Origin of the sequence: Stenotrophomonas sp. FSL W7-1447, assembly GCF_037966425.1 — a bacterium.
Classification (GTDB): domain Bacteria; phylum Pseudomonadota; class Gammaproteobacteria; order Xanthomonadales; family Xanthomonadaceae; genus Stenotrophomonas; species Stenotrophomonas pavanii.
Genome location: NZ_CP150199.1, coordinates 3,574,208 through 3,630,792 on the forward strand (window position 1 = coordinate 3,574,208; position 56,585 = coordinate 3,630,792).

Below are 56,585 nucleotides of genomic sequence, written 5' to 3' on the forward strand. Positions count from 1 at the left end.
CAGCATCGCTCAGGCGCCCGGCGGCCAGCGCCCGATCCCCTTCGGCCAGCAGCTGTTCGATCTGCGGCTCATCCCAGAACCAATCGGCCAGCGGCTTGCGCAGCAGGACCAGCAGCACGAACACCGCCAGCGCTGCCAGCAGCGCCCAGCGCCAGATCCGGCGCGCATGGCGCGCCTGCAGCCACCACCAACGCCCCTCGCGGCGGACGCGGTCCAGCGCCGGATGTTCAGCGCCATGCGGGCGATGCGGGGGCTCGCGTTCCATGCGTGCAAGGGTAGCCGGGGCAGCGTGAAGCTCAGCCGAGGCGACGTGCCTCGCTCACGCCCGGCAGCGCATCGAGCTTGCCCAGCAGGGTCGACAGCTGGCCGTAATCGCTCACCTTCAGCCGCAGCCGCAGGTGCGCGCGGCCGCTGTTGCGCACGTTGTCGCTGTGGATGTCGAGCACGTAAGCGTCCTCCTGGGCGATCAGGTTGGTGATGTCCTTCAGCAGCCAGCGGCGGTCGACGGCGTCGACCACCACGTCCACTTCATAGCCACCGCCGGCCTGGCCCCATTCCACCGGCAGGATGCGCTGCGGGCTGGTGGCCGCCAACCGGGCCAGCGCTGCACAGTCTGCCCGATGCACGGTGACACCCCGGCTACGGGTCAGGTAGCCGACGATCGGCTCGCCGGCCACCGGTTGGCAGCAGCGTGCCAGCTGCACCAGCAGGTTGCCCACGCCCTGCACCGTGAACTTCGATTTGCCCAGATTCTCGCGACGCGCGGTCGGCCGCGGCAGGGTCGGCGCCGGCGGCGGCTGGCTTGCGGCGCGCTCCGCCTCCAGCAGCGCGCGGCTGACCTGGTTCGGGCCGGTATCGCCCAGCGCCACCTGGATGTACAGGTCATCGACGCTGTCGGCATGGAATTTCTTTGCCGCGATGGCGAGGTCCGAGTGCTGCAGACCCAGCCGCTTCAGTTCGCGCTCGAGCAGCTCGCGGCCGGCCTGTACGTTGCGCGCACGGTCCAGCTTGTGGAACCAGCTGCGCACCTTTTCGCGCGACCGGTTGCTGGCCAGGAAGCCGTTGGCCGGCATCAGCCAGTCGCGACGGGGGTCGGCCTCCTTGCCGGTCAGGATCTCGACCCGGTCGCCACTGCGCAGGCGATAGGTCAGCGGCACGATGCGGCCGTTGACCTTGGCACCGCGGCAGCGGTGGCCGACCATGGTGTGCACCTGGTAGGCGAAATCAAGCGGGGTGGCGCCCTGCGGCAGGTCCAGCACCTCGTCCTTCGGGCTCAGTGCATAGACCCGGTCCTCGGTCAGCTCGGCATCGAGCGCCCCGGCCAGTTCATTGCCCTGCCCGTCCTGGGCCTGCTCCAGCAGCTGGCGCATCCAGGTGATCTTGCGATCGAAGGCCTTCTCGGCGCCCTTGCCGCCTTCCTTGTACTTCCAGTGCGCGGCGACGCCCAGCTCGGCCTGCGAGTGCATTTCATGGGTCCGGATCTGCACTTCGATGGTGCGCCCTTCCGGACCGACCACCGCAGTGTGCAGCGAGCGGTAGTCGTTGGCCTTGGGCCGTGCGATGTAGTCGTCGAACTCACTCGGTACCGGTGCCCACAGCGCGTGCACCACGCCCAGCGCGGCATAGCAGGCAGCGACATCGTCGACCATCACCCGCACTGCGCGGATGTCATAGAGCTGGTCGAAGGCCAACCGCTTCTTCTGCATCTTCCGCCAGATGCTGTAGATGTGCTTCGGCCGGCCACTGACTTCGGCCTTGATGCCCTGCGCGACCAGTTCGCGCGACAGCACCTTCTTGACGTTCTCGACGTAACGCTCGCGCGCGATGCGGGTTTCGTCCACCTCGCGGGCGATGCGGCGGTAGGTCTCCGGTTCCAGGTGGCGGAACGCCAGATCCTCAAGCTCCCATTTCAGCTGCCAGATGCCCAGGCGGTTGGCCAGGGGAGCGTGGATGTCACGGGTCAGCTGCGCCAGTGCGCGGCGCTGCCCGTCGTCCAGCTTGTCCGCTGCACGCATCCGCGCCAGCTGGCGTGCCAGCAGGATCGGCACCACGCGCAGGTCACGGATGATCGCCAGCAGCAACCGGCGCAGGCCTTCACTGTTGCGCCCGGCCTCGCGGCCGGCATGCAGTGCCCACACCGGATCGGCGGCATCCTGGCCGTCGAGCAGGCCGATCACCGCCGCCTTGTGGTTGCCCAGCGGCAGCTGGTCCAGGCTGGCACGCAGGCCCGGCAGATCAAACAGCAAGGCGGCAACCACCGCGCCTTCGTCGGCCGAGAGCATCGCCAGCGCGTCGAGGGTGTCGCCCAGCACCGACCAGGTGGCACGCATCTGGTGGTCGCACGCTGGCGCTTCCCAGTGCTCGCGCAGGGCCTGGCGCAGCGGAGCAGGCAGCACCGCTGCCGAAGGACGGTTCAACAAGGCATCCAGGCCGGGGACGGAAGCGCGGTTCACAGCATCGAGCAGGCAAGACAGAGGGTCCTACACTAGCGCCGGTACCGTTCAGGGACAATCACTGCGGCCACCACCACCCGGCATGAGGACATGCCGCTACACTCGCGAACATACCCAGGAGAGACCCGCCATGCCTTCGATTGCCCCGCGCGTCCGTCCACGGCTGCTGGCCTGTGCCGCCGTGCTGCTGTCCCTGTCCGCGCCTGCGCTGGCCCAGCGCGTGGTGGAGGGCGATCTGCAGCAGCAGATGTCGCCCGCCGAGTTCAAGGCCGCCGGCCTGGACAAGCTCAGTGCCGGTGAACTGGCCACGCTCAACCGCTGGCTGCAGGGCAAGGTCGAGGCGGCCACCACCCAGGCCGTCGCCGCCGCGCGCGAAGAAGGCCGCCAGGAAGTGATCAAGAAGAACCGCGGCTTCCTCGACTTCGGCAGCAGCGAGCCGATCGAAAGCCACCTGCAGGGCGAGTTCCGTGGCTTCGGCCAGGGCCGCCGCTACGTGTTGCAGAACGGCCAGGAATGGGAGCAGATCGATGCCACGCAGTACTCCGGCGGCCGCAAGGATGCCCCGAAGGTCAGCATGCGCCCGGGCGTGATGGGCGCCTGGTACATGAAGGTGGACGGCGTGAACGTGCAGCCGAAGGTACGTCGGACCAAATAGCGCCCGGGCATTCCGGCCGCGCCGGATTCATGCCTGGCCGCCAGGGTCGCCGGATGGGGCGACCCTGGCGCCCGATCAGGCCTGGCGCAGCGCGGCCACCCGCTGCGCCAGCTTCTTCGCCGAGATGCCGGTGCGCGCGCCCAACTCCTGCGCGAACAGCGACACCCGCAGCTCTTCCAGATCCCAGCGCAGCGCCTGCCATTGCGGGCGATCACGCAGGCCCTGCTGCTCGCCCGCCTCCAGCGCTTCCAGGAACGGATGCAGTTCCAGCATGCGCGCCTGGTCACGCGGCGGATCGCGTTTGGCGCGTTCGGTGCGCAGGATCATCGCCTTCAGGTAGCGCGGGTACTGCGCCAGCGCGTCGGCCGGCGTGTCGCGCAGGAAGCCGGGGTGGATCAGCCCGGCCAGCTGCGCTTCCATGTCGTCCAGGTTGCCACGCGCCCAGCCCATCAGCGGCGCCTCCAGCATCGGCTTCAGTTCGGCCACCAGCGCCAGGATGGTCTCGGCCAGCTTCAGCCGCGACATCGCCTCACCAAACAGGGCCTTGGCAGCGTGTTCGCGACGCTGCTCGAACGCCGTCGCATCGCGGATTTCCCCCAGGCCCTCGGCCAGCACGGCATTCATCGCCGCATCGACCAGGTCGCCGCGCAGCCGCTCCTGCGATTCGATCGCCGCGTAGAGAAGACCGGTCTTGGCACCGACCGGCAACTGCTTGCGGGCCTGCTTCACCTTGTCGGCCAGGGCAATCTCGAGCAACCGGCGCACACCCAGCGGGTGCGCTTCCTGCGCCTGCTGGCGGTCGGCGAAGATGCGCAGCGCCACGCTGTCGCCTTCATCGAGCAGCGCCGGATAGGCCGGCACGCCGGCTTCGCCAGGCACCTGCAGCGGGATCGGCGTGGCCGGGAACGTACGCAGGCCATCGGCTGCCATCTCGCGCCCAGCGCGTGCAGCGAAGGCATCGCCGGCACGGCCACCGAATTTCGCGCGCAACGCATCCAGATCCCGCGAGGTTGCCAGCACCTTGCCCTGCTCGTCGCGCAGGCGCAGGTTCATGTGCAGGTGCGGCTCGATCGCACCAGGCTCGAAATCGAGCGCAGTCACCGTGGCACCAGTGGCGCGTGACAGGAAGCGCGCCAGCTCACCGGTGATGGCATCCGCGCTGGGCTGCGGGAACGCTTCGTAGAACGCGCGGCCAAAATCCGGCGCCGGCACGTAGTTGCGGCGCAGCGCCTTGGGCAGGCTGCGGATCAGTGCCGAGGCCTTGTCGGCGACGAAGCCCGGCGCCAACCAGCCCAGCTGCACCGGGTCCAGCGCGTTGAGCAGGTGCAGCGGTACGTCCAGGGTCACGCCATCATCGTCGGCGCCCGGCTCGAAGCGGTAATGCAGCGGCAGCCGCGCCTGGCCCAGCGCCAGGTACTTCGGATAGCGCTCCTGTTCGCTGCCCTCGCCTGGCAACAGATCAACCAGCGACCAGTGCAGGGACTTGCGCTGTTCCGGCGCCAGCCCCTTCCACCAGGCATCCAGGCCGGCGGCCGAATGGATCTGCGCGGGTACCCGGTCCAGGTACCAGCGCGCCTGCCAGTCCTCGTCGGCAACAATGCCGGCGCGGCGCAGCTTGGCCTCTTCCTCGCGGGCGATCTCCAGCACTTTCTGGTTGTCGGCCACGAAACTGGCGCGGGTATTGATCTCGCCGGTGACCAGCGCCTGGCGCACGAAGATGTCATGCGCTTCGCCCGGTGCGATGCGGCCATAGTGCACCGGTTTTTTCGGCGCCAGCACCAGGCCGAACAGGCTGATCTGCTCGGACGCCAGCACCTGGCCCTGCGCGCGCGACCAGTGCGGGTCGAAGTGCTTGCGCAGCAGCAGGTGTGGCAGCTCTGCAATCACCCAGTCCGGCTCGATCGCGGCCAGGGTCATGCCCCACACCTTCTGCGTATCCAACAGGTTGGCCACCAGCAGCCACGGCGGCGGCCGCTTGGACAGCGCCGAACCCGGGAACGGCAGGAAGCGACGCTGGCGCGGCGCCTGGAAATCGCCCTTCTCGGTGCGGTGGCCGATCTGCGTCGGCAGGCCCGCCACCAGCGCGCGGTGCAGGGTCTGGTAGGCAGCGGCACGCACACGTTCGCTGAAACCCCCTCCCGCCGGTGCCTGCTCCTTCTGCGCACGCACGGCCACCGGGGCCGGTGCGGCCTCGGCCTTGCCTTCGCGGGCCAGGCGTGCGGCGCGGTGCAGCTGGCCACGGGTCGCCTTCACCGCCGCCGCGTCATCGCGCGCCGGGGCCGGTGCACTGCTGCCAGCCAGCAGCGGCGCCATCGACGCCTCGCTGGCCTCTTCCTTCCAGCCCAGTTCCTCGCACAGCAGGCGCAGCTGGCGATGCAGCTCACGCCACTCGCGCATGCGCAGGAAGCCGAGGAAATGACGGCCGCACCAGTCGCGCAGCTTGGACTGGGTCAGGTCTTCATGGGCCTGCCGATAGGCATCCCACAGGCGCAGCACGCCAACAAACTCGGAACGGCCATCGGCGAACTGCGCATGCGCGCTGTCGGCCGCGCCGCGTGCTTCGGGCGGACGTTCGCGCGGGTCCTGGATGCCCAGGAACGAGGCGATCACCAGCATCGGCCGCAGGCAGCCGGCGGCCTGCGCGGCGACCAGCATGCGCGCCAGCTTCACGTCCACCGGCAGGCGTGCCATCTGCTTGCCGATGGTGGTCATGCGTCGCTCGGCGTCGATCGCGCCCAGTTCGGTCAGCTGCTGCCAGCCATCGGCTACCGCGCGCTCGTCCGGCGCTTCCAGGAACGGGAAGTCCTCGATGCGGCCCAGGCCGAGCTGCAGCATGCGCAGGATCACCCCGGCCAGGCTGGAGCGGCGGATTTCCGGATCGGTGAACTCCGGCCGCGCCTGGAAATCGGCTTCGGCGTACAGGCGGTAGCAGATCCCCTCGGCGATACGACCGCAGCGGCCCTTGCGCTGGTTGGCGCTGGCCTGCGAGATCGGTTCGATGTGCAGGCGATCCAGCTTGTTGCGCGGGCTGTAGCGCTTGACGCGGGCAAAGCCCGGATCGACCACGTAACGGATGCGCGGCACCGTCAGCGAGGTTTCCGCCACGTTGGTGGCCAGCACGATGCGCCGGTTCGGTCCGGGATTGAACACCCGGTCCTGGTCCTGGTTGGGCAGGCGCGCGTACAGCGGCAGCACCTCGGTATTGCGGTACTTGCGCCGTTCCAGCGACTGGTGCGCGTCGCGGATCTCGCGCTCGCCGGGCAGGAAGATCAGTACGTCGCCGCGCGCGTCCAGGCGGGTGATCTCGTCGATGGCCGACACGATGGCGTCGTTGACGGTGCGTTCGCCCTGGTCTTCGCCCTCGCCCTCCAGCGCGCGGTAGCGCACTTCCACCGGGTAGGTACGGCCTTCCACGCTGATCACCGGCGCATTGTCGAAATGCTGGGCGAAGCGTTCGGTATCGATGGTGGCCGAGGTGACGATCAGTTTCAGGTCCGGGCGCTTGCGCAGCAGCTGCTTCAGGTAGCCCAGCAGGAAGTCGATGTTGAGGCTGCGTTCGTGCGCCTCGTCGACGATGATCGTGTCGTAGTTCGACAGCCAGCGGTCGCTGGCGATCTCCGCCAGCAGGATGCCGTCGGTCATGAACTTGATGCGGCTGTCTTCGCTGACCTTGTCGTTGAAGCGCACCTGGTAGCCGACCAGCTGGCCCAGTTCGCTCTGCAGTTCCTGCGCCACGCGGCTGGCCACCGCACGTGCGGCAATCCGTCGCGGCTGGGTGCAGCCGATCATGCCGGCCTGGCCACGGCCTGCGGCCAGGCACAGTTTCGGCAGCTGGGTGGTCTTGCCCGAGCCGGTTTCACCGGCGATCACCACGACCTGGTGGTCGCGGATCAGCCCGACGATGGCATCGGCTTCACGCGCAATCGGCAGCTGCGGGTCCAGAGTGATGGACGGCTGCTGCTGCGCCCGCACCTGCCGGCGCTGCACCGACGCCTGCAAGGCCTGCTCGAAGGTGGCGGCCAGCGCCGCATCCTGTGGCTTGGCCTGGCAACGCGAGAGCATCCCCAGCAAACGGCCCCGGTCGCGGCTCATGGCACCGTCGATGGCGGCACGCTGTTGGCGCAGGCGGGGCGACGGATTTTTATCGATAGAGTTCATCAATCGGTTCGTTCAAAACTTTGAAAGCGACCAGTCATCACGACCGGTTTATTGTGAAGGCCAACGATTCCACAAGGAGGAACCCCATGGCGAAGACCAAGAGCACGACCAAGGCCAAGACCGGCAAGCAGAAGCTTGCAGCGGCGGCACCGTCGGCGCCGAACATCGATATCGGGATCACCCAGAGCGACCGCAAGAAGATCGCCGACGGTCTGTCGCGCTTCCAGGCTGACGCGTTCACGCTCTACCTGAAGACGCACAACTTCCACTGGAATGTGACCGGGTCGATGTTCAACTCGCTGCACACCATGTTCGAGACGCAGTACACCGAGCAGTGGGCGGCACTGGACGATGTGGCCGAGCGCATCCGCGCGCTGGGCTTCAATGCCCCGGGCTCCTACCGGGAATTCGCTGCGCTGACCTCGATCGCCGAGGAACCGGGCCTGACCGACAGCGCGGACTGGCGGGAAATGGTACGCCAGTTGGTGGTCGCCAACGAAGCGGTCTGCCGTACGGCACGTGAAGTGCTGGAGGTGGCGGCCAAGGGTGACGACGCCCCGACCGAGGATCTGATGACCCAGCGGCTGCAGACCCACGAGAAGTATGCCTGGATGCTGCGCTCGCTGCTGCAGTAAGGGTTGGGGGCGGTTCGGCAGGGCTGCGCCCTGCACCCGTGGTAGTGCCGGCCGCTGGCCGGCAACAGCAACAGCAGAAGCGGGTTTCCTGAGGGATGGCGGGGTGGGCCCGGTGGCAGGGGGACGCCGTAAACCCGTCCTTGGGGGCTTGGCCGCGGCATCCATGCCGCGGACACCCCTGCCACCGGACCCACCCCGCCTTCGACAGGTTTCCGTGATCTGCCAGCAAAGCCATTGGGGTCGGATCCGTTTTCCGACGGAAAACGGATCCGACCCCATTTTGATTGTCGAGATCTGACAGATTTCATCCACGCATGGCGTGGATCTACCCGCCACCGGGCCAGGTCTGGGGGAGAGCCCCTGAGTCAGGGGGCGGACGCGAAGCGGCGGGGGTCTGGGAGCTGGTAAGTGGGGCCCGCGTTTCGCGCAGCGAAGCGTGGGAGCGGCAGCGCGCATGCGATGGCGCGTTCCCAGGGCGCAGCCCTGCCGCCGCCTCCGGGAGGTAAACTAGCCGGATGCCTTCCCGTCCCGCGCACGACCTGCTCCAACGCGTCTTTGGTTACGACGATTTCCGTGGTCCCCAGCAGGACATCGTGGAGCACGTCGCTGCCGGTCACGATGCCCTGGTGCTGATGCCCACCGGCGGCGGCAAGTCACTGTGCTACCAGGTGCCGGCCCTGCTGCGTGACGGTTGCGGCATCGTCATCTCGCCGCTGATCGCGCTGATGCAGGACCAGGTCGAAGCCCTGCGCCAGCTGGGCGTGCGCGCCGAGTACCTGAATTCAACCCTGGATGCCGAGACCGCTTCTACCGCGTCGAGCGCGAACTGCTCGCCGCGAGCTGGACATGCTCTATGTCGCCCCCGAGCGGCTGCTGACCGGCCGCTTCCTGTCGCTGCTGTCGCGCAGCCGCATCGCCCTGTTCGCCATCGACGAAGCGCACTGCGTGTCGCAGTGGGGCCATGATTTCCGCCCCGAGTACCGCCAGCTGACCGTGCTGCACGAGCGTTGGCCGCAGATCCCGCGGATCGCACTGACCGCCACCGCCGATCCGCCGACCCAGCGCGAGATCGCCGAGCGCCTCGACCTGCAGGAAGCGCGCCACTTCGTCAGTTCCTTCGACCGCCCCAACATCCGCTACACCGTGGTGCAGAAGGACAATGCCCGCAAGCAGCTGACCGATTTCCTGCATGGCCATCGTGGCGAGGCCGGCATCGTCTACTGCATGTCGCGGCGTAAGGTCGAGGAGACCGCCGAATTCCTCTGCGGCCAGGGCTTCAACGCCCTGCCCTACCACGCCGGACTGCCGCCGGAGGTGCGCGCCAACAACCAGCGCCGCTTCCTGCGAGAGGACGGCATCGTAATGTGCGCCACCATCGCCTTCGGCATGGGCATCGACAAGCCGGACGTGCGCTTTGTCGCGCACACCGACCTGCCCAAGTCGATGGAGGGCTACTACCAGGAGACCGGCCGCGCCGGCCGCGATGGTGAATCCGCCGAAGCATGGCTGTGCTACGGCCTGGGCGACGTGGTGCTGCTCAAGCAGATGATCGAGCAATCCGAGGCCGGTGAAGAACGCAAGCAGCTGGAGCGGGCCAAGCTCGACCACCTGCTGGGCTACTGCGAATCGATGCAGTGCCGTCGCCAGGTGCTGCTGGCCGGCTTCGGTGAGACCTATCCCCAGCCCTGCGGCAACTGCGACAACTGCCTGACCCCGCCAGCTTCGTGGGATGCGACCATCCCGGCGCAGAAGGCGCTGAGCTGCGTCTACCGCAGTGGCCAGCGCTTCGGCGTCGGCCACCTGATCGACATCCTGCGTGGCAGCGAGAACGAGAAGGTGAAACAGCAGGGCCACGACAAGCTCAGCACCTATGGCATCGGCCGCGACCTGGATGCACGCACCTGGCGCAGCGTGTTCCGCCAGCTGGTGGCGGCCAGCCTGCTGGAAGTGGACAGCGAGGGCCACGGTGGCCTGCGCCTGACCGACGCCAGCCGCGACGTGCTGACCGGCCGGCGCCAGATCAGCATGCGCCGCGACCCGGCCAGCAGCATCGGTCGCGAGCGCAGTGCGCAGCGCACCGGCTTGTCGGTGCTGCCGCAGGACCTGGCCCTGTTCAACGCGCTGCGCGGCCTGCGCGCCGAACTGGCACGCGAACAGAACGTGCCGGCCTTCGTGATCTTCCACGACAGCACCCTGCGCAACATCGCCGAGCAGCGCCCGACCAGCCTGGATGCGCTGGCCCGGGTCGGCGGCATCGGCGGCACCAAGCTGAGCCGTTACGGCCCGCGCCTGGTCGAGATCGTGCGCGAGGAAGGGTAACGCCGGGCGCCGTGCAGGGCCGAGCCCACGCTCGGCTGCCGTTGCCGCAGAAGCCGCCTAGCGCGGGCTTGGCGCTACATTGGTGCAGGTCCAATCTTGAACACGACATTCAGCAACAAGTGCATCCGCGCCCGCTTGCGGCTAAATTGACGGCATGTCCCTTGCCTCGACCCTGCTGCGTGTCGTGCTCATGCTCAGCCTGTTGCTCAACGGGCTGAACACGGCCATGGCCAGTGGCCACGAGGACATGGGGCGGATGGCGCACGCCATGGCCGCCGCTGCGGTGGACAGCGGGGCCGACTGCCATCACCACGCCGGCATGCAGGCCGACCCGGCCCCGCAGGCCAAGGCCCCCGCCCACGACGCCCACTGCCAGATCAAGGACTGCGTGCGCAGCTGCGCCCAGCACCCGCTGCTGGTCGTGCAGCCGTTGCCGTTCATGGCTGGTCCCGCGTTGTCGCTGGCCCCGCAGCCGATCCCGGCCAGCGGGCGTCCGGCGCCGCCGCTGCCGCCGATCTCGCGCCCTCCCATCGGCTGATTCCACACGCATCGTGCGCCCTGCGCACCGCAGCCGGCCGCCTGCCGGCGTCTTTACGTGTCTGGAGTCACCACCATGAATACCCGCATTCCCCCCGGTCCGGGCGCTGTGCCCATGCCGTCGCGCCGCCTGTTCGTGCAAGGCCTGGCTGCTGGCGGCGTGGTCGCTGGCATCGCCGCCGTCGGCGTGCCGCAGCGCGCGCTTGCCGCCGCCCGCGCCACGCCTCGCCTGGCCGGCGCCCCCGCTGTCCTCAGCGACACCCGCATCGAACTGGCCATCGGCGAATCGCTGGCCAACTTCACCGGGCGCACCCGTCCGGCGATCACCGTCAACGGATCGCTGCCGGCACCGATCCTGCGCTGGCGCGAAGGCCAGACCGTGGACCTGTTCGTGCGCAACACGCTGGAGCGCCACCCGACCTCGATCCACTGGCACGGCATCCTGCTGCCGGCCAACATGGACGGCGTGCCCGGCCTGAGCTTCAACGGCATCGGCCCCGGCGAGACCTACCACTACCACTTCCAGCTGAAGCAGTCGGGCACCTACTGGTACCACAGTCATTCGATGTTCCAGGAGCAGGCCGGCCTGTACGGTGCACTGATCATCGATCCGGCCGAGCCAGCGCCGTACCACCACGACCGCGAGCACGTGATCCTGCTGTCCGACTGGACCGACATGGACCCGGGTGCGTTGTTCCGGCGCATGAAGAAGCTCGCCGAGCACGACAACTACTACAAGCGCACCCTGCCCGATTTCCTGCGCGATGCGAAGCGTGACGGCTGGTCGGCCGCGCTGTCCGACCGCGGCATGTGGGGCCAGATGCGGATGACGCCCACCGACATCTCCGACATCAACGCGCACACCTACACCTACCTGATGAACGGTACGGCGCCCGCCGGCAACTGGACCGGGCTGTTCCGCAGCGGGGAAAAGGTACTGCTGCGCTTCATCAATGGCGCCTCGATGACCTACTTCGATGTGCGCATTCCCGGCCTGAAGATGACCGTGGTCGCCGCCGATGGCCAGTACATCCATCCGGTCAGCATCGATGAGTTCCGCATCGCTCCCGCCGAAACCTACGATGTGCTGGTCGAGCCCACCGGCCAGGACGCGTTTACCATCTTCTGCCAGGACATGGGCCGCACCGGCTTCGCCACCGGCACGCTGGCGGTACGCCATGGCCTGCAGGCGCCGATCCCCGCACGCGACCCGCGCCCGTTGCTGACCATGAGCGACATGGGGCATGACATGGGCGGTGGCGGTCATGGCGGGCACGACATGGCCGCGATGAAGGGCATGGAAGGCGGCTGCGGCGCCAGCATGGGCCACGGTGCGCATGGCGGCGGTGATGCCGCCAGCAAGGCGCCAAAGCACCCGGCCAGCGAGCGCAACAACCCGCTGGTGGACATGCAGAGCTCGGCGACCGAACCGAAGCTGGACGACCCTGGCATCGGCCTGCGCGACAACGGCCGCAAGGTGCTGACCTACGGCGCGATGCGCAGCCTGTTCGAGGATCCGGATGGCCGCGAGCCGGGCCGCGAGATCGAGCTGCACCTGACCGGGCACATGGAGAAATTCTCCTGGTCGTTCGACGGCATCCCGTTCGCCAGCGCCGAACCACTGCGGCTGAACTACGGCGAGCGCATGCGCATCGTGCTGGTCAACGACACCATGATGCAGCACCCGATCCATCTGCACGGCGTGTGGAGCGATCTGGAGAACGCGCAGGAGGAATTCCAGGTGCGCAAGCACACCATCGACATGCCGCCCGGCACCCGCCGCAGCTACCGCGTGCGCGCCGATGCGCTCGGCCGCTGGGCCTACCACTGCCATCTGCTCTACCACATGGAAGCGGGCATGATGCGCGAAGTGAGGATCGAAGAATGAGCTGCTCACTGCTTTCCCCCAGCCTGCTGGCCCTGGGCCTGGCTGCCGCGTTGCCGGCGTTCGCGCAATCGCATGCCGGGCATGACATGGGCGCGATGGAGCCACCGGCGAAGACCGCGGGAACGCCGGCCGAACAGGTCGATCCGGTCGATCCGGTCGATCCGGTCGATCATTCGAAAATGGACCATTCGACGATGGATCATTCGAAGATGGACCATTCGACGATGGATCACTCCATGATGGACCACGCAGCAATGGGTCACGCCTCGCCCGCCTCGCCCGCATCCACCGAACCGCGCGAACCCATCCCGGTGCCCACCGATGCTGACCGCGCTGCGGCCTTCCCGCCGATCGCCCATGGCGCGATGGAGCACGCGCCGGAGATCAACAGCCTGCTGCTGATCGACCGCCTCGAACACTGGGACGGCAAGGACAGCACGGGCCAGGCCTGGGAGGCCACCGGCTGGGTCGGTGGCAACATCAACCGCCTGTGGCTGCGCACCGACGGCGAACGCAGCAAAGGCCGCACCGAGTCATCGGCGGTTGAAGCCCTGTATGGCCGCAGTGTGTCGCCGTGGTGGGACGTGCTGGTGGGCGTGCGCCAGGACTTCCGGCCGGCCGACTCACGCACCTGGGCAGCGCTCGGCATCCAGGGCCTGGCGCCGTACAAGTTCGAGAGCTCGGCCACGCTGTACATGGGCTCCGGTGGCCAGGTGCTGGCCAAGGCCGAGGTCGAGTACGACGTGCTGCTGACCAACCGCCTGATCCTGCAACCGCTGCTGGAAGCCACCGTGGCGGCCAAGGATGAACCGGAGTACGGCATTGGTCGCGGCCTGAACAAGGTCGAAGCTGGGCTGCGCCTGCGCTATGAGTTCAGCCGCCGCTTTGCGCCGTACATCGGCATCAGCCACGAGCGCACGTTTGGCGACACCGCCGACTATGCCGGTGACCACGCGCGCGACACGCGCTGGGTCGCCGGCGTGCGCATGTGGTTCTGAGCAGCGGTTCGTAGGCAGTGGCCAGCCCCGGCAGCCGCCGGGGCCGGCTACACTGCGCCACGCTCCATTGCAGCCCCCCCCATGTCATTGCAGATCCGCCGCGCCACCCTGGCCGATGTCGACGCCCTGTCGGCCATCGCGATCGCCACCTACAACGAAACCTGGGGCGATTCCTATCCGCCGCAGGAGCTGCATGATTTCCTGCAGACGCACTACAGCAGCGAACCGCAGCGCACCGAACTGTCCGACCCGCGCAGCGCGATCTGGCTGCTGATGGACGGTGACGCCGTGGTCGGCTATCTGGCTGCCGGCGCCAACACCCTGCCCCATGCCGATGCATGCGAGGGCGACATCGAACTGAAGCGGTTCTACATCCTGGCCGCACACCAGAACGGCGGCCATGGTGCACGCCTGATGGACGCGTTCATGGCCTGGCTGGATCAGCCGCACCGCCGCACCCTGTGGGTGGGCGTATGGGAAGAGAACTTCGGCGCTCAGCGCTTCTACGCGCGATACGGCTGCAGCAAGGTCGGCGAGTACGACTTCATCGTCGGTGACACGCACGACCGCGAGTTCATCCTGCGGCGGCCGTGATCGCGTCTCTGTAGAGTCGCGCCATGCTCGACTATCGGCGGCGACATCCAGTCGAGCATGGCTCGACGCTACAAGCTAGAAATCGAACAGCTCCGACAGGAAGCTGTCCTTCTTCTTTTTGCGGTAGCCCTGGCCCCGGTTGTCCTCGTAGCGCTGGCCGAGATGGCGGGTATCACGGTGCATCACCGGTGGCGGCGCGGACGCCGGCGGAGCCTGCACGGGCGCTGGCGGAGGTACTGCAGCACCCGCACCCGCACGCTCGATGATCTTGTCCAGCTCGCCACGATCCAGCCATACCCCCCGGCAGCTCGGGCAGTAGTCAATCTCGATGCCATGGCGTTCGGCCATCTGCAGGGTCTGGGTCTTGCACACGGGGCACAGCATGGGCGTCACTCCTGTCGGTGTGGTAACGACTCTACCTGCGCGGCGATGACTCTGCGGCAACACATGACCGATGGCACAAGGACTTCCGGCGCGTGCCAGCCCACCTGCCGCGCAGCACACTGCGGTCTCGTTCCGCCGGAGGTGCGTGCATGACTGTGCTGTCCCGCCAGCCCGCCGCCGTACGCGTGCTGCTGGTCCTGCTCGGCGTCGGCCTGGGCCTGAACCTGCGCGATATCGCCGCGGCCATCGGCACACCGATCCCGGCGCTGCCGATCCCCTATGGCGGCAGCCTGCTCGACAACGCACTGGCGGTGCTGATGGCAGTGCTGTTGGCCCTGCTGCTGCGCCCCCGCGGCATGGGCCTGCTGGCCAGCCTCGGGCTGCGCGGAAACGGCTGGGGCGGACCGTTGTGGGTGCTGCTGGCCAGCCTGACCTGCTGGCTGGGCCTGGCGCTGGTCGGCACGCCGAACACCGCGCTGACCGCGTTGGACGCCACGATGCTGGCGGTACTGTTCCCACTGGCCGAGGAAGTGCTGTTCCGCGGCCTCGGCTTCGTGCTGCTGGTGAAGATCGTGCGCGCCCCCTGGCCATGGCTCGCGCTGCCGCAGGCGCTGTTGTTCGGCATGGTGCACTGGCTCGGATTCGGCGGGCTTGATGGTGGCGGCACCGCACTGTTCGTCGGTGCGGTGATCGCCCTCGGTGGCTTCATCTTCGCCTGGCTCGACCACTTCGACGGCGACACCCTGTGGTGCGGCCTGATCCTGCACGTTTCGATGAACCTTGCCTGGAATGTGTTCAGCCTCGACGACGCCGTCGCGCTGGGCTGGCAGGCCACCAGCCTGCGCATCGGCACCGCCCTGCTGGCGGTCGCGGTCCTGGCCTGGCAGGTGCGCCGCCGGCGCCAGACGCACCTGTAACGCCCACTTAGCTTGCCGTGCACGCCGGTATCACCCCCGGCTTGCGCATACTTGCGCGCCTTTCGCTCCCCCTGTTGTCCGGAGTTGCCGCGTCATGTTGCTGTCCAAGCGCCACGTTGAGCCCCGCGTCCTGTTGATCGAGGACGCAGAAGAAACCCGTGAACTGAGCCGCTTGGCGCTGGAAAGCCAGGCGTGCCATGTGGTGGGCGTGAGCTCTGCCGAAGCGGCACTGGGCCTGCTGGCAGCCGGCGAACGTTTCGACCTGCTGTTCACCGATGTCAACCTGGGCCCGATCAGCGGCATCGAGGCCGCCAACCGGGTCCGCAACCTCCACCCCCAGCTGCCGATCCTGGTGACGTCGGGCATGGACCAGCACGCGGTGCTGCCCCAGTTGCGCGACGGCATTCATTTCCTGCCCAAGCCCTACAACATGAGCGAACTGCTCGATGCGATCCGGCTCTGCTTCCGGCACGCCGATGTGGGCGTATTGACCGGACCGGATGCACAGGCCGCCTGAGGCATTCATCCACACCACACCCCCGTATCCATGCCATGCGTGGATGCCCGGCCATCAACCGCCGGTATACGGCCCCTCGCCCGGCATCACTTCCAGCAGCGCACGGGTGATCGCCCGCGGGTAGACGGTCAGGTGGTCCTCACCGTCGATCACCACGTTGTCCACCTTCAGCTTGCGGCCACTGCGCTGAAGCTGGGCGGTGAAGTCGGCGGTCTGGCGCAGCATGTCGTTGCCGGTTGAATAGCGCGGCCCGGGCTTGTCCGTTTCATAGCTGCCCACCGACAACAGCACGCGCGTGGGCTGCGCCGGGATGACGGCGGCGTCCTGCATGCGTGGCAGCAGCAGCTGGTCGAACCACAGCGACGGACTGGACAGGATGTAGGTGCTGAACAAGTCCGGCTGGGTGGTCAGCACATAGGCGCCGAACAGCGCGCCATAGGAGTGGCCGGCGAACATGCGGCGGGTGGGATCGGTGCGGTAGCGCGCATCGACCATCGGCAGCACCTGCGCCGCCAGGAAATCGCGGTAGTGCGCGGCCCCGCCGTAGGTGACGTCGTCGCTGTAGTAGCCATCGACCGTACGCGCCGGGCTGCTGGGCGTGTAGTCGCGTGAGCGGCTCTGCTTGGAGGTCAGCCCCTCCTGCGGCGGCAGCCCGACCAGGATGAAGTTCTCGATGTTGACGCCCTGCTGCCCCACCAGGTTGCGCACGCTGCGCACCAGCGGAAAACTGTACAGTGCATCGGTCACGTACAGCACCGGATAGTGCTTCTCCGGATGTGCGGCGTAGTCGGCCGGCAGTGCGACCCAGATCGGGTAATCGCGCCCCACCGGGTCATGCACGCGCAGCGCTTCGGTCTCCGGCAGCACCACGCCCGTGGCGACCGTGGCTGCGACCTCCTTCGCTCCAGGCTGGGTTGCTGGCGGCGCCATCGACATCGCACAGCCGCTCACGGCCAGGCAGGCCGCCACACTCCATCCACGCACACGCTGCATCCATACGCTCCCATTGCGGGCGGCGCACCGGATGGCGCCGCTGCCGCATCCTTGCATGGCATGCCGCTGCACGCCAATCCTTCGGATCAGGGCGAGGCCGACGGCGGCGCCGGGAACAGCGTGCGCAGCGCCTGCAATGCAGCCGGATGATAGATCGTAGCGTGGGTTTCTTCCGGCAACGGCAGGTACTTCACCAGCGGCGACGGCGAAGCCTGCTGCAGCAACTCGGCCAGTCGTGCAGTGGATGCGGCCAGCTCCGGCTGCCCACTGCTGGCCAGGAATACGCGCGGCTGCGCACGCGTCACCGCCGGCAGCTGCTTGGCCGCCCCGGCCAGCATTGCACCACGGTTCCACCACAGGCTGGGGTCCAGCGCGATGTAGCTGTTGAACAGCGCCGGCTCCTGCAGCAGCGTCTCGACCACGAACAGTCCGGCCAGCGACTCGCCGATCAGCGCGCGCTCTTCGGTGGTCGGGTAACGCTGCCGTACCTGCGGCATCAGTTCATCGCGCAGGAAGCTGCGGTAAGCCGCCGATCCACCAATGCGTGGCGCGATCTTCTGGTCCTGCGGGTCCTTGCTGGGGCCGGTCATGTCGCGGCGGCGCTCGGTGTTCTCGATGCCGACCAGCAGGAACGGGCGCATGCTGCCGTTGCCGCTCAGCACCTGCACCAGCCCGGCCACATGCAGGAAGTCCTCGCCGATGCCACCGTCGGGCATGTACAGCACCGGCAACGGCGCCTTCGGGTCCAGGCCCCACGGCTGCGGGCGGTAGACATTGATGCGGCGGGTCTCGCCCAGCGCCTTCGATTCGATGGTGAAGGTTTCGCCGATCACCAGCGGGGTTGCGGCAGCCTGTGCGGATGGCGCGGGTTCTGCCGCCTTCAGAGGTGCTGTGGAGACAACCGACAACAACAGTGACAGCACGATCAGGCGCATGGGGCGGTCCATTCCAGGAAAGTGCTGAGCATAGACCGCCGGAGGCGCTGTCGCTCGCGGCGCTTTGCCGATCTGCCGAAACTGGAGCACCATGGAGTCGGTGATGGTCATGCAACGCGCACCGTCGTGGCTCACGGACTGGTCACCGCCACGCTCATGTCCACAAGGAGGTCCCCATGTTGACTGTACTGATCGCCACAAGCCTTGCCGCCACCTCAGCGCAGGCCAGCACCACTCCACCAGCATCCGCAGCGTACGCGGACTGCCTGCTCTCCCACCTCCAACCGGGATTGTCCGACCACGCGATACCGCTGCTGCAGCAGGCCTGCGTCGCGAAGCATCCGGAGAGCTACATCGCATATTCAGAACTGGAACGCCGGATCAGCGCGCAGCGCCGGGCCGATTTCGAGGCGGCTCAAGCGGAGGCGGCGCGTTCTGCGAATGCGGCAGCGACGGCTGCTCAGGAAGCTGCCGACGCGGCGGCCGCGAAGGCGAAGGGTGCGCGGACGAAGTAGATGCCCTGAATCAGTCCCACAAAAAAAGCACCGCCAAGCGGTGCCTTTCGGAATGATCTGGAATACCGGATGCAATGGTGGGCCGTGAAGGATTCGAACCTTCGACCAAAAGATTAAAAGATGGCTAGGGTGAGTTCAACCCGTCAATGCAACATGATCAACAGTTGCACTGATAGGAGCGAACGATATGGCAAGGATGGGGCGGCCCGGCATGTCTCGAGCCCAGAAGCGAGATCTATGGCGACGATGGAAGGGCGGCCAGTCGCTCAGCGACATTGCCCGCTTCTTTGACAAGAATCCGGGTTCGATTTTCGGGGTTCTGGCCGCGCAAGGCGGGATCGCGCCGAGGGAACGTCGCCGATCCGCCCGGTCGCTGAGCTTAATGGATCGCGAAGAGATATCTCGATGCCTAGCTTCTGGCCAGTCGTTTCGCCAGATTGCGCTCAGCCTAGGGCGGCCTACCTCGACGATTAGCCGGGAAGTGGCACGGCATGGTGGCCGTGACCGATATCGGGCCGCACATGCCGATGAGGCCGCTTGGGAGGCAGCCCGGAGGCCACAGTCTTGCCGGTTGGCCGATAACCCTCGTCTGCGCTGGTTGGTGGCTTGCAAGCTGGGCCAGCAGTGGTCGCCGGAACAGATCGCCGGCTGGCTTAAGCTGAGGTTCCCGCTCAACCAGGCACTGCAGGTGTCGCACGAAACGATCTACCGGAGCTTGTTCATCCAGGCGCGCGGCCTGCTCAAGAAGGAACTCCTGGCGCACCTGCGCACGCGTCGCCGTATGCGCCACTCAAAGCTGGCCACCGCGATGCCTCGCGGCGGGATCATCGACGCGGTATCGATTCGGGAGCGTCCGGCGGAAGTCGAAGATCGCGCCGTGCCAGGGCATTGGGAGGGTGATCTGATCACGGGCAGCAACAATTCCCACATCGCGACGCTTGTGGAACGGCACTCGCGCTTCGTGATGCTGGTGAAAGTGAAGGGTAAGGACACCAGCAGCGTCGTCTCGGCGCTGAGCCGGCAAGTGAAAACACTGCCAACCGCGCTGCGAAAATCGCTGACGTGGGATCGAGGCGGTGAGATGGCCAGCCACAAGAACTTCACCGTGGCGACCGACACGCAGGTCTACTTCTGCGATCCGCAAAGCCCTTGGCAGCGCGGTTCGAACGAAAACACCAATGGCCTTCTGCGGCAGTACTTCCCCGACGGCACGGATCTATCCCGCCATTCGCAGGCATTCTTGAACAAGATCGCCAGACGTCTCAACGAAAGACCTCGTAAGACCTTGGGCTTCCAGACGCCAGCCGCTAAGCTGAGCCAAGCCGTTGCGTCGACGGGTTGAACTCACCAGACCATCCTTTAGGATCAGTGGCCTACATACGCGTTCTTTCCCGGCCGCTTTCCGTGAAACGCCTGCCGTTCTTTATGGTCCGACTGAATTCTCCCGCCCCGGATCTCGCTAATCTGGCCGACACTCGCCCCCCCAACCTGGAGCTAATCTTCATGATCTATTTTTCTGCTGATCAAGATGACACTACCTCGATGAAGATCTATCGCGGCATGACCTCGCATCAGTGGAAGACTGGGCAAGGTGTTGCGCGAAAGGGCGAGGAACGCGAGGCACAGTTTCATGCAGGAGACACTCGGGTCTCTGCAGGAGACACTGACATCTACGTCGGCAGGTGCGTTCAGAACGCTCTGACCTTCACTGCGATGGACTCTTCCGGCTACAGGCACAGTTGGCTGAGCTTCACCAAAGATAAGTCCGTCGCTGCGTTCTTCGCGCTGAATGAGCTGGACGAGTCAGGTTCAGATCATGGAGTTGTTGTCGAGACGACCCTCGAAGCGCTTCGGGAACTTGGAATAGCCTACGCGCAGAACGACATTCGAGTTCCATGGGAGCAAGAGATCAGTGTGGATCTCTACGACACCCCCTACTTCCCGGAGTCAGCAATCATCCAAGTGCATCACGTGCCTTACTCGGAGCTCTGGAAGGTCGCATCGGACCTCCAGAGTCGCTGGGGAGGGACGGGAGCCTACACCCGGCATGCTTTCAGCATATGAGGATCAGTGGCAAGGAAGAAGATCTGGTAACCACTCCGCTAGCGCCCTCGTGGTCTTTGTCCGCGCCTGCGACCGTCGCTTCCAGCATGCATCAGAACGAGGACAGGGACTGCGAATCCCCACCAAGTCATTGAAGCGTTAGGAATAGTTTGAAACACCCCACTACACTGCAGGAATCGCTGACCTGCACCACCTAGACTTCGCTTCCCAAAGGTGGCGTAGAGGCCAGGTCGATGCAGACAGGTACCTCCATATTGAATCCCAGCGTTGTTGCCAACGCGGAGAAGCTGCAGTCAGAGTTTCGATGTGGAGTGCCGTTTCCCCACCTGGTCATCGATGACTTCCTCGACCTGGACTTCGCGGAACTCCTCTCCGAGCAATTCCCGCCCTTTGATTGCGGCAACTCCATGGGAGACGACGGAACACCCGGCGGGAAGTCCACCGTCGAGGCCGTGCGCTCTCTGGGCACCGCCTATCGTCAACTCGACGATTGCGTCAGGAGCCCCGAGTTTCTGTCGCTGCTATCGAGGTTGACCGGAATTGACGGGCTGATCTACGACCCGTGGTACCTCGGCGGCGGAACCCATGAAAGCAGAGATGGGACCAGCCTCGACCCGCACATCGATGCCAATTTCCACCCCGTCGAACCCTGGCACCGCCGTCTCAACGTCGTCCTCTATCTGAATCCGTCCTGGGAAGCGGAATGGGGTGGCTTGTTTGAGCTGTTCCGTGATCCCTGGACCACGTCAAACGCCGAGAGGCAAGTGCCCCCAACGTTCAATCGGTGCGCGATCTTCGCCACATCCGAACACTCCTGGCATGGCTTCAGCCAGGTTCGTCTACCGGCAGCACAGGCTCAGCGCACCCGGCGATCGATTGCGCTCTTCTTCTACACCGAGGTTCGACCTGACGCAGAAACAGTGGAGCGGCACACGGTTCACTATGTCAAGCGCCAGCTACCAGACTACTTCACCACGGGCTACGTGCTGAGTGCGTACGACGTCGCATGGGCCAAGGACGTGATCGCGCAACGCGATGCGCATATCCGGCAGCTCTATTCCGAGAATGCCGCCCTACGCAACGCCCAGGACTCTGGCCTGGGGGGCACGCTTCTCTACTGGGCAAAGCGCGCCTTCCTTCGTCTGCGTCACGCGCGGTAGCACCGGAAGTACCGAAGGCTCCTTCGCATCGCCCGCACCCGGCCGGGCCGGGAGGCAGCCTACTCCCCTGCCATCCAAGTGAATGGCAGAGCCGCTCACCCGCAGCGCGCTGTCCAGCTCATGGCAGCGCTTCATCACCGAGGCCATCCGCGTGGCGTCATCGCCAAGGAGAATCGATTCGCGCTCCACGGCCTCAAGCATCGCGGCATCACCGACGGCGACAACAAGGCTGCCGGCGGACACACATCGGCCTCGATGCAACAGCGCTACGACCATGAAGTACCCGTGGTTCAGCCACCCCGGAAGCGCAATGCACTTGAGCGTGGAACCACGTAATTTTCCCGCCAATTTTCCCGATGGCATGAAAAAGGCGCCCAGTGGGCGCCTAAGTCATTGAATGCAATGGTGGGCCGTGAAGGATTCGAACCTTCGACCAAAAGATTAAAAGTCTTCTGCTCTACCGACTGAGCTAACGGCCCGATGCATCGCCCCGGCCTTTCGGCGGGGTGGGCATTCTACCCTACTTTGCCGGGTCGCGCGAAACTCCGGTGTGTCGGGGTTGCCGGCCAGCGGCCGGCACTACCAGCGGGATTAAACCTTTGGCGCCACTGGCGCATCCCATCTGTGGTCCTGTCTGGAGCCATGGATGCGTCTGATCGTCAGCCTGCTTGCCGCCCTGCTGCCCTGCGCAGCCCTGGCCGCCCCATCCCAGGTCGTCACTGACGACATCGCCCGCTTCTGGGCCACCTATGACGCGGTGCGCGCCGAACCCGATGCCGAACGCCGGGTGGCGCTGGTCCAGCAGCGCTACATCGATCCGGGTAGTCCCGGCCTGCATGCGCTGATGCAGGTGCGCCACTACACGGCCCGCGAATACGCCGAGGCCATGCAGTCATGGCCACGCTTCTGGACCTCGGTACGGCCGTTGACTGCGAATGCACAGCAGGCCAGCGCCACGCTGGAGCGCGATCTGGCCGCCTTCCGGGCGCTTTATCCGGCACTGCGCCCGGCCACCATCACGTATGCAGTGGGCGTGCTGCGCACAGGCGGCACCACGCTGGGCGACAAGGTATTGATCGGTGCGGAGATGGCGCTGGGCGATGAGCGCGTGGACGTAAGCGAGCTGCCCGCGCCGATGCGCAGCCGGCTGCGGATCTTCTACGACAGCCGTCCGGGTGCGAACAACGCGCAGAACAACCTGCACGAGTACGTGCATACCCAGCAGCGCGAGACCACCGGCAGCCTGGCCCAGTACACAGTGCGTGAGGGCGTGGCCGAATACGTGGCGGAGCGCATCAGCGGGCGTCGTCCGGCACTGCCGCTGTACACCTATGGGCCCGCGCACGAGGCAGAAATCCGCGCGCGCTTCCTTGCCGAGATGCACGGGGACAACCTCGACAACTGGCTGTACAACAGTGCGCGCAATCCGTTCGGGGTAAGCGATCTGGGCTACTACGCCGGCTACCGCATCGCGCAGGAGTACATGCGCCGGCAGGCCGATGAGAAGGCCGGTATCGCGCGGATGATCGAGCTGGACTATGCCGATCCGAAGGCGGTGGCCGACTTCATCGAGGCATCGGGATGGTTGCAGGCCCGGTAGGACAAGGAGTGCGAACCCACGGTCCGCACCTACAGTGAAGCCGGCCAGCGGCCGGCTCTGCCAGACGCGGTCAGGCGTACAGCGTGGGGTCGGGCACGCCGGCTTCGGCGAAGCCCTGCGCGCGCAGGCGGCAGGCGTCGCAGTGGCCGCAGGCGGCGCCGTTGGCGTCGGCGTTGTAGCAGGACACGGTCAGGCCGAAGTCCACGCCCAGGCGCACGCCTTCGCTGACGATCTGGCCCTTGCTGAGGAACTGCAGCGGGGCATGCACCTTGATGCCCGCCCCCTCCACGCCGGACTTGGTGGCCAGGTTGGCCAGTGCCTCGAACGCAGCCACGAACTCGGGGCGGCAGTCCGGGTAGCCGGAGTAGTCCACTGCGTTGACGCCGCAGAAGATGTCGTTGGCGCCGAGCACTTCGGCCCAGCCCAGGGCCAGCGACAGCATGATGGTGTTGCGCGCCGGCACGTAGGTGACCGGGATGCCGGCACCGCCGGCCTCGGGCACGTCGATGTCGTCGGTCAGCGCCGAGCCGCCAATGCTGCGCAGGTCCACGTCCACGGTCTTGTGCGCGACCACGCCCTGGGCCTTGGCCACGCGGGCGGCGGCGTCCAGTTCGGAGGTGTGGCGCTGGCCGTAGCGCACGCTCAGGGCGTGGACGGCGAAGCCCTGTTCCTGGGCCAGGGCGATGACGGCGGCTGAATCCATGCCGCCGGAGAGAAGCACGACTGCCTTCTTCATGGGAAATCTTCCGGTTGGGAGGGGAAAGCCAGCACGCTGTCCCGCGCCGGAGCTACATCAGGGAACGCTACACCGGCTCATCGGCCGGGCTCGTCGTTCCACAGGATTTTATGCAACTGCATCTGGAAGCGCACCGGCAGCCGGTCTTCGACGATCCAGTCGGCCAACTGCCGTGCGGTGATCTCGCTCTTGCTGGGCGAGAAGAACACGGTGCAGCGCTTTACCAGATCGTGCTCGGCCAGCAGGGCCTTGGCCCAGTCGTAGTCTTCGCGGCTGCAGATGACGAACTTGATCTGGTCGCGCGCGGTCAGCAGCGGCAGGTTTTCCCAGCGGTTGCGCGCCACTTCGGCCGAACCCGGGGTCTTGATGTCCACTACCCGCGACACGCGCGGGTCCACCGCGCTGACGTCCAATGCGCCGGAGGTTTCCAGCGAGACGTCCATGCCGGCATCGCAGAGCTTCTGCAGCAGCACCAGGCAGCGCTTCTGCGCCAGCGGCTCGCCGCCGGTCACGCAGACGTGGCGCACGCCCTGGGCCAGCACCTCGGCCACGATATCGTCGATATCCCACCAGGTGCCGCCGTGGAAGGCATAGGCGGTGTCGCAGTACTGGCAGCGCAGCGGGCAGCCGGTCAGGCGCACGAACACGGTCGGCCAGCCGGCGGTATCGGCTTCGCCCTGCAGCGAGGTGAAGATCTCGGTGATCTTCAGGCGCGGCAGGGGCGATTGCACGATGTCGCTGGGCGTGGCGACGGCGTTGGACGGGGTAACGGCGGTCATGGCAGGCAATTCTTCAGGGGCGGGCGACCGGTGTATCGGCGCCGGAAACGAAAGCAGCCGAGCATGGGCTCGGCTCTACGGGGTGCGCAGTGTACGCCCGTCAGGCAGGTCAGCGGATCTGCTTGCCCAGCCGGATCGACTGCAGGCGGTCCTGCGCGGTGCGCGCGGCGTCCGAGCCGGGGTACTGCGCCACGACGGCTTCCAGCGTCTGCTGGGCCTGGTCGACCTTGCCCTCGCCGTATTGCGAGAGGCCAACCTTGAGCAGGCCGCCAGCGGCCTTGTCGTGGGTCGGATAGCGCGAGAGCAGTTCACGGAACTGGGTCTCGGCCATCGGGAAGTTGCGGGTGGCGTAGTAGCTCTCGCCCAGCCAGTACAGCGCGTTCGGCGCGTAGACGCCGTTCGGGTACAGCTGCAGGAAACTCAGGAACAGCTGCGCCGAATCATCGTACTTGCCGGCCTTCAGTGAATCGAAGGCGACGTTGTAGGAGGTGCGCTCGTCGCCGGTGGCGGCAAGGCTGCCCGCATCACCGTGGACGGAAGGCGGCCGCTCGGAAGTGGCCGCCGCTGCGGGTGTTGCCGGGGCCGGGGCGGCCTTCGGCGCGCTCGCCGGAACGGGCGGCAGGGCCGGGGCGGCATTGCCCCCTTCCAACCGGTTCAGGCGGCTGTCCAGATCCAGGTACTGATCCTGGGCGGACTGCTTGAGCTGGGCATTGTCGTGCTGCAACTGCTCGATCGAGGCCTGCAGGCTGGTGACCTGCTGCCGCAGCTGATTGATCTGGTTCAACAGGTCCTGGTTGGCACTGTTGTTGTACATCTGCTGCTCGAGCGCGCCGACACGGTCGGCCAGGCTCTGTCGCTGTGCGTGCGCCGGTGCGGCAGCCACGAGGGCTGCCGCAACGACCAGCATCAGTTTGATGCCGATGCGCATGGATTACTGCGCGGTGTAGACGATTTCGACGCGACGGTTCTGCGACCAGCAGGACTCGTTCGACTCGGTGCAGACCGGACGCTCTTCACCGTAGGACACGACGGTCAGCTGCGAAGCCGAGCCACCGTTGGCCTGCAGGGCCGAGCTGACGCCGTTGCCACGACGCTCACCCAGGGCCTGGTTGTACGCACGCGAACCGCGCTCGTCGGTGTGGCCCTGCAGGGTGATGCGCGAGGACGGACGGTCACGCAGGTACTTGGCGTGGCACGCCATGATGGCCTGGAATTCCGGCTTCACGTCTTCCTTGTCCAGGTCGAAGTAGACAACGCGCTGGCGCAGGCAAGCATCGGTGTCCAGGTCGCCCGGGCCGTACAGGCCGGAGGTCGACGGGCCGGTCGGGGTGGTGGTCGAGGTGCCGGTGTCGACCGAAGCCGGCACTTCTTCCTTGACCTTCTTCGAGCAACCGGCCAGGACGGCCACAGACAGCAGGGAAACAAGCAGAACGCGGGTGGACTTGTTCATGGCGATACCTTTGTGGCTCCTAAGCCGATGAGGGGTTCAAGACAGCGAAAATATTAACACTCTTTTAGCGCTGGGTACGGTATGGGGACCATGCCGGTTCGCGCACATCTCCGTCAGCCAGAACCAACCGCTGGCGCACGCGCGCATCGGCGGAAACGGCATACAGCACACCACGGCCACCCTCGCGGGCGGCGTACAACACCATGCTTGCGTTGGGCGCAAAGCTCGGAGATTCATCCAGCGAACCCGGGGACAGCGTGCTCCAGCGGGGCGAGCCCAGCGAGCTGTCCATCATCGCGATCTTGTAGCTGTTGCCCGAGCCCTGGGCGACGGCGATCTTCTTGCCATCGTAGGACACCGAGGGCTTGGCATTGTAGTTGCCCTGGAAGGTCACGCGCTCGGCGCTGCCGCCACCGGCACCGACCTTGTAGACCTGCGGACGGCCGCCGCGGTCGGAGGTGAAGTAGACGGCGCTGCCATCCGGGGCCCAGGTCGGCTCGGTATCGATGGCGAAGTGGTTGGTCAGCTGGGTCAGCTGCTTGCTGCCCAGGTCCATCACGTAGATCTCCGGGTTGCCCGAGCGCGACAGGGTCAGGGCCAGCTTGCGGCCGTCCGGCGAGAATGCCGGGGCGCTGTTGATGCCACGGAAGCTGGTCACCAGCTCGCGTGCACCGGTGCCGATGTTCTGGATGTAGATCGCCGAATTGCCACGCTCGAAGCTGACGTAGGCCAGCTTGCTGCCATCCGGGCTCCACGACGGCGACAGCAGCGGCTCGGCCGAACGCACGATGGTCTGCGGGTTGTAGCCATCCGAGTCGGCCACCATCAGCGCATAGCGCATGGCGTCGCCCTTGCCGCTGGCGGTCACATAGGCGATGCGGGTCCAGAAGGCGCCGCGGATGCCGGTGATCTTCTCGTAGATGGCGTCGGCCATCTGGTGGGCAACGTCGCGCATGGCATTGCCACGGGCGGTCATTGCCAGGCCGAGCAGGCGCTCGCCCTTGGGCACGTCGAACAGTTCGTACTCGACGCGGTAGGCGCCGGCACCGGCATCGAGCACGCGGCCGACCACGATGTAGTTCTGCTTCAGCGCGCGCCAGGTGGCGAACTGGATGTCGCCGCCGCGCACCGGCTTTTCGACGATCTGCGCTTCCGGCAGCGTGCGGAACTGGCCCGAGCGCTCCAGGTCGGCGCGGACCACGCCGGCGACGTCGGTCTGCGGAGCGGCCGACGAACCCTGGTAGGGCATCGGCACGATGGTGATCGGCAGGGCGGAGGCATTGCCGCCGATGATGTCGATATCCAGCCCCTTCTGCTGCGCGACGGCAGCAAAGGGCAGCAACAGGGCCGCAAACACGGCAAGCCAGCGAGGCATCTTTTTCATGGAGCGCTCAATAGGGGGAAACCGGAACGAGGGATAACAAAGCGGCAGTGAACCGCTTCGCAATCATGAACCAAGGGTACGTGAATTCCGGGTCAGTTCCAGCCCGTCCTCTCACACACCGTTAACGTCGTGGCTAACATCGCGCCGCCTGCCGCCGGACACCGCCCTGCGATACGGTGCCCGACGACCGCCCACAGCCTGTCGGGTCGAGACCCGGTCCGCCAGCGGCAATCGCGATATCAGTCGGCGCGGGCGGCCCGAGAGCCGCCCTGCCCTCCCCGCCTCAGCGATCCTGGGCGGTAAAGGTAAAGTTGAGCGTGCGTGCGAACACCGACTCGAAGCCGCGGTACGGCAACGGCTGCGCGTTGAGCACGGCGGCCTCGATCGAACGCTTGCCGGCCTCGTCGTAGGGGCAGTTCGGGCTGACCTTGGCCTGCATCACCGTGCCGCCCGGAATCTGGGTAATGGTGATCTGGCAACGCTGGCCCAGCGGCACCGTATCCGGGCGCACCCACTGCGACAGCACCTTGGCCTGGATCGCTGCGGCGTACTTGGCTGAAAGATCGTCGCTGCTGCCGCCACCACCGGCGGCCGGCTGGGACGCGCCACTGGCACCGGCGGCCGCACTGCCGGCGGCATTGCGCGCGGCGGCGACCTGGCGCAGCTTCTGCTCGGCCAGCTTGGCTTCCTTCTCGGCCTGCTCGCGGCGGGCCCGGATCTCGGCGATCTTCTTCTGCTTCTCGGCCTCGGCCTTGTCGGCGGCCACGCGTTCCTGCTCGGCCTGCTTCTTCTTCTCGTCCGCTTCCTGCTGCTTGGCCAGGCGCAGCTTCTGCTCCGCTTCTTCCTGGCGCTTGCGCTCGGTCAGGTCGATCTGCTCCTGGCGGCGCTTGGCTTCCTGCTCCTGCTTGGCCTTCTCCTGCGAGATGGCCAGCGCGCTGACCGCCTCCTGGTCCTTGGTATCCGGCTGCGCGACGCGCTCCTGCGCCTGTTGCTGCTGCGGCGTGGGGGCGTCCTGCGGGCGCGGTTCGGGAATCGGCTGCGGCGGCGGAATGGTGTCTTCCGGCACCGGGATCGGTTCGGCGACCGGCGGCGGCAGGTCCTCCAGCTTCTCCGACTGGCGCAGCGCCTGGCGCGCGGCGGAGGCCTCGGACGCGGACAGCGCCAGGCTGGCCTCGACCGAGGGATCGCCTGCGGCGGCGTCGGTATTGCGCTGGGGCGACCACAGCCAGGCCACGATGAAGACCAGCGCGACCAGCAGGTGCACCAGCAACGCCAGCGCCAGGGGCAGGCCCCAGCCGGGTTCGCGCTGATGCGGGGGTGGCAGGGCGTCAGCGTGCATCGGTGGCCAGGCCTACCTTGTCTACCTTGGCGCGCTTGATCACGTCCATCGCGGCAATGACCTTCTCATAGGCCACGGCGCGGTCGGCGGCGACGATCACGCGCACGCCCTTGTCCTGGGCGGCGATGCCGGCCAGGCGGCCTTCCAGTTCCTCGGCCGACACGGCGGTCGGTTCCTTGGCGTCGGGCAGCTTCAGGCTGAGCTGGCCGTCCTGGCGCACCGAGACGATCACCGGGTCCTGCTTGCTCTCCAGCGCCTTGGCATTGGACTGCGGCAGGTCGACGTCGAAGCTCAGGGTGAGCAGCGGCGCGGTGACCATGAAGATGATCAGCAACACCAGCATGACGTCGATGTAGGGAACGACGTTGATTTCCGATTTCAGCTTGCGGCGCTTGCGGCGACCGATGGCAGCGGACATGGCTTGGACTCCCGGGTCAGGCGCTTACTCGTCGCCAGCGCTCTGGCGCTGCAGGATGGAGCTGAACTCTTCGGCGAAGGTCTCGAACCGCACCGACATGCGCTCGACGCGGGTGGTGAAGCGGTTGTACGCCCACACCGCCGGGATCGCCACGAACAGGCCGATGGCGGTGGCGAACAGGGCTTCGGAAATGCCCGGCGCGACGGCGGCGATGCCGGCCTGCGCACCGCTGCTGATCATGTCGTGCATGGTCACCATGATGCCGAACACGGTACCGACCAGGCCCACGTACGGCGCGGTGGAGCCGATGTTGGCCAGCAGCTCCAGGTTGCGCTCGAGCTGGTCCACTTCACGGGTATAGGTGGTGCGCATGGCGCGCTGGGCGCCTTCCAGCTGCGCACGGCCATCCAGGCGGCGCTTGTCGCGCAGGCGGGTGTACTCGCGGAAGCCGGCTTCGAAGATGGCTTCCAGGCCGGTCACGCTGCGGCTGCGGTCGGTGGCCGCGCTGTACAGCTTGCCCAGGTCGGCACCGGACCAGAAGCGGTTCTCGAACTCGTCGGCTTCGCGGGTGGCCTGCTTGAACACGCGGGCCTTGCGGAAAATGATCACCCAGCTGACGAACGAGCCGACCAGCAGCAGCAGCACGATGATCTTCACCGGCAGGCTGGCCTTGGCCATCAGTTCGAGGTAGTTGATGCCGCCGCCGGTGGTGGCCTGGGCAAGGGTCTGTGTCGCGGCGTTGCTGACGTCGGCCGGCAGTGCCTCGGTGACCGTGGCCTGCAGGGCCAGGAGCGTTGCGATCATCCGTTGTTCCTCAGTGTTCGGATTCGGGGTGGAGGTGGGGTTGCAGCACGGCAAGGACGGCCTCGTCCATGCCACGCGGGCGGAAACTGGCCGCTTCCAGTGCGGCGATGCGGACCTGGGCCGACAGCAGCAGCTCGCCGTCGCGCAGGATCTGCTGGTCGAAGACCATGCTGGCCTTCTTCAGCTGGACCAGGCGGGCAGTCACCTGCAGGGTGTCATCCAGCCGTGCCGGCCTGATGAAATCCATCTGCATCGAGCGCACCGCGAAGACCATCCCGTGCTCGGCGCGCATGCGCTCCTGGCCGTAGCCGAGCGCGCGCATCCATTCGGTCCGGGCCCGTTCCATGAAGGCCACGTAGCGGGCGTGGTAGACCACGCCACCCGCGTCGGTATCTTCCCAGTAAATGCGTGTCGGCCAACTGAATCGCGGCTCAACCGACATCGGGAACCTCCGCGAACAGGTCCTGCGGCGGATTCTTCGGCTTCAGGCCCATGTGCCGGTAAGCCTTGTGGGTGGCCATGCGGCCGCGCGCGGTACGCACCAGGAAGCCCTGCTGGATCAGGTACGGCTCGACCACGTCTTCCAGCGTGCCACGCTCTTCGGACAGCGCCGCGGCCAGCGATTCGATGCCGACCGGGCCGCCGTCGAAGTAGTCGACCATCGTCTTGAGCAGGCGCCGGTCCAGCTCGTCGAAGCCCTCCGGGTCGACCTTCAGCATCTTCATCGCGGCCTGTGCCACCGCCTCGTCGATATGGCCGCCGGCCTTCACCTGGGCGTAGTCACGCACGCGGCGCAGCAGGCGATTGGCGATACGCGGGGTGCCGCGCGCGCGGCGCGCGATCTCGCCGGCGCCATCGGCGGTGCAGTCGATGCCGAGGATGGTGGCCGAGCGGCGCACGATCCGGGTCAGTTCTTCGACGCTGTAGAACTCCAGGCGCTGGACGATGCCGAAGCGGTCGCGCAGCGGTGCGGTCAGCAGGCCGGCGCGGGTGGTGGCACCGATCAGGGTGAACGGCGGCAGGTCGATCTTGATCGAGCGGGCGGCAGGGCCCTCGCCGATCATGATGTCGATCTGGAAGTCTTCCATCGCCGGGTACAGCACTTCCTCGACCACCGGCGACAGGCGGTGGATCTCGTCCACGAACAGCACGTCGTGCGGCTGGAGGTTGGTCAGCAGCGCTGCGAGGTCGCCGGCCTTCTCGATCACCGGGCCGGAGGTCACCCGCAGGGCCACGCCCAGCTCGTTGGCGATGACGTGGCTGAGGGTGGTCTTGCCGAGGCCGGGCGGCCCGAAGATCAGCACGTGGTCGAGCGCGTCGCCGCGGGCCTTGGCCGCTTCGATGTAGATCTCCAGCTGCTCGCGCACCGGGGCCTGGCCGAGGTAGTCGGCCAGGCGCTTGGGGCGGATGCTGGCGTCGGCGGCGTCATCCTCGCGGGTGGCGCCGGCGCCGATGATGCGGTCGTCGGTCATACCGTGATTATGCGGTAAATGGTTGCATTCCGGGGCCGGAAGCACGGTAGTGCCGGCCGCTGACCGGCAACCCCATGAACACCAGTGGTGCGGCGGATGCCGGCCGGCGGCCGGCACTACCAGACCTCAGATCTCGACCTGGGCCCCGAGTTCCACCAGGCGGTTGCCCGGAATCCGGAAGAAGCCGGTGGCCGGGGCGGCGTTGCGATGCATCAGCGCGAACAGCTTGTCGCGCCAGATCGGCATGCCGCGGTTGGCGGTGGCCACGATGGTCTCGCGGCTGGCGAAGAAGGTGGTGTCCATCGGGTCGAAGTAGATGCCGCCGTGGTCACACGAACGCATCAGCGCCAGCGGCACGTCCGGGGTCTCCATGAAACCGAAGCGCACGTAGACCCGGTAGAACTCGTCGCCCACCGATTCGATCTTCAGCCGCTGCCCTTCCATCGCATAGGGGATCGGCAGGGTTTCCACGTGCAGGAACACGTTGCGCTCGTGCAGCACCTTGTTGTGCTTGAGGTTGTGCATCAGCGCATGCGGCGCCACGGTCGGGTCGGCGGTGAGGAACACCGCGGTGCCCGGCACGCGTACCGGCGGGGCCAGCATCAGGCCCGGCAGGAAGGTATCCAGGCGGATGCCGTCCTTGCGGATCTCGTCGCGCAGCAGCTCGCGGCCACGGCGCCAGGTGCGCATCATGGTGAACAGGAAGATGCCCAGCACCACCGGGAACCAGGCGCCCTGCAGCAGCTTGGCGCCGTTGGCGATGACGAAGCCGAGGTCGATGATGAAGAACACCACGCACAGCGGCAGCAGCCAGCCACGCGACTTCGGCCACAAGGTGCGCGCCACCACGGCCAGCAGCAGGGTGTCGATCAGCATCGTGGCCGACACCGAAATGCCGTACGCCACGGCCAGGTTGGACGAGCTGCGGAAGGCCAGCACCAGGCCGAATACCATCACCGCGATGCCCCAGTTGATGCCCGGGATGTAGATCTGGCCGATGGTGTCGTGCGAGGTGTGCTTGATGCGCATGCGCGGGATGTAGCCCAGCTGCATGGCCTGGCGCGAGACCGAGAATGCGCCGGTGATGACCGACTGCGACGCGATCACCGCCGCCATGGTGGCCAGGATGATCATCGGGTACAGCGCCCACGAGGGCACGGCCTCGAAGAACGGATTCTTCAGCGCCTCGGGGTGGTTGAGCACCAGCGCGCCCTGCCCCAGGTAGTTCAGCACCAGGCACGGCAGCACGAAGAAGTACCAGGCATGGCGGATCGGACGCAGGCCGAAGTGGCCCATGTCGGCGTACAACGCCTCACCGCCGGTCACCGCCAGCACCACCGCGCCAAGGATGAAGATGCCGTGCCAGCCATGCTCCATGAAGAAGCGGATGCCCCACCACGGATTGAACGCCTTCAGCACCTCCGGTGCGTCGACGATGTTGTAGATGCCGATCGCCGCCAGCGACAGGAACCAGATCGCCATGATCGGCCCGAACGCCTTGCCGATCTTCTCGGTGCCGAAGCGCTGCGCGGCGAACACCGCCAGCAGCACCACCAGGGTGACCGGCACGATGAAGACATGCAGGCCCGGCGCGGCCACCTCCAGGCCTTCCACCGCGCTGAGCACGGACATCGCCGGGGTGATCACGCCGTCGCCGAAGAACAGCGAGGCGCCGAAGATGCCCAGGATGCCCACCACGTACGCCGAGCGCGAGCCGTTGCGCAGCGTGCGCTGGGTCAGTGCCATCAGCGCCATGATGCCGCCTTCGCCGTCATTGTCGGCGCGCATGATGATGGTGACGTACTTCAGCGTCACCACCAGGTTCAGCGCCCAGAACGCCAGCGACAGCACGCCCAGCACGGTGTCGTGGTCGCTGTTGAGCCCGTAATGCGGCGAGAACGCCTCCTTCAGGGTGTACAGCGGGCTGGTGCCGATATCGCCGAAGACCACGCCGATCGCACCGATGACCAGCGCCAGCCCTCCAGCGGAGGGAGCGTGGCCGTGGCCGCCGGGCGCGGCTGCGTGCGGGGTTTGACTGCTGGACATGGGACTCCTGGCGAAGCTCAGGCGGTTCGTTGAGGGAAAGGAAGGCCGTTCAGCGCAGCGCCGACTGCAGCGCCTTGCGGATCACGGTGGCCACTTCGTCGCCTTCATTGAAGGCATCGCGGGCCATGCGGGCCGCTTCGGCCGGCTTGTAGCCCAGCTGCTGCAGGGCCACGGTGGCATCGGACAGCGGATCGGCCGGCGCCGGGCCGCTGCCGGTGGGCAGCGCGCCGCCGGCACCGAACTGGGCGGCACGGTCACGCAGTTCCAGCACCATGCGCTCGGCAGTCTTCTTGCCGATACCCGGGATGCGGGTCAATGCGGTGATGTCGCCGGCCTGGACCATCCGCGCGAATTCCTCGACGCTGACGCCGGACAGCACGGCCAGCGCGATCTTCGCGCCGATGCCGCTGACCTTCTGCACGTCGCGGAACAGGCGCCGCTCGCCCTCGCGCAGGAAGCCGTACAGCGAGACGCTGTCCTCCTTCTGCGCGTAGTGGGTGTACAGGGTGACCTCGCGGCCGAGCTCGGGCAGGTCGTAGAAGGTGCTCATCGGCGCCTCCAGTTCGTAGCCCACTCCGTTCACGTCCACCACCAGCCACGGCGGCGCCTTGTAGGCGACGATGCCGCGCAGTCGACCGATCATTGCGTGCAGCTCCTCATTTGCGGCCCCACGCCTGGCGGGCACTGAGCCCCAGGCGGTTGGCCGTTGCCCTTACGTGGGCATGGGTGATCGCCACCGCCAACGCGTCGGCCGCGTCGGCCTGCAGCTTGGTTTTCAGGTTGAGCATGAGCCCGACCATGTGTTGAACCTGTTGCTTTTCGGCGCCACCACGGCCCACCACGGCGAGCTTGATCTCGCTGGCAGCGTATTCGTGCACCGGCAGGTCGCGCAGCACCACCGCCGAGATCGCCGCGCCGCGGGCCTGGCCCAGCTTAAGCGCCGAATCGGGATTGCGCGCCATGAACACCTTTTCGATGGCCACTTCGTGCGGCTGGTACTCGCGGCACAGGTCGGCCAGGCCCAGCACCAGCAGTTTCATGCGCTGCGGGAAGTCGTCGGCGCCCAGCAGCACCAGCGGCTGGTGGTGCACGTAACTGACGCGGCCGGCAGCATCGACATCGATGATGCCGACCCCGGTCCGCTGCGAACCGGGATCGATGCCGAGAATGCGGGTCATGCCGCGCTCCTGGCGGGGCGGAACGGAGTGCGCTGGCAGGCGTATGGGCTCATGACTGTCCGCGGTGACCGTTCAACGGCCCGCGCCCAGGCCGTCGGGGACGGCTCAGGCGTAGGCGTCGGCGCCGAGTTCGGCGTTGGAATACACGTTCTGCACGTCGTCCAGGTCTTCGAGCATGTCCAGCAGCTTCTTGACCTGCAGGGCGACCTCGCCCTCGACCTTGATGTCGTTGTCGGCGCGGAAGGTGATCTCGGCGTGGTCGGCGACATGCCCGGCAGCGGCCATCGCGTCCTTGACCGCGTTGAACGCGTCAGGGCTGGTGACCACGTCGATCGAACCGTCGTCGGGATAGACCACGATGTCGTCGGCGCCGGCCTCGATGGCCGCTTCGGTGATCGTTTCCTCGTCGGCGCCGGGGGCGAAGCTGAGCACGCCCAGGCGCTTGAACATGAAGGCCACCGAGCCTTCGGTGCCCATGTTGCCGCCGCACTTGCTGAACGCATGGCGGACGTCGGCCACGGTGCGCACGCGGTTGTCGGTCAGGCAGTCGACGATCACGGCCACGCCACCCGGGGCATAGCCCTCGTAGCGGATTTCCTCGTAATCGACGCCTTCCAGTTCACCGGTGGCCTTCTTGATGGCGCGCTCGATCACGTCCTTGGACATGTTCACGGCCAGGCCCTTGTCCACCGCCACGCGCAGGCGCGGGTTGTTGTTGGGGTCGCCTCCACCGCCGCGCGCGGCAACGCCGATCTCGCGGATGATCTTGGTGAAAATCTTGCCGCGCTTCGCGTCGGACGCGTTCTTGCGGGCTTCGATGGAGGGGCCTCTACCCATGGGTGCTACCGTCTGGCTGCTTCAGGATCAAGGCGCGGATTCTACCTGATCGGGGGCGGCAACCGTGTCTAGGCCCGCTATTGTTGTAGGGCCCTGCCTCCCCTGCCGCTAGGCCGCCGCCGCGTCGCGGCTGTGGTCGAAGTGGCCGTGGCGCAGGAAATGCGCGGTCTGCCGCGCGGCATCAGGCGACACCACCAGGCCGCTGTGGCTGGTGCGGACCACGCAATGGTCGGCCAGGCCCGGCAGCCGCGTCTCGGCCAGTGCCACGGTGCCGTCGGACGCATCGTCGATCGCGCCCAGCAGGCTGCCCAGCCCATGCGGCACCGATCCGGCGATCAGCCCGACTTCGGCATTGCCCTGCCAGTCCGGCAGGCCATCAAGCAACAATTCGCTGCTGCGCCCCAGCGCCAGGCCCCAGCCGTGCTCGGACAACGAGCGCGCGGTCCCACTGCCGCGCAGCGGCGAACCGAGGCAGACCACGCGCTGCACCGGCAGTTCCGGGTTGCGCCTCAGCGCCTCCAGCGCCAGCAGTCCGCCCAGGCTGTGGCCGACCAGCGACAACGGGCCGGCGTCGGCCAGCCGCTCCAGCAGCTGCGGCACGGCCACGTCGGGGCCGCCGAACACCGAGGAGTAGCCAAACGCATGCACCTGGAAGCCGCGCGCGCGCAGGCGCCAGGCCAGCGGCCCGACCCAGGCGCGGGCATTCCAGATGCCATGCAGCAGCAGTACGGGGGGAGTCATGCAAACAGCCTGGCGGTCAGCGGGGCAGGAACGTGGGGTGATTGAACACGCGCGCGCAGCAAGCCGCGGTGAACGTCAGGACGCGCGCGGTGCGCGGCGCAGGATGAATTCAAGATCGTTGGTATCGCCAACCGGGAACAGGTACTCGCCGGCCTTCTCGAAACCGTAGCGTGCATAGAAGCGCTGCGCGCCGAAGTTCTCCGACCACACCCCCAGCCAGAGCGTGCGCGGGCCTTCGTGCTCCAGCCAGGCCAGCGCGGTTTCCAGCAGGCGGCTGCCCCAGCCGCAGCTCTGCTGGGTCTTGATCAGGTACAGGCGCTTGAGTTCGCCGTCACCGGGTTTCACCTCCGGGTGCGGCAGGCCGCAGGGGCCGGCGGCGGCATGGCCGACCGCCTCCCCGTCCAGTTCCAGCAGCCACACCGCGTAATCGGGGTGGGCCAGGATCACGCGCTGGCGCTCGATCGAGTAGGCCTCTTCGAGGAAGGCCTGCAGGTCCTGCGGCGGGTACAGATGGCCGAAGGTTTCGGTGAACGTGCGGGCGGCCAGCGCCGACAGGGTCGGCGCGTCGTCCACGGTGGCGCGGCGGATCGAATACATGCAGGAAGTTGACGCCAGGGCGAAGCGCGGGTCAAGCCTTTTCAGGCGATTCCGCGTCTTCGTCCTCGTCCTCTTCCTCGTATTCCTCTTCGTCCTCTTCTTCCTCGCCGTCCTCGTCCTCGTCGTACTCTTCCTCTTCGTCGTCCTCGTAATCCTCGACGCCGAAGTCCTCACCGTCCCAACGGCCTTCGCCGTCGGCGACGAAGGTCAGCGCCATCGCCGCCGGGTTGGTACCGACACGGACCAGCCAACCACCGAACACGCGTGCACGCTCGGTGACCAGGGTGGCCTCGGAGCCTTCATTGCCCAGCTTTTCCCACTCCAGCGAAAACGCAAACTCGGTCATTGCCTGGATCTCCTGATCAGTTGGTCTTGGGGCGAACCTGGATGTGAACTTCGGCCAGCTGCGCGTCGACGATCGGCGACGGCGCGTCGGTCATCAGATCCTGTGCACCGGTGGTCTTCGGGAACGGGATGACGTCGCGGATCGACTCCGTGCCGGCCATCAGGGCGGCGATGCGGTCGATGCCGAAGGCGATGCCACCGTGCGGCGGCGCGCCGTAGTTCAGCGCGTCGAGCAGGAAGCCGAACTTGGCGCGGGCCTCTTCGGCACCGATGCCCAGCAGTTCGAAGACCGCACTCTGCATGTCCGGACGGTGGATACGGATCGAACCGCCGCCGATTTCATTGCCGTTGAGCACCATGTCGTAACCGCGCGAGACAGCGGTACGGGCGTTGGCGCGCAGGTCGGCGATATCGTCCACGGCCGGTGCGGTGAAGGGGTGATGCAGGGCGACGTAGCGCTGTTCTTCCTCGTCCCACTCGAACATCGGGAAGTCGGTGACCCACAGCGGCGCCCAGCCGTCGGCGACCAGGCCGAAGTCCTTGCCGGCCTTCAGGCGCAGCGCGCCCATGAAGTCGGAGACCTTGTTGTAGCCACCGGCACCGAAGAACACGATGTCGCCGTTGCCGGCACCGACATGGGCCACCAGCGCGGCGAAGCGCTCTTCGCTGAAGAACTTCTGGATCGGCGAGCTGACTTCGCCGTTGTCGGCGATCTTGATGTAAGCCAGGCCCTTGGCGCCGTACTTGGCGGCATGCGCGGCGTACTCGTCGATCTGCTTGCGGCTCAGCGACGCGCCGCCCGGGATGCGCAGCGCGGCGACGCGGCCTTCGGCATCGTTGGCCGGGCCGGTGAACACCGGGAACTCGCTGTCCTTGACCAGTTCAGCCACATCGACCAGTTCCAGCGCGATGCGCAGGTCCGGCTTGTCCGAACCATAGCGACGCATCGCCTCGGCCCAGGTCATGCGCGGGAAGCTGGCATCCAGCTCGACATCGACCACCTCCTTGAAGATGGCGCGGATCATGTCCTCGACGAAGTCCTGCACGTCGCGCTCGCGGACGAAGGCGAACTCCATGTCCAGCTGGGTGAATTCCAGCTGGCGGTCGGCGCGCAGCGCTTCGTCGCGGAAGCAGCGCGCGATCTGGTAGTAGCGGTCGAACCCGGCCACCATCAGGATCTGCTTGAACAGCTGCGGGCTCTGCGGCAGGGCGTAGAACTCGCCCGGGTGCATGCGCGCCGGCACCAGGAAGTCGCGTGCGCCTTCCGGGGTGGCCTTGGTCAGGATCGGGGTCTCGATGTCCTGGAAGCCCTTTTCGTCCAGGTGGCGGCGCAGGGCCTGCACCAGCTTGATGCGGGTGCGCTGCATGCGCTGCATTTCCGGGCGGCGCAGGTCCAGGTAGCGGTACTTCAGGCGGGTTTCCTCGCCCGGGTTCTCGTGGGCGTGGAACGGCAGCGGCGCGGCCTTGTTCAGCACGGTGATGGCCGTGGCGATCACTTCCACCTTGCCGGTGCGCATCTTGTCGTTCACCGCGTGGCGGGCGCGCACGACGCCTTCCACCTGCAGTACGTCCTCGTAGCCCAGCGACGCGGCCACGGCGAACACTTCGGCGTTGTCAGCCTCCACGGTCACCTGCACGATGCCTTCATGATCCCGGAGATCGATGAAGCAGACGCCGCCCTGGTTACGGGCCACGTCGGTCCAGCCGGCGAGGGTGACAGTCTGGCCAATCAGGGTCTCGTCGACCAGGCCGCAGAAGTGGGTACGCATGGGGGGAAGCTCCGCTGGAGAACGCCGGCACCGGATGGGGGCCGGAAAGCCTCGTATTCTGCGGCCGAGGCCCCGGCCGGGGCAAATCCGGGCAGTCACACCGGCTTGATCGCCCCGGTCCCTATAGTCGGGCACCTGCCACCGTATGGGATGCCGCCATGAAATCGTTGTCCCTGGCCAGCCTGGCCGTGACCCTGAGCACGCTGGCCGTGCTCGCCCTGCCCTCTGCTCCGGCCGCTGCGCAGGACGGGGTGATCCGCTGCGAAAGCCAGAACAACCGTGAACGTGTCTGCAGCACCGGCTGGCGCAATGCGCAGCTGGTCCGCCAGCTGTCCGGCAGCGCCTGCGACGAGGGTCGCACCTGGGGCAGCCGCAATGGCAGCATCTGGGTCAGCAACGGCTGCCGCGCCGAGTTCGTTGAAGCCCGCGGCGGCTGGGGCGGCGGCAATGGCGGTGGCTGGGGCGGCAACAACGGCCGTCCCGGCGAAACCATCCGCTGCGAGAGCCAGAGCAACCGTGAGCGCAGCTGCCCGGTCGGCTGGCGCAACGCCCGCCTGGTCCGCCAGCTGTCCGGCAGCCCCTGCGACGAAGGCCGCACCTGGGGCGTGCGCAACGGCGCGGTCTGGGTCAGCAACGGCTGCCGCGCCGAGTTCGCCGAGGCCCGCGGCTGGGGCGGCGGCGGCGGTGGCTGGGGCGGCGGCAACAGCAATTATTCGATCACCTGCAGCAGCAACAACAACCGCACGCAGAACTGCGACTGGGATGAGCGCCAGGGCCGGCCGGTGCTGCAGCAGCAGCTGTCCGGCAGTGCCTGCCAGGAAGGCCGCAGCTGGGGCTATTCGCGCGGCCAGGTGTGGGTGAGCAACGGCTGCCGGGCGCGCTTCGGCGCGCGCTGAGCCCCGCGGTCGGATCCCTGGCCGACGGCCAGGGCTCTGACCCCGGTCAGGTATCCCGCATGCCCGCATGGCGTGGATCTACCGGGGATCTTTCCGGGGTCAGGGTGCGGGTGCCTTGTCGTCGCCCCACGGTGGCGGCGGCAGGTCGACCGGCCTGCTCAGGTCGAACTTCACGCGGAAGCGCCGGCCTTCCGGTCGCGTCAGTTCGTAGACGAAGGTCTGGTCCGGATCGATTTCCATCGCCCAGGTGTTGAAGGTGGAGGCCCGCATGTCGGCACGACGGAACATCGCCACGGAATCGGTGTCGGCCGGGAACTGCTGCCGCTCGGCGGTGCCCGGCGGCGTGCTGTCGCCGCCATAGAGGGTGATCGCATCGGCGCTGCCATCCGGGTGGCGATGATCGTGCTTCAGGCGCAAGCCATTTTCGGTACGGGTCAGCACCCACGTGCGCGAATGGTCATCACCAACATGGAAGGGGATCCGCAGCTCATGGGCCGGGTCGGCACAGCCGCGCACATGCATGACCAGGCGCTGGCCGGCGAACGGGTCCTTGCCGGTGGGTGCCGGCGTGTCCTCCACCACCCGGCCCTCGAAGGCCTGGCCGCAATGCGCGGCGATGGCCGCCATGAAGGCATCGGCCGGTGCGGTCGCCAGATCATGGGCGACCGAATCGGAACGCTGCGAGCAGGCAGCAAGGGTGAGCAGGAGGGCGGAAGCAGCAGCAACGGCAGGCAGTTTCATGCCCCCAACCCTAACGACCCGGGCCGGTGCGCGCAAACCCTGCGCACCGGCCACGTCACCTCATCGGTGCAGCCAGACCTCGCAACCGCCGATCTCCTGCTTCTGGCCACCGGCGGCATAGCGGCGGATGATCTCCGCCTGCCACTGCATGCGTTCGGGGCTGCTTCCCACCTGGCTGGGGCAGTTGACCAGTGCGGCCAGCGGCAGCCCACCCAGCGCGGCGTCGTCGGCGGCCAGCGACGCGAGCACCTCGTCCGACGCCCAGTCTGGAATCATCACCGCGCGGCGGCCGGAGAAGTACGGCAGTTCGGAGGACCAGTCCTGCCCGAACGCGACCACCACGCCCTGCGCCGTCGTGCCGGTACGGATGACCTCGGCGATCTGCGAAACCGCTGTCGGCTCGCGCGCTTCCCTGATGTCCTTCAGCGACTTCACCAGGCCGAAGCCCACCGACAGCACGCACAGGACGATCGCCAGCGCGACGCCGCGGCGCGGCTTGCCTGCCGCTTCGGCCGCCAGCACCGTCGACCACAGCACCAGGCCGATGATCGAGGTGGCGAACACGATGTTGGCCGCCTGGTAGTAGGGATGGGCGATGTGCAGGTTGGTGAAGACCAGGAACGGCGCCAGGTAGGCCAGCAGCAGGATCCCCACCGCTGCGCGCGTGCGCTTCTGCCACAGCCCGGCGATGACGAAGATGAGGAAGATCCAGTTGGAGCCGATCGCACCGGAGAAGCGCTTCTTGAACACCGTGCCCCACCAGGTGGCCGGATCCAGGCGCTGCTGCAGGGTGCCGTAGTTCCAGGTGGACAACGCATCGGAGGTGATCTGCCGGCCCAGCGCCGACTGCGCCTTCAGCGCGTCGGCATGCTGCAGCCACAGGGTGAGCGTGGCCAGCACGGCAAGTGCGGACAGGCCACCCCAGAACAGCAGGCGCCAATGCTGCCGCAGCCACTGCGGGCGCGAGCCATGTTCACGCAGCGCCAGCCACAGGAAGGCCAGCGCAACGAACGCGGCAAAGCCGAAGAACGAGGTGACCTTGATGGCCGCCGACAGCACCGCGGCGACGATGGCAACCACGCCCACCCACGCGCGCGGCTGGCTGCGCAGGCGCGCCATCGCCCAGACAAAGAGCAGGCCGAAAAACACGGCGCTGGACTCCATCATCACCGAGCGCCCCCAGAACTGCGCGTACGGCGAGACGGCAAACGCGCCGGCCACGCACAGCGCCAGCGTGCGGTCGGGGCGCCACGCCAGCAGCGTGCGGTAGACCAGCCACACGCAGCCGACATGGAAGAGCGCAGACACCAGGCGCCCGCTGTTGTCGGCGCTCATGCCGGTGAGGCTGGACAGCAACGCCGCCAACCACTGGTAGAACGGGAATTCGAAGGGAATCGACCAGGGCGCGCCCAGCACCGGGGTCACGTAGTCCAGCCAGGGGCCGCCGCGCAGCAACCAGTCGATCGACAGTGCAGTCTGCGTCTGCCGGAAACCGGAGGCATCGACCGGGGGCATCGACCAGCTGCAGGACAGCAGGATCAGCAGCGCGGCCGCCGAAAACCACAACAGGATCTTGCCCGGCAACAGGCTGCGGTCTGGGTTGCTTTCCTGGGTCACGCCTGTTGCTCCTGACAGTGGCCGCCCACGGCAGGGCGCGCTTCACGGGCGCGCAGTGTCTGCGTTGGCGCACCGGAGTGCAAGCCGCTGCACGCGGCTGCGGCTCAGCCCGGCGGTGGCAGTGGTGCCTTCAGCGGCTCGGCATGGCCGCCGTCGGTGGCCGCGACCGGTGCGATTTCGCCCTCGCCCGCAGGTTCCTGCTCGACCGGATCGACGTCGAACGGCGTGCGGAACACCAGCGACGGCAGCAGCGTAGTCAGTGCGGCGTACAGCAGCAGCGCGCCGAACAGCACCGCCGGAATCTGGAAGCGCTCGCGCATGATCGCCGCCAGCACCAGAGTGAAGATCAGGGTCGGTGCCAGCGCCAGCGAGACGCGCAGGCTGCTGCGGAAGCTCTCGCCGAACATCACCCGGCGCTGCAGCCAGACCACGCCGATGCGCAGCGGCAGTACCACCAGGGTGATCACGATGCCCAGCCCCAGCGCCTCGAAACTGAGGGCTTCGCTGGGCACCTTGGTGCCAGCGTTGAAGAAGTAGAACGGCACGAAGAACGAGGCGAACAGGCGCAGCGCGTGCAGGTTCTCGTGCGAGGCCAGCAGCGGCATGCGCTGGTGCAGCAGGCGCGCGACCAGGCCGGCGATGAACGCGCCCACCAGGTAATACACGCCCAGCAGATAGGTGATGTACGCCGCCACCATGCCCACCATCACCAGCAGCGAGAACTCCGAGCCCGGCGCGTGCGGCGCCACCCAGCGGCCCAGCGCGATGAACAGCAGCGGCAGGCCCACCATCATCGCCAGCAGGGCCAGGCTGGACAGCGCCATGTGGCCCGGGTCGCCGGCCTGCAGCACGATGAACAATGCCGCCAGCGCCAGCAGTTCGCCGGCGATGGCCTTGCTGGTGACCCAGAACCGCTCGTCTTCGCTCAGGCCCAGCCGCGAGAGCGAGTCCATGATGAAGCCGGTGGACGGTGTCAGCAGTGCCAGCGCCAGCAGTCCGGCCGCCTGCCACGGCAGGCCCGCGTAGCGCCAGGCCAACCAGCCGACCCCGAACAGCGTGGCACTGCGGATCACCAGATGCGCCAGCAACGGCCACATGCCGCGCCGCAGCGCCTGCAGATCCACCTCCAGGCCTGCGAACAGGAACAGCGAGGAAATCCCCAGCGTGGCCAGCAGGCCGATCACCGCGTCATGCGCCTGGTCGCCCAGCCACAGCATGCCGATGATGCCGAACAGCAGGCAGGTCAGCGGTGCGGGCAGGCTGAAGCGCTGCAGCGCGCGCGGGATCACCAGCAGCGCGAAGATCAGCAGCAGGTAGATCAACTCATGGCTCATCGGGGTCTTCCGTGGGGTTCGAACGCGCGCAGGATGCGCGTGCCCGACCGATCCGGCAAGCCATTTCGAATGACCCCGGTTACCTCATCCAATCATTGCATCGGCCAGCGCGCCCACCCGTGCAAGCACCGCTGCGCGCTGGTCGTCATCGACCGACGCGCCCTGCAGATAGGCGGTGACCACCCACGCCGCGCCGCCCGCATGCGGCCACAGCACGGCGATGTCGTTGCGCGTGTCATCACCGTTGCTGCCGGTCTTGTCCCCCACCCGCCAGCGCGTGCCCAGCCCGGCGCGCAGGCAGGCATCGCCGGTCTGGTTGTCGATGAGCCAATCGGCGAACTGCTGGCGTGATGCAGGCTGCAGGCCATTGCCCACCGCGAAGCGGGCCAGGCTGGTGGCCATCGCGGCCGGGCTGGTGGTATCGCGCGGGTCTCCCTTCACGAACAGATTCACGTCCGGCTCGTTGCGGTCATTGCGGGTAATGCTGTCGCCCTGCCCGCGCAGGAATGCCGTCAGCGCCGACGGCCCGCCCACCACCTCCAGCAGCAGGTTGGCCGCCGTGTTGTCGCTGGTGGTCAGCGTGCCCCGGCACAGGTCGCGGACAGTCAGGTCCTTGCCCACATGGCGGCGCGCCACCGGGGCGTAGGACAGCAGATCCTTCCCGGCGATGGGCACACGGGTGTCGAGCGAAACGCGGCCTGCATCGGCAAGGCTCAGCACATGGGCAACCAGCAGCGACTTGAAGGTGCTGCACATCGGGAAGCGCTCATCCTGCCGATGCCCGCCGATGCGACGGCCGTTACCGGTATTCAGCACGGTGACGCCCAGGCGGCCACCGCTGGCTTTCTCCAGCGCGGCGAAATCGGCGGCGCCGGCAATGGCGGCGGGTATGCCGGACGCTGGGGAAACAGCTCGCGCCAGCGCCGGGGCAAGCAGCGAGGAAGCAACGGCAGCACCACTGAACTGCAGGAATCGGCGACGGGCGAGCATAGGGGTTCTCCTGGTGACCGCTCGATTATTGGCGCCTCCCCTGCGACCGACCAGCGCGAAAAATCAGGGCAACCCATAAGTTGAATTCATGCCTGGCGCGATCAACTGTTTGAGATTTACGAAATTCCTCATTGAACGGGTAGGATCAGCCATCACCCTGGCTCACGGCTCTCCGATGCTGCACCCCACCCTGCCACTGAACGCGCTGCGTGCGTTCGAGGCGGCCGCCCGCCACCAGAACTTCACCCGAGCCGCGCTGGAGCTGTGCGTCAGCCAGGCCGCACTGAGCCACCAGATCCGGGGCCTGGAAGACCGGCTCGGCATCCGCCTGTTCCATCGCCTGCCGCGCGGCGTGGCGCTGACCGACGAGGGCGCGGCGCTGTATCCGGTGCTCAACGAATCGTTTGAACGCATCTCCGCCAGCATTGCGCGCTACACCGGCGGGCCGGCCCGGGAAGTACTCACGCTGGGCGTGGTCGGTACCTTTGCGACCGGCTGGCTGCTGCCACGGCTGGCCGCGTTCGAGGCGGCGCACCCGGACATCGAGCTGCGCCTGCAGACCCACAACAACCGCATCGACCTGGCCGGCGAAGGGCTGGACCTGGCGATCCGCTTCGGTGATGGCGACTGGCAGGGACAGGCCTGCACGGCGATCCTGGATGCCCCGTTCGCGCCGCTGTGCGCACCGGCATTGGCGCGGCGGCTGAAGCAGCCGCGCGACCTGGCCACACTGCCGTTGTTGCGCTCCTACCGCAGCGACGAATGGCCACGCTGGCTGCAGGCGGCCGGCGTCAGCGGTGTGGAAGCGCGCGGGCCGGTGTTCGATTCCTCGCTGACCGTGGCGATGGCCGCCGCAGGGGGAGCCGGCGTGGCGCTGCTGCCCCTGCGCATGTTCGAGCAGGAACTGGCCGAAGGCCGCCTGCTGCAGCCGTTCGGCACCACGCTGGAGCTGGGCCGCTACTGGCTGACGCGATTGCGTTCGCGCGCCGAGCGCGAGCCGGCCAAGCGCTTCCGCGAGTGGCTGCAGGCGCAGGGCGCGTAGGTAGTGTACCGCTGGTACAACCCCTGGATCCTTGTGAGCGCATCGCGCTGTAGAGGCCAGCACACTACCGATCAGAAAGAAACGGGGACGGAGGGGATTAAGTCGTTTGTGGCACAAACGACTTAATCCCCTCCGTCCCCTTTTTTGCGTGATCAGGACTCCAGCAGTTCCATCCACGTTGCCTCAGCTTTTTCCAGCTGCGCCGCGGTGGTTTCGCGGTCACGTCCGATCACCGCCATGCGGGTCGCATCGGCGTAGTTGGCCGGATCGGCCAGCTGGCGGTCGAGCTCGGCCAGCGCGCTCTCCAGTTCGGCCACCTTGGCCTCGGCAGCCGCCAGCTTGTGTGGGTTCACCGGCTTCTTCTGCACCACCTGCGCCACCGGTGCGGTCTTGACCACCACGGGCTCTTCCACCTGCTCCATGCGCGCCTTGGTGCCCTGCGCCTGCGGGCGGGTGCGCAGCCACGCGGCGTACGCGTCCAGGTCGCCATCGAACGGTTCGACCACGCCATCGGCCACGCGCCAGTAGGTATCGCAGACCAGGCCGATCAGGTGGCGGTCATGCGAGACCATCACGATCGCGCCTTCGAAGGTGGCCAGCGCTTCGGCCAGTGCTTCGCGCATTTCCAGGTCAAGGTGGTTGGTCGGTTCGTCCAGCAGCAGCACGTTCGGCTGCTGCCAGGCGATCAGCGCCAGCGCCAGGCGCGCGCGCTCGCCACCGGAGAAGCCATCAACCGGCTCGAATGCACGATCGCCCGGGAAGTTCCACTTGCCGAGAAAATCGCGGAAGGACTGGTTCGGTGCGTCCGGGGCGATCTCGCGGAAGTGCTCCATCGGCGATTGGCCTTCGTGCAGCGATTCCACCGTGTGCTGGGCGAAGTAGCCGATCTTCAGGTCCGGGTGCGCCATGCGCTCGCCGACGATCGGTGCGAGTTCGCCCACCAGGGTCTTCACCAGGGTGGTCTTGCCCGCACCGTTCGGGCCGAGCAGGCCGATGCGCTGTCCCGCTTCCAGGCCGAAGCCGACGTTGTGCAGGATCACCGCGTCCTTGCCGTAACCGGCCTCGACGTGGTTCAGGCGGATCAGCGAGAACGGCAGCTTGGCCGGCGGCGCGAACTCGATGCGGAACTCGCGCTCGGCGCGCACCGCTTCGGTGCCGGCCAGCTTGGCCAGGCGCTTCATGCGGCTCTGCGCCTGCGCGGCCTTGCTGGCCTGCGCCTTGAAGCGGTCGATGAAGCTCTGCAGGTGGGCGCGCTCGGCCTGTTCCTTCTCGTGCGCGATCTGCTGCTGGCGCAGCTGTTCGGCGCGCTGGCGCTCGAAATCGGTGTAGCCGCCCGGGTAGAGCTTGGCGCCGCCGCCGTGCAGGTGCAGGGTGTGGGTGGCCACGTTGTCGAGGAACTCGCGGTCATGCGAGATCAGCAGCAGGGTGCCCGGGTACTTCAGCAGCCACTGTTCCAGCCAGTACACCGCGTCCAGATCCAGGTGGTTGGTCGGTTCGTCGAGCAGCAGCAGGTCGCTGGGCATCATCAGCGCGCGGGCCAGGTTCAGGCGCACGCGCCAGCCGCCGGAGAACGAGGACACCGCACGGTGGTGCGTCTCGGCAGGGAAGCCGAGGCCGTGCAGCAGCTTGCCGGCACGCGCTTCGGCGTCGTAGGCCCCCATCTCGGCCATCTTGGTGTGCGCGTTGGCCACCGCCTCCCAGTCTTCGCGGGCAGTCGCCTCGGCCTCTTCGGCCAGCACCGCGGCCACCTCGGTATCGCCGCCCAGCACGAAGCTCAGCGCCGGATCCGGCAGCGACGGGGTTTCCTGGGCCACGCTGGCGATGCGCACCTTGCCGGGCAGGTCGACGTCACCCTTGTCGGCCTCCAGCTCGCCCTTCACCGCCGCGAACAGGCTGGACTTGCCAGCACCGTTGCGGCCGACCACACCTACCCGGTAACCGGCGTGCAGGGTCAGGTCGACATTGGACAACAGCAGCCGCTCGCCGCGGCGCAAGGCGAAATTACGAAGGGAGATCATCGGGGGAGGGGTCCATATAACCGAATGGAATGTGCTGGTGAGCACTGTTCCTGCGACGCAATTCTAGCGTTAACGAATACTTGACGCGTCCCGGGATGCGCAGTGGCCGACGTTCCTCTCTCCCACGTCCCCGCCGCGCGCGTCCCGGGGTCCCTTCCTGCCAGCGCTGATCCGGGCTAAATGGTTGCTGCTGCAACGTTTTTTCTGACGCCTGGCATTTGACAGGCACTGAATATCCCGTTAATTGCTGTATTGCGCACCGCAACAACCGCCGTCCGCCTCACGCTCGTGATGTCGATTCCGGTGCCGCCCCCGCCAACCGGAGCCCATCCCGATGACCCGCAAGACCCGCCTGATCGCCGCCGCCGTCGCTGTCGCACTCGGTGGCTCTCCGTTCGTCGCCGCTGCACAGCAGGCCGGCACTGCCGCCAACACCCTGGACACGGTGATCGTCACCGGCACCCGCGTGGCCGACCGTACGGTCGCCGAATCGCAGTCGCCGATCGACATCATCACCCCCGAGGTGCTGCAGTCCACCGGTACCAGTGAACTGGCCACCGCACTGTCGCGCGCCCTGCCCTCGCTGAACTTCCCGCGCCCGGCGCTGACCGACGGCACCAGCGGCGTGCGCCCGGCGCAGCTGCGCGGCCTGTCGCCGGACCAGGTGCTGGTGCTGGTCAACGGCAAGCGCCGCCACACCTCGGCGCTGATCAACGTCAACGGCAGCATCGGCCGTGGCTCGTCGGCGGTGGACATCAACGCGATCCCGATCGCCGCGATCGAGCGCGTGGAAGTGCTGCGCGACGGTGCCTCGGCGCAGTACGGCTCGGACGCCATCGCCGGCGTCATCAACATCGTGCTCAAGGGCAGCGGCAGTGGCGGCAGCCTGGCAGTGGACTACGGCCAGTACTCGGCCGGCGACGGCAACAAGTACCAGCTGTCCGGCGACACCGGCGTCGAGTTCGGCAACGGCCGCGGCCGCGTGCACGTGGCCGGCCAGATCAGCCAGCAGGACGAGAGCAACCGCGCCGGCCCGTACCGCGGCACCACGCCGAACACCGGCAACTTCCCCAGCATCGGCCAGAAGACCTTCATCGTCGGCGACCCGCGCGTGGATGCCACCGCGGCCTCGGCCAACGCCAGCTTCGACTTCAGCGACCACGTGACCGGCTACGCCAGCGCGCTGCTCAGCAACCGCGACATCACCTCGTTCGCCTTCTACCGTTCGCGCAACCACAGCGGGCAGAGCGCGCTGCTGGCGCAGACCTACCCGGACGGCTACGTGCCGGAGATCAACCAGTATTCCAAGGACCGCTCGCTGGTGGCCGGGGTCAAGGGCAACACCGACAACGGCTGGACCTGGGACCTGAGCCTGAACCACGGCGAGAACACCCTGGACTTCCACACCCGCAACAGCATCAACTACAGCCTCGGTACGACCAGCCCGCGCTCGTTCTACGACGGCACGCTGAAGTACCAGCAGGACATCTTCAATGCCGATCTGACCAAGTCGCTGGACTGGGGCCTGGCCTACCCGGTCACGCTGTCCTTCGGCGGCGAGTACCGCAAGGAGAAGTGGGACCAGAACCCGGGCGAACTGAACTCGTACACCGGCAGCGGCGCGCAGGGCTTCGCGGGCTTCACCCCGACCAATGAAGTGCATGCCGACCGCCACAACTACGCGGTCTACGCAGGCCTGGAAGCGGACCTGACCGAGAAGTTCTCGGCCGGCATCACCGGCCGCTACGAGGACTACTCGGACTTCGGCGACCGCTTCTCGGGCAAGCTGTCGGCGCGCTACGCGTTCACCGACAAGGTGGCGCTGCGGGCCACCGCCTCCAGTGGCTTCCGCGCGCCCTCGCTGGCCCAGCAGGGCTACCAGGCGGTGACCAGCCAGTTCCTCAATGGCGTATTCGTCGAGCGCGGCACCTTCCCGACCACCAGCCAGGCCGCGCAGGCGCTGGGCGCCTCGCCGCTGAAGGCCGAGACCTCCACCTCGTACAGCCTGGGCCTGGTGCTGCAGCCGGTCGATCGCCTGTACATCACCGTCGATGCCTACCAGATCGACATTGACGACCGCATCGCGTTGTCGTCCAGCATCACCACCAACGCGGCCACCAGCGCGCTGCTGGGCACCCTGGGCCTGCCGCAGGTGACCGCGTTCTCCTACTTCACCAACGGCCTGGATACGCGCACCCGTGGCGTCGACTTCGTCTCCAGCTACACCGTACCGTTCACCGCCAGCAGCCTGGAGCTGACCGCGGCCTACAGCTACAACGACACCGAAGTGCGCCGCGTCGGCGGCACCCCGGCGGTATTCGGTACGCTGGGCCTGACCCAGTCGCTGATCGGCCGTGATGAGATCGGTCGCATCGAGGACAGCTACCCGCGCGACAAGGCGATCCTGAGCGGCACCTGGCGTTCGGACCACTGGGAGCTGGGCCTGGCCGCCACCCGCTACGGCAAATTCACCGTGCGCAACTCGGCCACCGCGCTGCGTGACCAGACCTACGGCGACGCCTGGGTGGTGGATGCCTCGGCCAGCTACAAGCCGAGCAGCAACTGGACCCTCACCGTGGGCGCCGACAACCTGCTCGACAAGTACCCGGACCGCACCGAAGACCTGCAGAACTCCACCTTCGGCATGCTGCCGTACAGCAACTACTCGCCGTTCGGCTTCAACGGCGCGTATGTGTACGGTCGGATCAAGTACACCTGGTAAGCGGTACTGCCGGCCGCTGGCCGGCATACCCGGGCCGCGCCTGGAGGAGAGCCCCTTCTTGTTGAAGGGGCGCGCCGAAGGCGGGGTTGAGGAGGAATGCGTGGGCAAATCCGCCGGCCACGGCACGTGGCCGGCGGATTTGCCGTATCTGGCCTCATCGGTGAAAATCGGGATACCCCCGATTGCCTGCGAGTGCCGATGCACCATGACACCGACCTGATCAACATCGTTGCCGTTGGCCTGGGGCTCGCCTTCATCTTCGGCGCGCTGGCCAACAAGCTCCGCTTGTCTCCCCTGGTCGGTTACCTGGTTGCTGGCATCTGCGTAGGCCCGTTCACCCCCGGCTTCGTCGCCGACCAGGCACTGGCCAACCAGCTGGCCGAACTGGGCGTGATGCTGCTGATGTTCGGCGTCGGCCTGCACTTCTCGTTGAAGGACCTGATGGCGGTCAAGGCGATCGCCATCCCCGGCGCCATCGGCCAGATCGCGGTCGCCACCCTGCTCGGCTGGGGCGTGGCCTCGCTGATGGGCTGGCCGGCCATCCATGGCGTCATCTTTGGTTTCTCGCTGGCCACCGCCAGTACCGTGGTGCTGCTGCGGGCAATGGAGGAACGCCGCCTGCTGGAAACCATGCGCGGCAAGATCGCGGTCGGCTGGCTGATCGTGGAAGACCTGGCCTGCGTGCTGGCGCTGGTGATGATGCCGGTAATGGCCGGCGTGTTCGGTCCGGACGCGTCCAAGGAATCGCACTCGCTGGGCAGCGTGCTGGCCGACATCGGCTGGACCTTCGTGCAGCTGGGCCTGTTCGTGGCAGTGATGCTGGTGGTCGGCCGGCGGGTCATCCCGTGGATCCTCGAGCGCATCGCCGGCACCGGTTCGCGTGAGCTGTTCACCCTGTCCGTGCTGGCGATCGCGCTGGGGGTGGCGTTCGGCTCGGCGATGCTGTTCGGCGTCTCGTTCGCGCTGGGCGCGTTCTTCGCCGGCATGCTGCTCAACGAATCGGAGCTGAGCCACAAGGCCGCGCATGATTCGCTGCCACTGCGCGACGCGTTCGCGGTGCTTTTCTTTGTCTCGGTCGGGATGCTGTTCGACCCCAACATCCTTGTCCAGCATCCGTGGCAGGTGCTGGCCACCGTCGCCATCATCATGTTCGGCAAGTCGGCGGCGGCATTCTTCATCGTGCGTGCCTTCGGCCACCCGACCAGCACCGCGCTGACCATCTCGGCCAGCCTGGCGCAGATCGGCGAGTTCGCCTTCATCATCGCCGGCCTCGGCGTGGCCCTGCAGATCCTGCCGAAGGAAGGCCAGTCGCTGGTGCTGGCCGGTGCGCTGGTGTCGATCATGCTCAACCCGCTGGTGTTCGGCCTGCTGGACCGTTGGCAGGCCAAGCAGGAGCAGTCCCCTCAGGCACCCGAGCCGCCCGAAGCGATCGGCCCGTCGCGCGACCTGCATGACCACGCCATCGTGATCGGCTATGGCCGGGTCGGCAGCGAACTGGCGCAGGTGCTGCGCGACCGTGGCGTGCCGGTGCTGGTGATCGATGACAACAAGGAACACGTCGAGGAAGCCCACGCCAAGGGCCTGGCGGCGATCCGCGGCAGTGCGGCGGCCGACCGGGTGCTGGCCGAGGCGCATCCGGAGCGGGCCAAGATCGCGGTGCTGGCGATTCCGCAGCCGCTGGAAGCCGGTGAAGCGCTGGCCAAGCTGCGTGCGATCAATCCGGACCTGACGCTGCTGGCGCGTGCGCACAGCGATGCCGAGGTGAAGCATCTGCTGGAACACGGTGCCGATGGCACGGTGATGGCCGAGCGCGAGCTGGCCTATTCGCTGGCGGAGATGATCATGTCGACGCCGCCGTACCGGAACCTGGGGCAGCACAGCATCCCGGTGGTGTGAGGGATGTGCGGCAGGGCTTGCAGCCCTGCACCGGCTGAATCAACTTCAACGGCAACGGCAGAAGCAAAAGCTGGCATCCCGTGGAATGGCGGGATGGGGCCAGTTGCGGGAGACGCCGTAAACCCTTCCATGGGGGCTTGGCCGCGGCATCCATGCCGCGGACACTCCCGCAACCGGACCCACCCCGCCTTCGACGGTTTTCCGCGATCTATCGGAAATATTCCTGGGGTCAGATCCGTTTTCCGCAGGAAAACGGATCTGACCCCGGAAACAAAAAGATCCCCGGTCGACCCGCATCGACCGGGGATCTGGATTGCCACGTTGCCACTGCCTTGGAGAGGCAGTTCCACCGTAACGCATCGCTCGGCCCGTGGTGATCGCCTGTGGCGATGACGACCAAGCACGTGGCTATCAGGCGCCGGCCAGGGCCTGTTCCAGGTCGGCGCGCAGGTCGCCGATGTGCTCGATGCCGATCGACAGGCGCACGGTGTCCTCGCTGACCCCGGCCTTGGCCAGTTCGGCGGCATCCAGTTGGCGATGCGTGGTAGAGGCCGGGTGGGTCGCCAGCGACTTCGCATCCCCCAGGTTGACCAGGCGGGTGAACAGCTTCAGCGCATCAAGGAAGCGTGCGCCGGCTTCACGGCCACCGGGCAGGCCGAAGGTCAGCACGCCCGACCCATGCCCGCGCAGGTAGCGCTGCGCGGCGGCATGCTCGGGATCGTCAGGTAATCCCGCATAGCGCACCCAGGCCACCTTGGCGTGCGCCTTGAGGAACTGCGCCACAGCCAGCGCATTGGCGTTGATGCGTTCCATGCGCAGGGCCAGGGTTTCGATGCCCTGCAGGATCAGGAACGCATTGAACGGCGACAGCGCTGCGCCGGTATTGCGCAATGGCACCACCCGCGCGCGGCCGATGTAGGCCGCCGGCCCCAACGCTTCGGTATAGACCACGCCGTGGTAACTGGGGTCGGGCTGGTTGAGCCGCGCGAAGCGCGTGGGTTGCGCCGCCCAATCGAAGCGGCCCGAATCGATGATCGCGCCGCCCAGGCTGTTGCCGTGCCCGCCCAGGTACTTGGTCAGCGAGTGCACCACGATGTCGGCGCCGTGCTCGAACGGGCGCAGCAGGAAGGGCGTGGCCACCGTGTTGTCGACGATCAGCGGCACCCCGGCGGCATGCGCGACCTCGGCGATGGCGGCGATGTCGGTGACATTGCCGCGCGGGTTGCCGATGGATTCGACGAACACCGCCTTGGTGCGTTCGTCGATCAGCGCGGCGAACGCGGCCGGGTCGGCCGGGTCGGCGAAGCGCGCCTGGATGCCGTACTGCGGCAGCGTGTGCGCCAGCAGATTGAGGCTGCCACCGTAGAGCGCACTGGAGGCGACGATGGTGTCACCGGCTTCGGCGATGGTCTGGATGGCGTAGGTGATCGCGGCCTGCCCCGAGGCCAGCGCCAGCGCGCCGATGCCGCCTTCCAACGCGGCCAGGCGCTGTTCCAGCACGTCGGTGGTGGGGTTCATGATGCGGGTGTAGATGTTGCCGGGCACCTTCAGGTCGAACAGGTCGGCGCCGTGCTGGGTGTCGTCGAACGCATACGCCACGGTCTGGTAGATCGGCACGGCCACCGCGCGGGTGGTCGGGTCGGGACGGTAGCCGCCGTGCACGGCCAGGGTTTCCAGTTGCCACTGCGGGTCGCTCATCGGGCCAGGCTCCATCCGGGGAAACGGCCACCATAGGCCAGCCGCGGGCCGCCGCTGAAAGCCACTGGCGATGACGGCCGTACCCACGGTTATCAGGTTGGTCGCGATTCAGGCAGCCGTCATGAGCCGTTGCTAGGCTTCGCCGCCGGGCGCTCCTGCCCGGGCACGGAGGCCCCTCGCATGCAGCCATCTTCCTGGACCCCTGCGCCCAGCCACTCACCCACCTCGGTGCTGCTGGTGGAGGACGACCGCCGCCTGGCCGAACTGGTCAGCGATTACCTCCACGAGCATGGCTTTGCCGTGCGGCATGTGGCCCGCGGTGACCTTGCGGGCGCGGCCTGCCGCCAGCACGTGCCGGAGCTGGTGGTGCTGGACCTGATGCTGCCCGGCCTGGGCGGCATCGATGTGTGCCGGCAGATCCGCAGCTTTTCCGATGTGCCGATCCTGATGCTGACCGCCTGCGAGGACGACATCGAACAGGTGCTGGGCCTGGAGTCGGGTGCCGATGACTATGTGCACAAGCCGATCGAGCCGCGCCTGCTGCTGGCCCGCCTGCGCGCCCTGCTGCGCCGCCGCCATGGCAGCAGCACTACCGGCACGCCCAGCCGGCTGATGCACGGGCAACTGCTGATCGATCGCATGCAGCGCGAAGTGCACCTGCACGGCGCGGTGGTGGACGTGGGCACCACCGAATTCGAGATCCTGTGGCTGCTGGCCAGCCAGCCCGGACAGATCCTGTCGCGTGACCAGATCCTGCAGGCGGTGCGCGGGATAGGCTTCGACGGCCTGGACCGCAGCGTGGACGTCTGCATCGGCAAGCTGCGCCGCAAACTCGGTGACGACGCACGCGAACCGCGGCGTATCAAGACCGTGTGGGGACGCGGCTACCAGTTCAATCCTGCGGCCTGGTCGGAATGAAGCGGCTGTTCCTGTGGCTGTGGTTCGTCACCGGTGCCTGCTTCCTGGCCTCGGTGTTCTTCCTCAACCACATCTTGGATGGCATCTACACGCCCGTGCAGGATCGCGTTTTCGTCCAGCAGGTGCGCGGGCAGGTGTACGCCCTGCGCAGCGGCCTTGCGGGCCTGGACGCGGGTCAGCAGCGTGAGCGCCTGCGGCAGTGGCAACCCCACTACGGCATTGCCTTGACCCTGCTCGACGGTCCTCCCGCGCTCGATCGGCAGGAACAGGCGGCCGTGCAGGCCGATGGCTTCATCGTGCGCGATCAGTACCAGCAGGTCCTGCTTCCCATCGAGGGGATCGACGGTCGCTGGCTGCACCTGCGCCTGCCTGGGGCCGTGCAGATGACCACGTACATGACCCTCGCCGCCTACCTCAGCATCCTGCTGCTGGTGGGTGCCAGCCTGTACGCCTGGGTGCGCCTGCTCTGGCGCGATCTCGAAGCGTTGCGCCTGCATGCCGACCGCATCGGCGCCGGTGATCTGCAGGCACGCGCACAGGTCTCGCCGCGCTCGCAGATCCGCGTCATCGTCGACCATTCCAACCGCATGGCCGCGCGCGTGGCCGAACTGGTGCAGCGCCAGCGCGATCTCACGCATGCCATTTCGCACGAACTGCGCACGCCCATCGCGCGCGTGGCCTTCGGCCTGGACCTGATGCAGGACAGCGATGATCGCGAACGCCGCGCGCGACTGGCGGAGGGGCTGCATGGCGACCTGGCCGAACTCAACCGGCTGGTCAGCGAACTGCTGGCCTACGAACGGCTGGAGCATCCCAGCGAAGGCGAGCCGATGCAGCGTATCGAAGCCAATGACTGGCTGCAGGCCTGCCTGGCCGATGCGCGCCGTGATGCCGAACGCGCCGGCCTGGTGCTGCGCGTGCAGCCCAGTGCGTTGCCACGGGTGGATGCCGAGCCACGCCTGCTGCAGCTGGCGCTGAGCAACCTGGTCGGCAATGCGCTGCGCCACGCGCGCTCGCAGGTGGAAGTGTCGCTGGTCGGTGTGGGCGGACGCGCCTGCCTGCGCGTGGACGACGATGGCCCCGGCATCGCCGAGGCCGACCGTGAGAAGGTGGTCCGCCCGTTCACCCGACTGGATGACAGCCGCAGCCGCGACACCGGCGGCTTCGGCCTGGGCCTGGCAATCGTCGGCCGCATCGCCGCGCGCCACCACGGCGAGCTGCGCATCGGCCGCGCCACCCTTGGCGGCGCACGCCTGGAAATGCACTGGCCGCTGGCTGCCAGCTGAACGCCCACGGGCGCGCTTACAGTTGGTTACAACTCCCGCACAACTGCGGACGGATCGGTCGCCGGCGTATCGCCACGCTGGCAACCCTGCAGCGCGCGCCGGATGCGCGTGCTGCTTTCCTCCCATCGTCGAGAGTTTCCATGTCCCCGCTTCGCCGTTCCCCTGCCCTGCTCTGCCTGGCCCTGCTGCCGGTGTTCGCCGCCCCGATCG

At 67.2% G+C, this 56,585-nt stretch carries 50 protein-coding genes, 1 tRNA gene and 1 pseudogene (2 of these 52 running past the window's edge); 21 read left to right on the top strand and 31 right to left on the bottom strand.

Annotation, left to right across the window (positions count from 1 at the left end; genetic code table 11):
- Both NSQ78_RS16695 and NSQ78_RS16700 read right to left on the bottom strand, forming a co-directional pair.
- Window positions 1-265, bottom strand: partial view of a hypothetical protein gene (locus NSQ78_RS16695; RefSeq protein ID WP_064239045.1) — the 5' end (the start) only. 1,301 nt of this gene lie to the left of the window's left edge; the window shows 265 of its 1,566 coding nt (coding positions 1-265); its start codon is at window positions 263-265; the stop codon falls past the left edge of the window.
- Window positions 266-296: 31 nt separating this feature from the next.
- The gene (locus tag NSQ78_RS16700) at window positions 297-2,453 is read right to left on the bottom strand and encodes a bifunctional (p)ppGpp synthetase/guanosine-3',5'-bis(diphosphate) 3'-pyrophosphohydrolase (RefSeq protein ID WP_049466499.1); all 2,157 of its coding nucleotides are present in this window, start codon (window positions 2,451-2,453) and stop codon (window positions 297-299) included.
- A gap of 130 nt (window positions 2,454-2,583) precedes the next feature.
- On the opposite strand from NSQ78_RS16700, the gene NSQ78_RS16705 reads away from it, so the two are divergent.
- Window positions 2,584-3,108, top strand: coding sequence for a hypothetical protein (locus NSQ78_RS16705; RefSeq protein ID WP_049466497.1), 525 nt, complete (start codon window positions 2,584-2,586; stop codon window positions 3,106-3,108).
- Between the two features lie 75 nt (window positions 3,109-3,183).
- Here the strand turns inward: NSQ78_RS16705 and hrpA are convergent, their stop codons facing one another.
- The gene (gene hrpA, locus NSQ78_RS16710; protein ID WP_064239046.1) at window positions 3,184-7,266 is read right to left on the bottom strand and encodes an ATP-dependent RNA helicase HrpA; all 4,083 of its coding nucleotides are present in this window, start codon (window positions 7,264-7,266) and stop codon (window positions 3,184-3,186) included.
- Between the two features lie 86 nt (window positions 7,267-7,352).
- Between hrpA and NSQ78_RS16715 the strand changes: the two genes are divergently transcribed.
- The 6 genes and pseudogenes from NSQ78_RS16715 to NSQ78_RS16740 all read left to right on the top strand — a co-directional run bounded on the left by NSQ78_RS16715 (window position 7,353) and on the right by NSQ78_RS16740 (window position 14,237).
- Window positions 7,353-7,901: a Dps family protein gene (locus NSQ78_RS16715; protein ID WP_064239047.1), complete on the top strand. Its 549-nt coding sequence runs from the start codon at window positions 7,353-7,355 to the stop codon at window positions 7,899-7,901.
- A gap of 515 nt (window positions 7,902-8,416) precedes the next feature.
- Window positions 8,417-10,220: pseudogene (gene recQ, locus NSQ78_RS16720) on the top strand (DNA helicase RecQ).
- Window positions 10,221-10,374: 154 nt separating this feature from the next.
- Window positions 10,375-10,758: a CopL family metal-binding regulatory protein gene (locus NSQ78_RS16725; RefSeq protein WP_064239049.1), complete on the top strand. Its 384-nt coding sequence runs from the start codon at window positions 10,375-10,377 to the stop codon at window positions 10,756-10,758.
- A gap of 75 nt (window positions 10,759-10,833) precedes the next feature.
- Window positions 10,834-12,645, top strand: a complete 1,812-nt coding sequence (locus NSQ78_RS16730; RefSeq protein ID WP_064239050.1) for a copper resistance system multicopper oxidase — start codon at window positions 10,834-10,836, stop codon at window positions 12,643-12,645.
- The gene (locus tag NSQ78_RS16735; protein WP_064239051.1) at window positions 12,642-13,643 is read left to right on the top strand and encodes a copper resistance protein B; all 1,002 of its coding nucleotides are present in this window, start codon (window positions 12,642-12,644) and stop codon (window positions 13,641-13,643) included. The genes NSQ78_RS16730 and NSQ78_RS16735 overlap by 4 nt, the downstream gene beginning before the upstream one ends.
- An 81-nt stretch (window positions 13,644-13,724) precedes the next feature.
- A complete protein-coding gene (locus tag NSQ78_RS16740) occupies window positions 13,725-14,237 on the top strand; it encodes a GNAT family N-acetyltransferase (protein ID WP_064239052.1) in 513 nt (170 codons plus the stop codon).
- Between the two features lie 75 nt (window positions 14,238-14,312).
- Here NSQ78_RS16740 and NSQ78_RS16745 read toward each other — a convergent pair whose 3' ends face one another.
- A complete protein-coding gene (locus tag NSQ78_RS16745) occupies window positions 14,313-14,621 on the bottom strand; it encodes a zf-TFIIB domain-containing protein (RefSeq protein WP_049469900.1) in 309 nt (102 codons plus the stop codon).
- Window positions 14,622-14,770: 149 nt separating this feature from the next.
- Here NSQ78_RS16745 and NSQ78_RS16750 point away from each other — a divergent pair, with 149 nt between their 5' ends.
- Both NSQ78_RS16750 and NSQ78_RS16755 read left to right on the top strand, forming a co-directional pair.
- The gene (locus tag NSQ78_RS16750) at window positions 14,771-15,538 is read left to right on the top strand and encodes a CPBP family glutamic-type intramembrane protease (protein ID WP_339206870.1); all 768 of its coding nucleotides are present in this window, start codon (window positions 14,771-14,773) and stop codon (window positions 15,536-15,538) included.
- A gap of 94 nt (window positions 15,539-15,632) precedes the next feature.
- On the top strand, window positions 15,633-16,055 hold the full coding sequence (locus NSQ78_RS16755; protein ID WP_049469893.1) for a response regulator: 423 nt from the start codon (window positions 15,633-15,635) through the stop codon (window positions 16,053-16,055).
- A 54-nt stretch (window positions 16,056-16,109) separates the two neighbouring features.
- Here the strand turns inward: NSQ78_RS16755 and NSQ78_RS16760 are convergent, their stop codons facing one another.
- Both NSQ78_RS16760 and NSQ78_RS16765 read right to left on the bottom strand, forming a co-directional pair.
- Window positions 16,110-17,048, bottom strand: a complete 939-nt coding sequence (locus NSQ78_RS16760) for an alpha/beta hydrolase-fold protein (protein WP_064239054.1) — start codon at window positions 17,046-17,048, stop codon at window positions 16,110-16,112.
- 86 nt (window positions 17,049-17,134) lie between these two features.
- Window positions 17,135-17,983, bottom strand: a complete 849-nt coding sequence (locus NSQ78_RS16765; protein ID WP_064239055.1) for an alpha/beta hydrolase-fold protein — start codon at window positions 17,981-17,983, stop codon at window positions 17,135-17,137.
- A gap of 176 nt (window positions 17,984-18,159) precedes the next feature.
- Here NSQ78_RS16765 and NSQ78_RS16770 point away from each other — a divergent pair, with 176 nt between their 5' ends.
- From NSQ78_RS16770 to NSQ78_RS16785, 4 genes are all read left to right on the top strand, one after another.
- Entirely contained in the window at window positions 18,160-18,498 is a 339-nt protein-coding gene (locus NSQ78_RS16770; protein WP_064239056.1) for a hypothetical protein, read from the top strand.
- Window positions 18,499-18,694: 196 nt separating this feature from the next.
- A complete protein-coding gene (locus NSQ78_RS16775; RefSeq protein ID WP_125899122.1) occupies window positions 18,695-19,840 on the top strand; it encodes an IS30 family transposase in 1,146 nt (381 codons plus the stop codon).
- A 161-nt stretch (window positions 19,841-20,001) separates the two neighbouring features.
- On the top strand, window positions 20,002-20,562 hold the full coding sequence (locus NSQ78_RS16780; protein WP_064239057.1) for a hypothetical protein: 561 nt from the start codon (window positions 20,002-20,004) through the stop codon (window positions 20,560-20,562).
- Window positions 20,563-20,795: 233 nt separating this feature from the next.
- Window positions 20,796-21,722 (top strand): 2OG-Fe(II) oxygenase, encoded by a 927-nt coding sequence (locus NSQ78_RS16785; protein ID WP_064239058.1) that lies wholly within the window; start codon window positions 20,796-20,798, stop codon window positions 21,720-21,722.
- A 403-nt stretch (window positions 21,723-22,125) separates the two neighbouring features.
- Here NSQ78_RS16785 and NSQ78_RS16790 read toward each other — a convergent pair.
- A tRNA-Lys gene (locus NSQ78_RS16790) sits at window positions 22,126-22,201 on the bottom strand.
- A 167-nt stretch (window positions 22,202-22,368) separates the two neighbouring features.
- Between NSQ78_RS16790 and NSQ78_RS16795 the strand changes: the two genes are divergently transcribed.
- Complete coding sequence (locus NSQ78_RS16795) at window positions 22,369-23,322, top strand: DUF2268 domain-containing putative Zn-dependent protease (protein ID WP_064239060.1); 954 nt, start codon at window positions 22,369-22,371, stop codon at window positions 23,320-23,322.
- Window positions 23,323-23,392: 70 nt separating this feature from the next.
- On the opposite strand, the gene queC is transcribed toward NSQ78_RS16795, so the two are convergent.
- From queC to aspS, 18 genes are all read right to left on the bottom strand, one after another.
- Window positions 23,393-24,058 carry a 7-cyano-7-deazaguanine synthase QueC gene (gene queC / locus NSQ78_RS16800; RefSeq protein WP_049465521.1) on the bottom strand — a complete coding sequence of 222 codons (666 nt, stop codon included), beginning with the start codon at window positions 24,056-24,058 and terminating at the stop codon, window positions 23,393-23,395.
- Window positions 24,059-24,135: 77 nt separating this feature from the next.
- On the bottom strand, window positions 24,136-24,837 hold the full coding sequence (queE, locus tag NSQ78_RS16805) for a 7-carboxy-7-deazaguanine synthase QueE (RefSeq protein WP_049465524.1): 702 nt from the start codon (window positions 24,835-24,837) through the stop codon (window positions 24,136-24,138).
- 109 nt (window positions 24,838-24,946) lie between these two features.
- Window positions 24,947-25,765, bottom strand: a complete 819-nt coding sequence (ybgF, locus tag NSQ78_RS16810) for a tol-pal system protein YbgF (protein WP_053505068.1) — start codon at window positions 25,763-25,765, stop codon at window positions 24,947-24,949.
- A 3-nt stretch (window positions 25,766-25,768) separates the two neighbouring features.
- Window positions 25,769-26,287: a peptidoglycan-associated lipoprotein Pal gene (gene pal, locus NSQ78_RS16815; protein ID WP_049465529.1), complete on the bottom strand. Its 519-nt coding sequence runs from the start codon at window positions 26,285-26,287 to the stop codon at window positions 25,769-25,771.
- A gap of 64 nt (window positions 26,288-26,351) precedes the next feature.
- Complete coding sequence (tolB, locus tag NSQ78_RS16820) at window positions 26,352-27,671, bottom strand: Tol-Pal system beta propeller repeat protein TolB (protein WP_049465532.1); 1,320 nt, start codon at window positions 27,669-27,671, stop codon at window positions 26,352-26,354.
- A gap of 283 nt (window positions 27,672-27,954) precedes the next feature.
- Window positions 27,955-29,010, bottom strand: coding sequence for a cell envelope integrity protein TolA (gene tolA, locus NSQ78_RS16825; protein WP_053461156.1), 1,056 nt, complete (start codon window positions 29,008-29,010; stop codon window positions 27,955-27,957).
- The gene (gene tolR, locus NSQ78_RS16830; protein WP_005410751.1) at window positions 29,000-29,428 is read right to left on the bottom strand and encodes a protein TolR; all 429 of its coding nucleotides are present in this window, start codon (window positions 29,426-29,428) and stop codon (window positions 29,000-29,002) included. The genes tolA and tolR overlap by 11 nt, the downstream gene beginning before the upstream one ends.
- Before the next feature lie 24 nt (window positions 29,429-29,452).
- Window positions 29,453-30,232: a protein TolQ gene (gene tolQ, locus NSQ78_RS16835; protein ID WP_005410752.1), complete on the bottom strand. Its 780-nt coding sequence runs from the start codon at window positions 30,230-30,232 to the stop codon at window positions 29,453-29,455.
- Between the two features lie 10 nt (window positions 30,233-30,242).
- Window positions 30,243-30,674, bottom strand: coding sequence for a tol-pal system-associated acyl-CoA thioesterase (gene ybgC, locus NSQ78_RS16840; RefSeq protein WP_049465537.1), 432 nt, complete (start codon window positions 30,672-30,674; stop codon window positions 30,243-30,245).
- Window positions 30,664-31,704 carry a Holliday junction branch migration DNA helicase RuvB gene (gene ruvB, locus NSQ78_RS16845; protein ID WP_014038223.1) on the bottom strand — a complete coding sequence of 347 codons (1,041 nt, stop codon included), beginning with the start codon at window positions 31,702-31,704 and terminating at the stop codon, window positions 30,664-30,666. Before ruvB ends, ybgC begins: the two co-directional genes overlap by 11 nt.
- 126 nt (window positions 31,705-31,830) lie before the next feature.
- Complete coding sequence (locus tag NSQ78_RS16850; RefSeq protein ID WP_049465542.1) at window positions 31,831-33,750, bottom strand: potassium transporter Kup; 1,920 nt, start codon at window positions 33,748-33,750, stop codon at window positions 31,831-31,833.
- Between the two features lie 49 nt (window positions 33,751-33,799).
- Window positions 33,800-34,393, bottom strand: a complete 594-nt coding sequence (ruvA, locus tag NSQ78_RS16855; RefSeq protein WP_005418517.1) for a Holliday junction branch migration protein RuvA — start codon at window positions 34,391-34,393, stop codon at window positions 33,800-33,802.
- Between the two features lie 13 nt (window positions 34,394-34,406).
- Window positions 34,407-34,928: a crossover junction endodeoxyribonuclease RuvC gene (gene ruvC, locus NSQ78_RS16860; RefSeq protein WP_049465546.1), complete on the bottom strand. Its 522-nt coding sequence runs from the start codon at window positions 34,926-34,928 to the stop codon at window positions 34,407-34,409.
- Between the two features lie 105 nt (window positions 34,929-35,033).
- On the bottom strand, window positions 35,034-35,765 hold the full coding sequence (locus NSQ78_RS16865) for a YebC/PmpR family DNA-binding transcriptional regulator (protein WP_049465548.1): 732 nt from the start codon (window positions 35,763-35,765) through the stop codon (window positions 35,034-35,036).
- 108 nt (window positions 35,766-35,873) lie between these two features.
- On the bottom strand, window positions 35,874-36,506 hold the full coding sequence (locus tag NSQ78_RS16870) for a cob(I)alamin adenosyltransferase (RefSeq protein WP_049465551.1): 633 nt from the start codon (window positions 36,504-36,506) through the stop codon (window positions 35,874-35,876).
- 75 nt (window positions 36,507-36,581) lie between these two features.
- Window positions 36,582-37,103, bottom strand: coding sequence for a GNAT family N-acetyltransferase (locus NSQ78_RS16875; protein ID WP_053461158.1), 522 nt, complete (start codon window positions 37,101-37,103; stop codon window positions 36,582-36,584).
- A 31-nt stretch (window positions 37,104-37,134) separates the two neighbouring features.
- On the bottom strand, window positions 37,135-37,449 hold the full coding sequence (locus NSQ78_RS16880; protein WP_057494726.1) for a hypothetical protein: 315 nt from the start codon (window positions 37,447-37,449) through the stop codon (window positions 37,135-37,137).
- A 16-nt stretch (window positions 37,450-37,465) separates the two neighbouring features.
- The gene (gene aspS, locus NSQ78_RS16885) at window positions 37,466-39,217 is read right to left on the bottom strand and encodes an aspartate--tRNA ligase (protein ID WP_053505063.1); all 1,752 of its coding nucleotides are present in this window, start codon (window positions 39,215-39,217) and stop codon (window positions 37,466-37,468) included.
- Window positions 39,218-39,375: 158 nt separating this feature from the next.
- Here aspS and NSQ78_RS16890 point away from each other — a divergent pair, with 158 nt between their 5' ends.
- Entirely contained in the window at window positions 39,376-40,113 is a 738-nt protein-coding gene (locus NSQ78_RS16890; protein ID WP_049465559.1) for a DUF3011 domain-containing protein, read from the top strand.
- A 99-nt stretch (window positions 40,114-40,212) separates the two neighbouring features.
- Here NSQ78_RS16890 and NSQ78_RS16895 read toward each other — a convergent pair whose 3' ends face one another.
- From NSQ78_RS16895 to blaL2, 4 genes are all read right to left on the bottom strand, one after another.
- Window positions 40,213-40,854, bottom strand: a complete 642-nt coding sequence (locus tag NSQ78_RS16895; RefSeq protein ID WP_064239061.1) for a hypothetical protein — start codon at window positions 40,852-40,854, stop codon at window positions 40,213-40,215.
- Between the two features lie 60 nt (window positions 40,855-40,914).
- The gene (locus tag NSQ78_RS16900) at window positions 40,915-42,471 is read right to left on the bottom strand and encodes a glycosyltransferase family 39 protein (protein WP_064239062.1); all 1,557 of its coding nucleotides are present in this window, start codon (window positions 42,469-42,471) and stop codon (window positions 40,915-40,917) included.
- Between the two features lie 104 nt (window positions 42,472-42,575).
- A complete protein-coding gene (locus tag NSQ78_RS16905) occupies window positions 42,576-43,805 on the bottom strand; it encodes a cation:proton antiporter (protein WP_064239063.1) in 1,230 nt (409 codons plus the stop codon).
- A gap of 84 nt (window positions 43,806-43,889) precedes the next feature.
- Window positions 43,890-44,795, bottom strand: a complete 906-nt coding sequence (gene blaL2 / locus NSQ78_RS16910) for a L2 family extended-spectrum class A beta-lactamase (protein WP_053461165.1) — start codon at window positions 44,793-44,795, stop codon at window positions 43,890-43,892.
- Between the two features lie 175 nt (window positions 44,796-44,970).
- Between blaL2 and ampR the strand changes: the two genes are divergently transcribed.
- Entirely contained in the window at window positions 44,971-45,837 is an 867-nt protein-coding gene (ampR, locus tag NSQ78_RS16915; protein ID WP_049465574.1) for a LysR family transcriptional regulator AmpR, read from the top strand.
- A 152-nt stretch (window positions 45,838-45,989) separates the two neighbouring features.
- On the opposite strand, the gene NSQ78_RS16920 is transcribed toward ampR, so the two are convergent.
- Window positions 45,990-47,855, bottom strand: coding sequence for an ABC-F family ATP-binding cassette domain-containing protein (locus NSQ78_RS16920; protein WP_149901974.1), 1,866 nt, complete (start codon window positions 47,853-47,855; stop codon window positions 45,990-45,992).
- Window positions 47,856-48,189: 334 nt separating this feature from the next.
- On the opposite strand from NSQ78_RS16920, the gene NSQ78_RS16925 reads away from it, so the two are divergent.
- Window positions 48,190-50,577, top strand: coding sequence for a TonB-dependent receptor (locus NSQ78_RS16925; RefSeq protein WP_064239065.1), 2,388 nt, complete (start codon window positions 48,190-48,192; stop codon window positions 50,575-50,577).
- A 198-nt stretch (window positions 50,578-50,775) separates the two neighbouring features.
- Window positions 50,776-52,473 (top strand): YbaL family putative K(+) efflux transporter, encoded by a 1,698-nt coding sequence (ybaL, locus tag NSQ78_RS16930; protein ID WP_049467962.1) that lies wholly within the window; start codon window positions 50,776-50,778, stop codon window positions 52,471-52,473.
- 411 nt (window positions 52,474-52,884) lie between these two features.
- Here the strand turns inward: ybaL and NSQ78_RS16935 are convergent, their stop codons facing one another.
- Window positions 52,885-54,171, bottom strand: a complete 1,287-nt coding sequence (locus NSQ78_RS16935) for an aminotransferase class V-fold PLP-dependent enzyme (RefSeq protein ID WP_057494720.1) — start codon at window positions 54,169-54,171, stop codon at window positions 52,885-52,887.
- Between the two features lie 180 nt (window positions 54,172-54,351).
- On the opposite strand from NSQ78_RS16935, the gene NSQ78_RS16940 reads away from it, so the two are divergent.
- The 3 genes from NSQ78_RS16940 to NSQ78_RS16950 all read left to right on the top strand — a co-directional run.
- Window positions 54,352-55,089, top strand: coding sequence for a response regulator transcription factor (locus NSQ78_RS16940; protein WP_057494719.1), 738 nt, complete (start codon window positions 54,352-54,354; stop codon window positions 55,087-55,089).
- Window positions 55,086-56,375, top strand: coding sequence for an ATP-binding protein (locus NSQ78_RS16945; RefSeq protein WP_064239066.1), 1,290 nt, complete (start codon window positions 55,086-55,088; stop codon window positions 56,373-56,375). The genes NSQ78_RS16940 and NSQ78_RS16945 overlap by 4 nt, the downstream gene beginning before the upstream one ends.
- Window positions 56,376-56,515: 140 nt before the next feature.
- Window positions 56,516-56,585 carry the beginning of a MipA/OmpV family protein gene (locus NSQ78_RS16950; RefSeq protein ID WP_053506521.1) on the top strand. 731 nt of this gene lie beyond the right edge of the window, so only the first 70 of its 801 coding nucleotides appear in the window; it begins with the start codon at window positions 56,516-56,518; its stop codon lies beyond the right edge, outside the window.

Bases quoted from the DNA above. Each gene is read 5' to 3' on its own strand.
- ampR (WP_049465574.1), top strand. From the start codon at position 44,971: ATGCTGCACCCCACCCTGCCACTGAACGCGCTGCGTGCGTTCGAGGCG.
- NSQ78_RS16780 (WP_064239057.1), top strand. From the start codon at position 20,002: ATGATCTATTTTTCTGCTGATCAAGATGACACTACCTCGATGAAGATC.
- NSQ78_RS16730 (WP_064239050.1), top strand. From the start codon at position 10,834: ATGAATACCCGCATTCCCCCCGGTCCGGGCGCTGTGCCCATGCCGTCG.
- queE (WP_049465524.1), bottom strand. From the start codon at position 24,837: ATGACCGCCGTTACCCCGTCCAACGCCGTCGCCACGCCCAGCGACATC.
- NSQ78_RS16755 (WP_049469893.1), top strand. From the start codon at position 15,633: ATGTTGCTGTCCAAGCGCCACGTTGAGCCCCGCGTCCTGTTGATCGAG.
- NSQ78_RS16945 (WP_064239066.1), top strand. From the start codon at position 55,086: ATGAAGCGGCTGTTCCTGTGGCTGTGGTTCGTCACCGGTGCCTGCTTC.
- NSQ78_RS16735 (WP_064239051.1), top strand. From the start codon at position 12,642: ATGAGCTGCTCACTGCTTTCCCCCAGCCTGCTGGCCCTGGGCCTGGCT.
- NSQ78_RS16740 (WP_064239052.1), top strand. From the start codon at position 13,725: ATGTCATTGCAGATCCGCCGCGCCACCCTGGCCGATGTCGACGCCCTG.
- NSQ78_RS16865 (WP_049465548.1), bottom strand. From the start codon at position 35,765: ATGGGTAGAGGCCCCTCCATCGAAGCCCGCAAGAACGCGTCCGACGCG.
- hrpA (WP_064239046.1), bottom strand. From the start codon at position 7,266: ATGAACTCTATCGATAAAAATCCGTCGCCCCGCCTGCGCCAACAGCGT.
- NSQ78_RS16935 (WP_057494720.1), bottom strand. From the start codon at position 54,171: ATGAGCGACCCGCAGTGGCAACTGGAAACCCTGGCCGTGCACGGCGGC.
- NSQ78_RS16705 (WP_049466497.1), top strand. From the start codon at position 2,584: ATGCCTTCGATTGCCCCGCGCGTCCGTCCACGGCTGCTGGCCTGTGCC.
- NSQ78_RS16765 (WP_064239055.1), bottom strand. From the start codon at position 17,983: ATGCGCCTGATCGTGCTGTCACTGTTGTTGTCGGTTGTCTCCACAGCA.
- blaL2 (WP_053461165.1), bottom strand. From the start codon at position 44,795: ATGCTCGCCCGTCGCCGATTCCTGCAGTTCAGTGGTGCTGCCGTTGCT.
- NSQ78_RS16795 (WP_064239060.1), top strand. From the start codon at position 22,369: ATGCGTCTGATCGTCAGCCTGCTTGCCGCCCTGCTGCCCTGCGCAGCC.
- NSQ78_RS16880 (WP_057494726.1), bottom strand. From the start codon at position 37,449: ATGACCGAGTTTGCGTTTTCGCTGGAGTGGGAAAAGCTGGGCAATGAA.
- ruvB (WP_014038223.1), bottom strand. From the start codon at position 31,704: ATGACCGACGACCGCATCATCGGCGCCGGCGCCACCCGCGAGGATGAC.
- NSQ78_RS16750 (WP_339206870.1), top strand. From the start codon at position 14,771: ATGACTGTGCTGTCCCGCCAGCCCGCCGCCGTACGCGTGCTGCTGGTC.
- queC (WP_049465521.1), bottom strand. From the start codon at position 24,058: ATGAAGAAGGCAGTCGTGCTTCTCTCCGGCGGCATGGATTCAGCCGCC.
- ruvC (WP_049465546.1), bottom strand. From the start codon at position 34,928: ATGACCCGCATTCTCGGCATCGATCCCGGTTCGCAGCGGACCGGGGTC.
- tolB (WP_049465532.1), bottom strand. From the start codon at position 27,671: ATGAAAAAGATGCCTCGCTGGCTTGCCGTGTTTGCGGCCCTGTTGCTG.
- pal (WP_049465529.1), bottom strand. From the start codon at position 26,287: ATGAACAAGTCCACCCGCGTTCTGCTTGTTTCCCTGCTGTCTGTGGCC.
- NSQ78_RS16745 (WP_049469900.1), bottom strand. From the start codon at position 14,621: ATGCTGTGCCCCGTGTGCAAGACCCAGACCCTGCAGATGGCCGAACGC.
- tolR (WP_005410751.1), bottom strand. From the start codon at position 29,428: ATGTCCGCTGCCATCGGTCGCCGCAAGCGCCGCAAGCTGAAATCGGAA.
- NSQ78_RS16775 (WP_125899122.1), top strand. From the start codon at position 18,695: ATGGGGCGGCCCGGCATGTCTCGAGCCCAGAAGCGAGATCTATGGCGA.
- NSQ78_RS16770 (WP_064239056.1), top strand. From the start codon at position 18,160: ATGTTGACTGTACTGATCGCCACAAGCCTTGCCGCCACCTCAGCGCAG.
- ybgC (WP_049465537.1), bottom strand. From the start codon at position 30,674: ATGTCGGTTGAGCCGCGATTCAGTTGGCCGACACGCATTTACTGGGAA.
- NSQ78_RS16875 (WP_053461158.1), bottom strand. From the start codon at position 37,103: ATGTATTCGATCCGCCGCGCCACCGTGGACGACGCGCCGACCCTGTCG.
- NSQ78_RS16725 (WP_064239049.1), top strand. From the start codon at position 10,375: ATGTCCCTTGCCTCGACCCTGCTGCGTGTCGTGCTCATGCTCAGCCTG.
- NSQ78_RS16925 (WP_064239065.1), top strand. From the start codon at position 48,190: ATGACCCGCAAGACCCGCCTGATCGCCGCCGCCGTCGCTGTCGCACTC.
- ybgF (WP_053505068.1), bottom strand. From the start codon at position 25,765: ATGCGCATCGGCATCAAACTGATGCTGGTCGTTGCGGCAGCCCTCGTG.
- ybaL (WP_049467962.1), top strand. From the start codon at position 50,776: ATGCACCATGACACCGACCTGATCAACATCGTTGCCGTTGGCCTGGGG.
- NSQ78_RS16760 (WP_064239054.1), bottom strand. From the start codon at position 17,048: ATGCAGCGTGTGCGTGGATGGAGTGTGGCGGCCTGCCTGGCCGTGAGC.
- NSQ78_RS16785 (WP_064239058.1), top strand. From the start codon at position 20,796: ATGCAGACAGGTACCTCCATATTGAATCCCAGCGTTGTTGCCAACGCG.
- NSQ78_RS16870 (WP_049465551.1), bottom strand. From the start codon at position 36,506: ATGACTCCCCCCGTACTGCTGCTGCATGGCATCTGGAATGCCCGCGCC.
- NSQ78_RS16850 (WP_049465542.1), bottom strand. From the start codon at position 33,750: ATGTCCAGCAGTCAAACCCCGCACGCAGCCGCGCCCGGCGGCCACGGC.
- NSQ78_RS16920 (WP_149901974.1), bottom strand. From the start codon at position 47,855: ATGATCTCCCTTCGTAATTTCGCCTTGCGCCGCGGCGAGCGGCTGCTG.
- aspS (WP_053505063.1), bottom strand. From the start codon at position 39,217: ATGCGTACCCACTTCTGCGGCCTGGTCGACGAGACCCTGATTGGCCAG.
- tolQ (WP_005410752.1), bottom strand. From the start codon at position 30,232: ATGATCGCAACGCTCCTGGCCCTGCAGGCCACGGTCACCGAGGCACTG.
- NSQ78_RS16940 (WP_057494719.1), top strand. From the start codon at position 54,352: ATGCAGCCATCTTCCTGGACCCCTGCGCCCAGCCACTCACCCACCTCG.
- NSQ78_RS16715 (WP_064239047.1), top strand. From the start codon at position 7,353: ATGGCGAAGACCAAGAGCACGACCAAGGCCAAGACCGGCAAGCAGAAG.
- NSQ78_RS16905 (WP_064239063.1), bottom strand. From the start codon at position 43,805: ATGAGCCATGAGTTGATCTACCTGCTGCTGATCTTCGCGCTGCTGGTG.
- NSQ78_RS16895 (WP_064239061.1), bottom strand. From the start codon at position 40,854: ATGAAACTGCCTGCCGTTGCTGCTGCTTCCGCCCTCCTGCTCACCCTT.
- NSQ78_RS16890 (WP_049465559.1), top strand. From the start codon at position 39,376: ATGAAATCGTTGTCCCTGGCCAGCCTGGCCGTGACCCTGAGCACGCTG.
- ruvA (WP_005418517.1), bottom strand. From the start codon at position 34,393: ATGATCGGTCGACTGCGCGGCATCGTCGCCTACAAGGCGCCGCCGTGG.
- tolA (WP_053461156.1), bottom strand. From the start codon at position 29,010: ATGCACGCTGACGCCCTGCCACCCCCGCATCAGCGCGAACCCGGCTGG.